The sequence below is a fragment of the Pseudomonas baetica genome, from assembly GCF_019733355.1.
GTDB lineage: Bacteria > Pseudomonadota > Gammaproteobacteria > Pseudomonadales > Pseudomonadaceae > Aquipseudomonas > Aquipseudomonas baetica_A.
In genome coordinates, this window is sequence record NZ_JAIHLQ010000036.1 from 1 (window position 1) to 57,671 (window position 57,671).

The following is a 57,671-nucleotide window of genomic DNA, read 5'->3' on the forward strand; positions in this document are numbered from 1 at the left end:
TTTTTCCAGGTCCAGATCGGGGTTTTCGCTGACCAGTTCGAGGTCGAAACGATACGGCTGGCTGATGCCTTCGGTGCCGACAAACGACAGCACTTGCAGGTCGCCCACGTAGTCTTCGACCTTGAGACTGAAGTGGGTTTCGTTAGCCAGGTTGAACATCTCAGACTCCTTGAGACAGCGCCGGTAATCCATGGGCGTAGTGCATCTGTGTAGGGGGGACGCAGATGGGAGCTGGATGTTAAACGTAAAAAGTTGCGCAAAAAGTTGCGCACATACGGTGAGGGCCCCGTTTTATGGGGGCTCCGGGAAAGTAATGCGAAATATTTCTTGGCGATGTGCCATCAGCTAGCCCAGCACAGAGCATGCTTTGCTGGGCAGTCGAGGGCATTTTTCAGCCGCTCAGGCGCTGAATTCCACCACCGGCATCTGCCGCTTCATCAATACCTTGGCGCCGCGAATCGAATACAGCGGCAGACCCTGGCTACGAATCACTTCGTAATCACTGTCCGCCGAAAGGATCAACAGGTTCGCCGGGCGCCCCGGCTCAAGGCCATAACGCTCGCCCAGATGCATGGCTTTGGCGCTGTTGTCCGTCACCAGATCCAGCGCACTTTGCAGGTTGCGGTAACCGAGCATGTGGCAGATGTGCAGCCCCGCTTCAAGCACGCGCAGGATGTTGCCGTTGCCCAGTGGGTACCACGGATCGACGATGGAGTCCTGGCCGAAGCACACGTTCATGCCGGCCTCCAGCAACTCGTTGACGCGGGTCACGCCACGGCGTTTCGGGAAGTTGTCGAAACGGCCTTGCAGGTGAATGCTTTCGGTCGGGCACGAAACAAAACTGATCCCGGAATGGCCGAGCAGGCGGAACAGTTTGGCGCAGTAGGCGTTGTCGTAGGAGCCCATCGCGGTGGTGTGGCTGGCGGTGACGAGGGCGCCCATGTCACGGCTGCGCGCTTCTTCGGCAAGCACTTCGAGAAAGCGTGAGTGCGGGTCGTCGGTTTCGTCGCAGTGCACGTCGACCAGACAACCGGTGCGCTCGGCCAGGTCCATCAGGAACTTCACCGAACTGACGCCCTGATCGCGGGTGTATTCAAAATGTGGAATCCCACCGACCACGTCCGCGCCCATGCGGATGGCTTCTTCCATCAACTCGCGACCGTTGCGGAACGACTCGATGCCTTCCTGCGGGAACGCGACGATTTGCAGGTCGATGAGGTGACGGCTCTCTTCGCGCACTTCGAGCATGGCCTTGAGTGCGGTGAGTTGCGGGTCGGTGACGTCGACGTGGGTGCGTACGTGTTGAATGCCGTGGGCGGCCAGTGCCTGAATGGTTTTCTTGGCGCGGGTCTTGGTGTCTTCTTCGGTGATGGTGACCTTGCGCTCGCCCCAGCACTCGATGCCTTCGAACAGCGTGCCGCTCATGTTCCAGCGCGGCTCGCCAGCGGTGAGGGTGGCGTCGAGGTGAATGTGCGGCTCGACGAAGGGCGGCACCACCAGGTTGCCGCCGGCGTCGAGGTCGTCGAGGCCCAAGGACGGGGCTTCTGTCTGGCGGGTGATGCTGTGGATCAGCCCGTTTTCGAGGTGCAATTGGTGCAAACCTTCCTGGTTGCGCAATCGGGCATTGATGATGAGCATCAGGCTTATCCTTTTATAGGTCTTGTAGTGGCGCGCTGGCGCGGCGGGCGCCGAGCAGGCCGGTAACGATGACATACGTTAGCGCGGCAGCGGCAATGCCGACCAGCGGCGCGACCCATGGCGAACTGAACGCGGCCACGGTGCCGACGGCGTAAGCCCCGAGCCCCGGCCAGTTGAAGGCTGGCAGTTGTGCGTCGACCAGCCGTGGATAGCGTCCGCGCCAACGGTAGAAAAAGTCAGCCATGATCACCCCGCCAATCGGCGGAATCACCGTGCCGAGCAGAATCAGATAGGGCACCAGCATGTCGTACATGCCCAGCAGGGCGAGCAGGGTGCCGATCACCGCGCCGGCGAGGGTCACGGTCTTGCGCCGCCCTGTGCGCAGCAAGTTGCAACCGGCGACGGCGAAGTTGTAGATGGTGTTGTCCTGTGTGCTCCAGATGTTGAGCAACAGCATCGCCATCGCCGCCATGGCGAAGCCTTGCAGCAGCAAGACTTCAACCACATCCGGCTGCTGATAGACGATGGCGCCGTAGGCACCGATCAGCACCATCAGGCCGTTGCCGATGAAAAAACCGATCAGGCTGGCCAGTACGGCGACTTTTGCCGAGCGCGAGAAGCGTGTCCAGTTGGTCGCCTGTGTTGCGCCGCTGACGAAGGTGCCGAACACCAGCGTGATCGCCGTCGACCAGTCCATCGAGCCGCTCGGGACGATGCTGAGCAACCCCTCGAAACCGCCGACCTTCACCGTCGCCACCCACATCGACAGCAACAGCAGCAACATCATCGCCGGCACGGCGATGTAGGAAAGAATTTCCAGTCCGCGATAGCCCACATATGCCGTGGCGCAGAACATCAGGCCGAACAGCACCATCAAACCCAGCACCGTGCCTTGATCAAGATCGAAATATTTGCCAATCACCACCGCCGCCGTCGCGGTGCCCCAGGCGTACCAGCCAATTTGGGTGAAACCGAGGATCAGGTCGCTGAGTTTGCTGCCGACCTCGCCGAAGCAAAACCGGCCCATCAGCACCGAGTTGAGACCGCTCTTGAAGGCGATGTAACCCAGGCCCGCCGCGTAGAGGCCGAGCAGCAAGTTGCCGACGATGATCACCGCCATCATCTCGCTAAAACTGAACGCCACGCCGAGCTTGCCACCGGCAAACATGGTGGCAGTGAAAAACGTGAAGCCCAGTAACACTATCGCCGTCGAGGCCAGGCCTTTGCGCGCGTGCATGGGGACTTCGCTGAGGGGGTAATCGTTGCCGGCATCGTTCTGCGTCATGGGGCGGTCCTTGCTGAAAAGGGGAAGACGCGGGAGGGTTGCAGTGCTCGTGCCAAATGCGGGTGGGCGCGATTATGTATAGACGAGTCGCGAGGAATGGCACGAAAGCGGTGCAGTTGAACGCACCGAGGCACAATCTGGGAGCTGTCGAAGGCGGTGGGTCTTCCGATGCACAGCGCGAAGGTTTGAGCCCGAAAAGTCCAGGCATGGAAAAAAGCGGTGGAGGCTGTTTAGTGGTGAACTTCAGAGTTGCCGGTATAGAGCCGGATAATCTGATCAATCTCCCCCGACATTTTCATCCTCAGCAACGTGCGTAAAACGCGCTGCACTGGCACCTTTGGGTCATTCCTGACATAGCAGCCCACGCTCTGCTCCTGCAGTATCGCGACACCTTGCAGTTGCTTTTCAGGCGTCAGGCGTTGGTTGAACCAGTCCAGCGTCCACTGATTGCTCACGGCATAGCGGTAACGCCCGGCCAGCAGTTTTTCCAGTACCTGTTCCTGATTTCGGGCGTCTTCGCGATGCAGTCGATCAGCATCGAACAGATTTTGCAGGGTCGGGTAGGTGTAACCGAGCACGGTGCCGATGGATTGGCGTGGCAGTCGGTTAGTGTCGACGCGGGCAGGCTGATCCTGGCGGCTGATCAGCAAATCACGCTGAAAAAACAACGGAATGCTCCAGATGTAATCCCCGGACTGATTCGGCAGCCAGGATTGTGCGGCAAAGCAGCGCACGTCGACTCCGCCGTGTTCCATGGTGCTTTGTGCGCGAGTCCGGGGCAGGACGTGGAATTCTGCCGGCACGCCGACCTGAGTCGCGAGGCTGAGCATCATGTCGTACAGAATGCCCTGGGTCGGACGACCGCGTTCAAGTTGCACCATCGGCATGGCCCAGCTATCCGGCACGGCGAAGCGCAGTGGTGTTTGCGCTGCCGTCACGCTCAAGCTGATTCCCAGCAGTGCCCCCAAGGCCCAACGCATAAACGCTCCGGTCATTCCCCGATCCCGAGCCGATAAAAGACTCCGCTCATGCAGCTTAGCCACATTAGACGAGGACACCGGATGCAATTTTGCCCTTGCTCCGCTAGCATTAGCCGCTTCAGCTTCCTTCGTTGCGACGGTTTTCGATGAGTTATCAGGTTCTTGCACGTAAATGGCGTCCGCGCTCGTTCCGCGAAATGGTCGGCCAGACCCATGTGCTCAAGGCTCTGATCAATGCCTTGGACAGCCAGCGGCTGCACCATGCGTACCTGTTCACCGGTACACGCGGGGTGGGTAAAACCACGATTGCGCGGATCATTGCCAAATGCCTGAACTGCGAGACAGGTATCACTTCCAGCCCCTGCGGCGAGTGCTCGGTGTGTCGTGAAATCGACGAAGGCCGTTTTGTCGACCTGATCGAGATCGACGCCGCGAGCCGCACCAAGGTCGAAGACACCCGCGAACTGCTCGACAATGTGCAGTACGCGCCGAGCCGTGGGCGCTTCAAGGTCTACCTGATCGACGAAGTGCACATGCTCTCCAGCCATTCCTTCAATGCGCTGCTGAAAACCCTCGAAGAGCCGCCGCCGTACGTCAAATTCATCCTGGCGACGACTGATCCGCAGAAACTTCCGGCAACGATTTTGTCGCGTTGCCTGCAGTTCTCTCTGAAAAACATGACGCCTGAGCGTGTGGTCGAGCACTTGACGCACGTCCTCAGTGCCGAAAACGTGCCGTTCGAAGACGATGCACTGTGGTTGCTCGGTCGCGCCGCTGACGGTTCGATGCGTGACGCCATGAGCCTGACCGATCAGGCCATTGCTTTTGGTGAAGGCAAGGTTCTGGCCACCGACGTGCGAGCGATGCTCGGCACACTGGACCATGGTCAGGTCTATGACGTCTTGCATTCGCTGATCGAAGGTGACGCCAAGGCGTTGCTCGAAGCCGTTCGCCACCTGGCCGAGCAAGGCCCGGACTGGAATGGCGTGCTCTCGGAAATTCTCAACGTGCTGCACCGCGTCGCCATCGCTCAGGCGCTGCCCGAAGGCGTCGACAATGGCCATGGCGATCGCGATCGCGTGTTGGCATTGGCTCAGGCCTTGCCGGCCGAAGACGTGCAGTTCTATTACCAGATGGGCCTGATCGGCCGTCGCGATTTGCCGCTGGCGCCTGATCCGCGCGGTGGTTTTGAAATGGTGTTGTTGCGGATGCTGGCCTTCCGGCCCGCCGACACAGTGGACGCCCCGAGGCAACCGCTAAAGCCAGTGGGGATCAGCCAGGCCACAGTTGATTCCGCAAACGCCGTGGCTGCCGCGCCTAAAGCTGCGCCGGTGGTCGTTGCGGCTATTGCGCCGGCTCCAGGGCCGGTTGCTGCACCCGCGCCGGCTCCCGAGCCAGCGCCGGTGATTGCTCCTGAGCCGGAACCAGAACCAGAACCAGAACGAGATCCTGTGCCCGAGCCCGAGCCCGAGCCAGTCGTCGTCGATGCCGTCGTCGACTTGCCCTGGAACGATCCGGTAGAGCCCGAACCCGAACCGGCTCAGCAGCCGGCGGTCGACCCCGTGCTGGAAACCGCTGCCGAGCAGCCTGATCTGCCGCCGATGCCGCTGCCCACCCCGGACAGCGTTGTACCGGACGCGCCGGAGTGGGCCGCCGTACCGATTCCCGAGCCGTCGGTCGCCGACGTCGATGCCGCCACACCGGGCATGGACATGGATGACGAGCCGCCGCTGGACGAGGATTACATCGAGCCGGACATGGATTCGGCTTACAGCTATCTCGACGAACTGGCGAGCGAGCATGCTGCAGAACCGGCCCCGGAACCCGAGCCGGAGCCCGCAGCGATGCCGGCCACCGGTCTGGCGCTGCAATGGCTGGAACTGTTCCCGAAACTGCCGATCTCCGGCATGACGGGCAGCATCGCCGCCAACTGCACGCTGATCGCGGTTGATGGCGATCATTGGCTGATGCACCTGGACCCGGCTCACAGCGCCTTGTTCAACGCCACTCAACAGCGTCGTCTCAACGATGCGTTGAACCAGTTCCACGGTCGCACGCTGAGCCTGACCATCGAACTGATCAAGCCCGAGCAGGAAACCCCGGCCCAGGCCGCGTCCCGTCGCCGTGCCAACCGTCAGCGCGAAGCGGAGGAGTCGATCCACGGCGATCCGTTCATCCAGCAGATGGTTCAGCAGTTCGGCGCAGTGGTGCGACACGATACTATTGAACCCGTCGACGCCTTGGTCGCCCAAGGCTAATAACTGAAGGCGCTCGTTCTCGAAGGCCGGGCGCTGTTTTGATCCAAGTACTTTTGAGGTGATTCCCATGATGAAAGGTGGCATGGCCGGCCTGATGAAGCAGGCGCAGCAGATGCAGGAAAAAATGGCCAAGATGCAGGAAGAACTGGCCAACGCCGAAGTCACCGGCAAAGCCGGCGGCGATATGGTCACCGTGGTGATGACCGGTCGTCACGACGTCAAAAGCGTGAGCATCGACCCAAGCCTGGTTGAAGGCCTGAGCGAAGACGACAAAGAGATGCTGGAAGCCGTGGTGGCTGCCGCCGTCAATGATGCCGTGCGCAAGATCGAAGCCAACAGCCAGGAAAAAATGGGCGGCATGACCGCCGGCATGAACCTGCCAGCGGGTATGAAACTGCCATTCTGATTCGCCATTGCGCGACAGATGAGCTACACAAAGTGCCAGGCATCGCGCCTGGCATTTTTGTTTCTGGCTGATTGTTTTGCGGTGGCAGGGCTGACGCCTTCGCGAGCAGGCTCGCTCCCACATTTGAAGTGCGTTAACCCTGTGGGAGCGGGCTTGCCCGCGAAGAAGTCGACTCGGTCGATCCGAATAAACATCGAACCCATCACCGCCACCCACGGTCTGCTTCCTATATCCCCGAATTCCTCATTCAAAGGAGACGCTGACATGTCCGACCCTCTCACCCTCAATCAACGTGTCGTCCTGGCCTCGCGCCCGGTTGGTGCGCCGACCCCGGAAAACTTTCGCCTTGAGCGCGAAGCCCTGCCAGAGCTTGAAGACGGGCAGGTGTTGCTGAAAACCCTGTACCTGTCGCTTGATCCCTACATGCGGGGGCGCATGAGCGACGCTCCGTCCTACGCCGCGCCGGTGGAAATCGGTGAAGTGATGACGGGTGGTGCGGTCAGCCGAGTCGAACGTTCGACCCACCCCAAATTCCACACCGGTGATCTGGTCGTTGGCGCTACCGGTTGGCAGAGCCACAGCATCAGCGATGGGCGCAATATCATTCCGATCCCGGCGGGGTTGCCGAGCCCTTCAATGGCCCTCGGTGTGCTGGGTATGCCGGGGTTGACCGCGTACATGGGCCTGATGGATATCGGTCAGCCAAAGGCTGGAGAGACGCTGGTGGTCGCGGCGGCATCCGGGGCTGTCGGCTCAGTGGTCGGCCAAGTGGCGAAAATCAAAGGTCTGCGCGCGGTCGGTGTGGCTGGCGGTGCCGAAAAGTGCAAATACGTGGTTGAGACGTTGGGTTTCGACGCCTGCGTCGATCACAAGGCTGCGGATTTCGCCGAGCAACTGGCGAAGGCCTGTCCCGATGGTATCGATGTCTATTACGAGAATGTCGGCGGGCATGTGTTCGAGGCCGTGGTGCCATTGCTTAATCCCAAGGCGCGCATTCCGCTGTGTGGTCTGATCGCGGGCTACAACGCCCATGAAGCCCCGCAAGGCCCGGATCGCCTGCCGATGCTGCAACGCACCCTGTTGACCAAGCGTGTGCGGATTCAGGGCTTTATCGTGTTCGATGACTACGGTGATCGTCAGCCGGAATTCATCAGCCACATGGTGCCGTGGGTGCGTGATGGCAAGGTGAAATTCCGTGAAGACGTGGTCGAAGGCCTGGAGCAGGCGCCCGATGCGTTTATCGGTCTGCTGGAGGGGCGCAACTTCGGCAAACTGGTGGTGCGGGTCGCCCAGGACTGAGTATTTGACGCTGGCCAGAGGCGCGGGTATAAACCGCGTCTCGTTGTTTTGTCGGACTTTTTACCCATGAGCTTCAGCCCTTTGATTCGCCAACTGATCGATTCCCTGCGCGTTCTGCCGGGTGTGGGTCAGAAAACCGCCCAGCGCATGGCGTTGCAGTTGCTCGAGCGTGACCGCAGCGGCGGTCTGCGTCTGGCTCAATCTCTGAGTCAGGCCATGGAAGGGGTCGGTCACTGCCGTCAGTGCCGCACGCTGACCGAAGACGATCTGTGCCCGCAATGCGCCGATACGCGCCGCGATGACACGCTGTTGTGCGTGGTGGAAGGGCCGATGGATGTCTATGCGGTCGAGCAGACCGGGTTCCGTGGGCGTTACTTTGTGCTCAAAGGTCACCTGTCGCCGCTCGACGGCCTCGGGCCTGAGGCAATCGGTATTCCGCAATTGATGGCGCGGATCGAAGAGGCGGGCACTTTTGCCGAGGTGATCCTGGCCACCAACCCGACGGTGGAAGGTGAAGCGACGGCGCATTACATCGCGCAGTTGCTGAACAATAAAGGCTTGATCGCTTCGCGGATTGCCCATGGTGTACCGCTGGGCGGCGAGCTGGAACTGGTGGATGGCGGCACCCTGGCGCACTCGTTTGCCGGGCGTAAACCAATCGCCCTCTGACATTTGTGTTGTCTGATCTGACGCCTTCGCGAGCAAGCCCGCTGCCACAATGGTTTTGTATACGCTACAAATCCCCTGTGGCAGCGGGCTTGCTCGCGAATGGCGCGGCTCGGTCTATCTGAATCAAACAATCCTGTTGAAAACCAAGCAAGCGCTCGGTTAACGTCGGTCAACCCTTCAGTGGAGTTTGCCGATGCCTGCCTTCCAGGAATACTTCGACCCCAGCCACCAATTGGTTCGCGACAGCGTCAGACGTTTCGTCGAGCGTGAAATCCTGCCGGACATCGATCAGTGGGAAGAAGCCGAAAGCTTCCCCCGTGAGTTGTATCTGAAGGCCGGTGCAGCCGGGATCCTTGGTATCGGCTACCCCGAAGCGCTGGGTGGCAGCCATGAAGGCGATGTGTTCGCCAAGGTTGCCGCCAGTGAGGAATTGATGCGCTGCGGTGCTGGCGGCCTGGTGGCGGGGCTGGGCTCGCTCGATATCGGCCTGCCCCCGATCGTCAAATGGGCGCGTCCCCAAGTGCGCGATCGCGTAGTGCCGCCGGTGCTCCGTGGCGAGAAAATCAGTGCGCTGGCCGTTACCGAGCCCGGCGGCGGTTCTGACGTCGCCAACCTGCAAACCCGCGCTGTGCGTGACGGTGATTTCTACCGGGTCAGCGGCAGTAAAACCTTTATCACCAGTGGCGTACGCGCCGATTTCTACACCGTCGCGGTTCGCACCGGTGCGCCGGGTTTTGGTGGCATCAGCCTGTTGCTGGTCGAGAAGCAAACGCCGGGATTCACCGTCGGCCGACAGCTGAAGAAAATGGGCTGGTGGGCATCGGACACGGCTGAGTTGTTCTTCGACGATTGCCGGGTGCCTGTCGGTAACTTGATCGGCGCCGAGAACATGGGCTTCGCCTGCATCATGGGCAACTTCCAGAACGAGCGACTGGCGTTGGCGCTGATGGCCAACATGACTTCACAGTTGGCGTTGGAAGAGAGCCTGAAGTGGGCGCGTGAGCGTGAGGCCTTTGGCAAACCGATCGGTAAATTCCAGGTGATCAAGCACCGGCTCGCCGAGATGGCGACGGCGCTGGAAGTCTCGCGGGAGTTCACCTATCGGCAGGCGGCGAAAATGGCGGAGGGGCAGAGTGTGATCAAGGAGATTTCCATGGCGAAGAACTTTGCCACGGACACTTCGGACCGAATCACCACCGAAGCAGTGCAGATTCTCGGCGGGCTGGGTTACATGCGCGAGAGTCTGGTGGAGCGGCTTTATCGGGATAACCGCATTCTGTCGATTGGCGGCGGGACGCGGGAGGTGATGAACGAGATCATCAGCAAGCAGATGGGGCTTTGAAGGGTAGGTGAGGCTACCGGCCTCATCGCGGGCAAGCCCCCTCCCACAGGTTTCTTAGGTGTGCACAGTATTTGTGAACGAACGAGATCACTGTGGGAGCGGGCCTGCCCGCGAAGGCGTCAGTACACGCGCTACTTACTTGTCGGTCAGGGCAAACTGCGTCAGGCAGAACGTTGGAATCCCCATGTCCTCCAGACGCTGCGAACCACCGAGCTCCGGCAGATCAATGATCGCCGCCGCCTCATGCACCCGAGCGCCCATCCGGCGAATCAGATTGGCCGCGGCAATCAACGTTCCGCCGGTGGCAATCAAGTCGTCAAACATCACCACCGAATCGCCCTCACACAGGCTGTCGGCGTGCACTTCAAGGAGCGCTTCGCCGTACTCGGTCGCGTAACCCTCGGCCAGCACGTCCGCCGGCAGTTTGCCTTGCTTGCGGAACAGCACCAGCGGCTTGTTCAACTGATAGGCCAATACCGAACCGATCAGAAAACCACGGGCATCCATCGCGCCGATGTGGGTGAAGTCGGCTTCGACATAGCGGTGAGCGAAGCTGTCCATCACCAGACGCAGGGCCGTTGGCGACTGGAAGAGCGGGGTAATGTCACGAAAGATCACGCCCGGTTTCGGAAAGTCGATCACGGGGCGGATCAGGGATTTGATGTCGAAGGAGTCGAAGACCATCGTCGAGGTGTCCTGGCAGGGCTGCAAACGGCGCAGTATACCCGCGGCTGAAACGCTTCGCTCAACCGCGGATCGAGATCAGCCTTCGAGCGAGCCACCCGCCAGCGCACACAGCTGAATCGGGTCGAGGATGTGAATTTCTTTGCCCTCGGCGGCAATCAGTTCGTTTTGCTGGAAGCGGGTGAACACCCGGGACACGGTTTCCACCGCCAGCCCCAGGTAGTTGCCGATTTCATTGCGCGACATGCTCAAGCGGAACTGGTTGGCCGAGAAACCGCGAGCGCGGAAGCGGGCGGACAGGTTGACCAGGAAGGTCGCAATACGCTCGTCGGCAGTCTTCTTCGACAGCAGCAACATCATTTGCTGGTCGTCGCGAATTTCGCGGCTCATCACGCGCATCAACTGGCGGCGCAGTTGCGGCAACTGCAGGGCCAGTTCGTCGAGGCGTTCGAAAGGGATTTCGCAGACAGAGGTGGTTTCCAGGGCTTGGGCGGAAACCGGGTGTTTTTCGGTGTCCATGCCGGACAGGCCGACCAGTTCGCTGGGCAGGTGGAAGCCGGTGAGTTGCTCTTCGCCGGTATCGCTCAGGCTGAAAGTCTTCAGGGCGCCGGAGCGTACTGCATAAACGGAATCGAACGTGTCGCCCTGGCGGAACAGGAACTCACCCTTTTTCAGCGGGCGGCCGCGTTTAACGATTTCGTCCAGCGCTTCCATGTCTTCCAGATTCAGAGAAAGTGGCAGGCATAGAGGGGCCAGGCTGCAATCCTTGCAATGAGCCTGGTTGTGAGCGCGCAGTTTAACTGGCTCGGACATTTCTTTAATCCTTGTGGGAAAACACACATAAGCCGTAAGGGTAACTCACGGGAGGACATTCAGGCCAGCTTGTGACGAGATTGCCCCGCGGGCATAAAGCCGCAGGGCAAGCGACAGACGGGGTGTTATCGGGTGAAGCCTGAGCAATCGGTTTCAAGACGTTTACGCAATCAACGACGGTTCAGATCACCCGGGAAAAACGCTGGCGGTTCTGCTGTTCAAGATAGGCGTCGAATACCATGCACACCGAGCGCACCAGCAGGCGTCCGGCCGGTAGAACCTCAACACGCTCGCGATCAAGCGTTATCAGGCCATCGTTGGCCATGCCTTGCAGTTGTGGCCACAGCGCGCCGAAATACCCCTGAAAATCGATGTTGAACTGCTGCTCGATTTCGGCGAATTCCAGGTTGAAATTGCAGATCAGTTGCTGAATCACTGCACGTCGCAGCCGATCATCGGCATTGCACAGCAGTCCGCGACTGGTCGCCAATTGCGCGGCGGCGAGGGTGTTTTGGTATTCGTTGAGATCGCTGCTGTTCTGGCAATACAGATCGCCGATCTGGCTGATGGCCGACACGCCCAAGCCAATCAAGTCGCAATGTCCGTGGGTGGTGTAGCCCTGGAAATTGCGTTGCAGGGTTTGCTCTTCCTGGGCGACCGCCAGTTCATCGTCGGGCAGGGCGAAGTGGTCCATGCCGATGTAGCGGTAACCGGCGGCGGTCAGTTGCTCGATGGTGCGTTGGAGCATGTGCAGTTTTTGCGTCGGGGTCGGCAGCTCATTGTTGTTGATCCGCCGCTGGGGCATGAAGCGTTCTGGCAGGTGCGCGTAGTTGAACACCGAGAGTCGATCCGGCTGCAGGTTGATGACTTCCTCGACCGTGCGGGCGAAGTTGTCCGGGGTCTGCTTGGGCAAGCCGTAAATCAGGTCAATATTGATCGAGCGAAATTGCAACGTGCGCGCCGCGTCGATCACGGCGCGGGTTTCTTCCAGGCTTTGCAGGCGATTGACCGCCCGCTGCACCGCCGGATCAAGGTCTTGCAGGCCAATGCTGACCCGGTTGAACCCCAGTTCACGCAGCAGGCCCATGGTCGACCAGTCGGCTTCACGCGGGTCGATTTCGATGCCGTAATCGCCGGAGTCGTCATCCAGCAAATTGAAGTGTTTGCGCAGGTGCGCCATCAGTTGGCGCAGTTCGTCGTGGCTGAGAAAGGTCGGGGTGCCGCCGCCGAAGTGCAACTGCTCGACTTTCTGCGCCGGGTCGAGGTGGCAGGCGATCAGCTGGATTTCCTGCTCCAGGCGTTGCAGGTAGGGCAGCGCGCGGCCGCGATCCTTGGTGATCACCTTGTTGCAGGCGCAGTAGTAGCAAATGTTCGCGCAGAACGGCACATGCACATACAACGACAACGGGCGCTGGGCCTTGCGGCTATCGCGCAGGGCGTGGAACAGGTCGAAGGTGCCGACCTGACTGTTGAATTGCACGGCCGTCGGGTACGAGGTGTAGCGCGGCCCCGCCAAGTCGTAGCGGCGGATCAGATCTGTGTCCCAACGAATGGCGTCGAGCATGCGGGCATTCCCCCGGGTAGGCTGGCAGTGTTGGCGAGTCTAGGGGAGAGGGCGCGCAGGCATGTTGATTTGCATCAACAGGGAGATAGGTGTGACGGGTGCGGGCTTGCCCGCGAAGGTTGCGCCGCCAATTCAATGCCCCATCAACCAATGCTGATGCGGGCCGGGCAGGGTCCAGATGCCGAACAGCATCACTAAAATCCCACCAGTCATGCGTACGCTGCGTTTGCGCAACAGCGCTGTGACGCGCTCGGCGGCGAGGCCGGTTGCGAGCAGCACCGGCCAGGTACCCAGCCCGAATGCGAGCATCAACAACGCACTGTCCAGCGCATTGCCCTGGCTCGCCGACCACAGCAGCGTGCTGTAAACCAGGCCGCAGGGCAGCCAGCCCCATAGCGCACCGAGCAGCAAGGCGCGGGGCAGGCTCGACACCGGCAGCAAGCGGTTGGCTACCGGTTGAATGTAACGCCACAAGCCGCGACCGAGGCTTTCGATGCGGGTCAGCCCGCTCCACCAGCCGGCCAGATACAAGCCCATCGCGATCAACAGCAAACCGGCCAGCACGCGCATGAACAGCGCGGCCGGGCTATTCGCCACCGCCCAACCGGCGAGGCCGATCAGCAATCCGGCGGTGGCGTAACTGAGGATTCGACCCAGGTTGTAGGCCAACAGCAAGCGAAAGCGTCGGCTGCGCTGTTCCTTGGGGATCGCCAGCGTCAGCGCGCCCATCAAGCCGCCGCACATTCCCAGGCAATGGCCGCCGCCGAGCAAGCCGAGGATCAGCGCCGACACCAGCAGGGGCGCCAATTCAAGCATGGGGCGGCGCCTTGTCGTTCGGTTTGGCTGCGTTGGCTTCGTCCACCGCAGCGGTGTGGTTGGGGTCCTGATCGTCGAACAGAATGCTGTGGGCCGGGCCGTCGAGGTCGTCGTACTGACCGCTGTCCACTGCCCAGAAGAAAATGTACACGGCGATGGCCACGATCAGCAGTGCGGCCGGGATCATCACGTAGAGAGCTGGCATCTGTACTCCACTCCATGCTCGCGCGGCTCAGGCCGGTAGCGGGCGGGTTTCTGACGGGGTGCGGGCGGGCGGCGCGCTCGGCAGGCGAGTCAGACGCAAGGCGTTGAGCACCACAGTCAGCGAACTGATCGACATGCCGACCGCTGCCCACACCGGGGTGATCCAGCCGAGGGCGGCGAACGGCAACATGAAGCCATTGTACAGCGCGGCCCACAGCAGGTTCTCGATGATTACCCGGCGGGTGCGTCGCGCCAGCGTGAAGGCTTGCACCAGTGCGTCGAGCCGATTGGACAGCAACACGGCATCGGCGCTGGTTTTTGCCAGGTCTGTGGCCGAGCCCATGGCCACGCTGATGTCGGCGGCGGCGAGCACCGGCACATCGTTGACGCCGTCGCCGAGCATCAATACTTTGCGACCTTCCTGGTGCAACTGGTGCAGCACTTGCAGTTTGTCGTCCGGGCGCAGACCACCATGGGCCTCTTCGATGCCCAGTTCTGCGGCAACACTGGCGACCATCGGCGAACTGTCGCCGGACAACAGCAATGTGCGCCAGCCACGCGCCTTGCAGGCGGCGAGCAGGGCCGGTGCATCGTCGCGCAAACGGTCATCGAGGACGAACCAGGCCAGTGGCCCCCGGGTGTCGCCGAGCAGCAGCCATTGCCCGGGTTCATTCGGCATCGCAGGCGCAGTAGCGCCGCTAAGGGCGCAGACAAATTCCGCCTGACCGATGCGCAAGCGTTGTTCGCCGACCAAGCCTTCGAGACCAAGCCCAGGCGTGCTGTGGACCTCTTCGGCCGCCAGCGGCGCACGGCCGAACGCTCGGGCAATCGGGTGTTCCGAACGGTTCTCCAGCGCAGCGGCGAGGCTCAGGCATTGATCGCTGTCCAGTGCGCCCAGTGGGCGAATCGAGCGCAATACCAGCCGGCCTTCGGTGAGGGTGCCAGTCTTGTCGAAAATCACCGTGTCGATCTGGTTCAGGCCTTCCAGCACATGGCCGCGGGTCAGCAGCAAGCCGAGTTTGTGCAACGTTCCGGTGGCGGCGGTGAGGGCGGTCGGTGTTGCCAGCGATAGCGCGCAGGGGCAGGTCGCCACCAGCATCGCGAGGACGATCCAGAATGCGCGTGATGAATCCAGCTCCCACCACAGCAGGCCAATGGCGGCAGCGGCGATCAGCGACAACAGCAAGAACCATTGCGCGGCGCGGTCGGCGATTTCCGCCAGTCGTGGTTTTTCGGTCTGGGCGCGGTCGAGCAAACGGACGATGGCCGACAGTCGCGTGTCCTGTCCTAGCGCGAGCACTTGCACGGTTAACGCACCCTCAACGTTCAGGGTGCCCGCTGTGACGGCATCGCCCAACGTGCGCGGTTGTGGCAGGTATTCGCCGGTCAGCAGCGATTCGTCGATGCTCGACTGGCCATCGAGGATCTTGCCGTCCGCGGGCAGGGTCGAGCCCGGTGGCACCAGAACGTGATCGCCCAGGCGCAGCTCGCTGAGCAGGATGCGCTCGCTCTGGCCGGCATCATCGAGGCGCAGGCACGAGGCGGGCAACAGGTTGACCAACTGTGCGGTGGCAGCGGCGGTGCGCTCCCGCGCGCGACGCTCCAGATAGCGCCCGGCGAGCAGAAACAGCGCAAACATGCCGACCGCATCGAAATACAACTCGCCGACGCCGGTGATCGACGTCCATATCCCGGCAATGTAGGCACTGCCGATCGCTAGCGACACCGAAACATCCATGGTCAGGTGGCGCGTACGCAAGTCACGCATCGCGCCTTTGAAGAACGGCGCGCAACTGTAGAACACGATCGGCGTGGTCAAAAACAGCGCGACCCAGCGCAGGATGGTGTGCAGTTCTGGGCTGAGGTCGATGTTGAATTCCGGCCAGGTCGCCATGGTCGCCATCATCGCCTGGAACCAGAGCAGCCCGGCCACGCCCAGTTGACGTAGGGCGAGGCGGTTTTCGCTGGCCATTTGTTCGCTGGCACGATCGGCCTGATACGGGTGGGCGGCGTAACCGATGTGGCGCAGTTCGGCGAGCAATCGGCTCAGTGGCAATTGCCCATCCGCCCAGCGAACGTGAAGTCGATGGTTGGACAGATTCAGTCGGGCTTCGGCGACCGCCCCAAGCGTGCGCAGATGTTTCTCGATCAGCCAGCCGCAGGCGGCGCAACTGATGCCTTCCATTAACAGCGTGGTTTCGGCCAGTTCGCCTTCGTGGCGGACAAACGGTTGCTGGACATCGGCGCGGTCGTACAGCGCCAGCTCATCGACCAATTGCACCGGCAGCGCTTCGGGGTTGGCCGAGGCTTCGCTGCGGTGTTGGTAGTAGCTTTCCAGGCCGCCGGCAACGATAGCTTCGGCCACAGCCTGGCAGCCTGGGCAGCAGAATTCGCGGGGTTCCCCGAGTACGACGGCGGTAAAGCGGCTGCCGGACGGGACGGGCAGGGCGCAGTGGTAGCAGGGGATTGGGTTGGTCATCAGATTTTCATTAATATCGATGTCGTCCGCTCGAGCCTCTTTGCGAGCAAGCCCGCTCCCACAGGTTATGTGGATACTGGCGTTCCACTGGGGGAGCGGGCCTGCTCGCGAATGCGCGAAGCGCGGCGTTACTTCTTCAGGTCTTCGGCGCCCTGGAGCGGTTCGTCACCGAGCAGCAGATCCGTATCATGGCTGACCAACTCTTCTTCGAACATGCGCCAGATCTGATCATCCTGCGATCCCAGCAATTCGACAAACCGGCGGCCGTCGACCTTGTCGCTCAACTGACCGATGTAGCGCCCTGTCTCAGTTTCGCTGCGGGTCAGGATGACCTTGCGATCCTTCTCCGGTTGGGTCGGCGAGATCAGGTTCAGTTCCAGTGTCTTGGGCTGGCTGTCGCCGCTCAAACGCACATCGACTTCACCAGTCACATCATCCAGATGCACAGCGGCGCGCATCTTCAGGTTCTGTGCGAGCAGTTCGCGATCCAGTGAACGGTTGATACCTTTGCCTGCCTCGTAGTAGTTGTCGTTGACGAGGTTGTCCGGGTTGTTCACCGCGATGGTCACCATGGACAGGGTCAGCGTCACCGAACAGGCCAGAATCGCGATGATGATCCATGGCCAGAGGTGCTTGTACCAAGGACTTGCGGCGTTTGCTGCGGGCATGTTCAGTTCTCTTAACGGATTTGTGGGCCGATGAATCGGCTCTTGGCTTCAACGTGGACGCTGTTGTCATCGGCATCCTTGAGGATGAATTTCACCTCGTTGGTGCTCGACGGCAGTTGTTCCGGTGCGCTCGACAGTTCGACTGGCATGCTGAAAATTTCTCCGGCCGCGACCTTGATCTCGCGTTTGCCTTGCAGGCGCAGATCCGGCAGGCCAGCGGCTTCCAGCACGTAGGTGTGGTCGCGCTGATCCTTGTTCATGATCTTCAGGCTGTAGACATTTTCGATCCGGCCTTCGGCGTTCTCGCGATAGAGCACGCGGTCTTTGCTGACATCGAAACCGACCAGTGAACGCATGACGAACGCGGTCACCAACAGGCTGATCATCGCCAGCAACACTACGGCATAGCCGATCAGGCGTGGCCGCAGTTTATGGGTTTTCTGGCCCGACAGGTTGTGTTCGGTGGTGTAGCTGATCAGGCCGCGCGGGTAGTCCATCTTGTCCATGATGCTGTCGCAGGCGTCGATACACGCGGCGCAGCCGATGCACTCGATTTGCAGACCGTCGCGGATGTCGATACCGGTCGGGCACACCTGAACGCACATGGTGCAGTCGATGCAGTCGCCCAGGCCCATGGCCTTGTAGTCGACGCCTTTCTTGCGCGGGCCACGGCTTTCGCCGCGACGCGGGTCGTAGGAAACGATCAGAGTGTCCTTGTCGAACATCACACTCTGGAAGCGAGCATATGGGCACATGTAGATGCACACCTGTTCGCGCAACCAGCCGGCATTACCGTATGTGGCAAGGGTGAAGAAGCCGACCCAGAAGTACGACCAGCCATCGGCTTGCCCGGTGAAAAACTCGAACACGAGTTCGCGGATCGGCGAAAAGTAACCCACGAAGGTCATACCGGTGACGAAACCGATCAGCAGCCAAAGCGAGTGTTTGGCGAGTTTGCGCAGGAGCTTGTTACCGCTCATCGGCGCCTTGTCGAGCTTGATGCGCTGGTTGCGGTCGCCTTCGGTGACCTTCTCGCACCACATGAAAATCCACGTCCACACGCTTTGCGGACAGGTGTAGCCGCACCAGACTCGGCCGGCATACACGGTGATAAAGAACAGACCGAACGCGGCAATGATCAGCAGGCCCGAAAGCAGAATGAAGTCCTGCGGCCAGAAGGTGGCGCCGAAGATGAAGAACTTGCGCTCCGGCAGGTTCCACCACACGGCCTGATGGCCACCCCAGTTCAGCCACACCGTGCCGAAATACAGCAGGAACAGTGCGGCACCGCCCATCATCCGCAGATTGCGGAACAGACCGGTAAAAGCACGGGTGTAGATTTTTTCTCGTGAGGCGTAAAGATCCACGCTGTTGTTCGCGTTTTTGCTCGGTGGCGTGACGTCGTGTACCGGAATCTGGTTGCTCATCATTGCATCCCACGGCAGTGGAAAAATGCCTCGGTCGATACGTGCCGGCCGGGGTCGGAAAGGGCGTTGCAGTGGCGCAATGATACGCCTGTCACGCCTGCGAACGGGTGCGACCTTTGGTCGCGTTGGGGGCGGGCTGTAAATGGTGTAGCAGATGTAACAAGTCCTGATCCAGATCAATTGACTATAGACGATGCATGAGACTCGCTCGGGCGAGTGAGTCTCATGCATCGTCTCGGCAGGCAATCTGCAGGCATCAGTCCAGCCTGCCGCCGCCGAGACTTTCGAGCCCGCCGTCTTTGGGTTTCTTCACCTCGTGGCCAGCGGTGGCATCGTCGCTGGTATCGGGGGACGCAGTGTCGGGCTTGATACCCGGGTCGGCAAAAGTGAAATCTTCGTGGGATTGCACACAGTCATGATCGGATTCTCGCATGGCTTTCTTCCTTGATATACAGCGGTATAGGGGGTGGTCTGACGAACCATCGGCAGACGGAAAGAAAAGTTACAGGCCGATGAAGATTGAGTCTATTGAGCATTTGCCTCAAATCGTGAACGCCTTCTGATCGCAAGGTCCGCAAGCCCCAGCGGCTGATTGTTGATTGCTTTTTAATTATTGTTTTTAGTTGTTTTTTAAAGGGTTGGACACAAGAGTAATTAATTAATCATGTTTGTGTCTTTGAGGTTTTAATGGCTTTCGAATAAGTTGGTGGCTGGCGATATGAGGTCGCCAGCATAAGTTATTAAATGGAAGTGAAATATCATGACAGGTAGTAAAGTTGCAGCTTATATTCTGGGTGTGTGTTTGTTGCTGTCGATAGTTTCGGCTTATTCTGCGGAGCCTGCGCCGAAGCACATGGTGTTTGCATCGGATACGCAATACCCCTGGACAGACAAGACAGACAGTAGAACGCCTGAGTCTGATGAGGCGTTTACAAAGCGTTCGAAGTGGCTGGTGGAAACTCAGTTGGCAAGTATTGCCGCTTTTCGAAATGCTCAGGGTGGACAAGCGAAAGTACCATTGATGATCAATGGAGATATCACCGCTTTCGGCCATGACTGGCAGCGCTCCTATATGAGAGAGGTGCTGGCTAAGCACTTCGGTGGTGAGTACCTGTATGGTTTGGGTAATCATGACTATGAAAACAACGTGGATGATTGTTTCAGTAATAGCTGTGCGGCGGGCAGCATTGTTGAGTTCAGAAAACATCATGAAAACAGGGTGGACAACTTTGATGTGAGGTCCACGCAAGGTTTCTGGGGTAATACGTATTCAGGAAGTCTCGCTTATTCAAAGACCATCGGCGACGTCCACATGGTTCAACTCAACAATGAGCCGACGTACACGACCCGGATTGCTCATTTCCTGAACCCGACGACGTTCGAGATCAATAGTGCACTGGACTGGCTTGAGACTGACCTTAGTCTGGCGAGAGCTCAGGGGTACGCCATTATCATAAATATGCACAAGCCGTTGGAGATGAAGGGCGACAGTGCGCAGCAAAAACGCTTTCGCGACATGATCGTCAAATATCAGGTCACTGCAATATTCGCCGGTCATTTACATCGGGACGGCGGTGACTCCTACTGGGTGGGAGATGTGCCGATGTATCTGAGTGGCGCCACGTCTCAGCAAACTTACTTGATCACCAGCTTCACCGAGGATCGCAAGCAGTTGCAGATTTATCTGGTGAAGGACAATCAATGGCAGGAGCGAACGCTCATCGACACGGTGACGGTGAAATCCATCTCGGCCAGCCGTCCATGAAAAAGGCCCGGCCAATTGTCATTGGCCGGGCCTTCCTTTGCATCAAGCGTGGGCCTTACTGCGCCTCGGCTTCCGGCATTTTTTCGCCGTGGGACAGGCTGTAAACGTAAGCGGCCAGCAGGTGAACCTTGTCGTTGCCTTGCAGTTGTTCCTGCGCCGGCATTTGGCCCTGACGGCCGTAACGGATGGTCTGCTGCAATTGCGCGAAGCTGGAACCGTAGATGAACGCGCCCGGGTGGGTCAGGTTAGGCGCGCCCATGGCCGGGGTGCCTTTGCCTTCCGGGCCGTGGCAAGCCACGCAGTTGACGGCGAACAGTTTCTGGCCGTTGACCGGGTCAGCCTTGGCGTCTTGCGGCAGCTTGCGGCCATCGAGTTGCGTCACCACATAGGCTGCCACGTCGGCAACGCCTTGCTCGCCGATCACTTCGGCCCAGGCCGGCATCACCGCGTGACGACCGCCCATGATGGTGGTCTTGATGGTTTCCGGCTCCCCGCCCCAACGCCAGTCGGCGTCGGTGAGGTTCGGGAAGCCATAAGCGCCTTTGGCGTCGGAACCGTGGCAGACCGAGCAGTTGGAGGCGAACAGGCGGCCACCCATTTTCAGGGCTTGCGGATCCTTGGCCACTTCTTCGATCGGCATGGCGGCGAACTTGGCGAAGATCGGACCGAACCTGGCGTCCGAGCGAGCCATTTCCTTTTCCCATTCGTGTACGCCGGTCCAGCCGGTCTGGCCGTTGGCGAACGCGGTCTGTTTGTCGTTATCGAGGTAGTTGTAGCCCGGCAGCAGGCCTTTCCAGTTACCCAGACCCGGATATAGCACCAGGTAACCCAGCGCAAAAATGATGGTGCCCACGAACAGCATGAACCACCATTTCGGCAGCGGGTTGTCGTACTCCTCGATCCCGTCGAAGGAGTGCCCGACCGTCTCGTCCGTCTGCTCGCTGCGCTGGCCCTTGCGGGTCGACAGCAGCAGCCAGGTCAGGGAAAAGATCGTACCGAGACTGAGGACTGTGACGTACAGACTCCAGAATGTAGTCATTCTTTGTTACTCCTAGAAGCTTGCTCGACGTGCTTGATGGCTTCGGGATCATCCGCAAAAGGCAGCAAGGTCGCGTCTTCAAACTCCGACTTGCGCTTGGGGCTGAATACCCACAACGCCAGACCGATGAAGGCCACCATCACAACAACGGTGCCTAGGCCACGAATCATCCCGATATCCATCCAATTCACCGTTTGCTTTTGATGATGGTGCCCAGGCCTTGCAGGTAGGCCACCAGCGCGTCCATTTCGGTTTTGCCCTTCACGGCATCTTTTGCACCGGCGATGTCTTCGTCGGTGTAAGGGACGCCGAGCGTGCGCAACACTTCCATTTTCTTGGCCGTGTCTTTGCCGTCGAGCTTGTTTTCCACGAGGAATGGGTAAGCCGGCATTTTCGACTCAGGCACCACGTTGCGCGGGTTGTACAAGTGCGCACGCTGCCAGTCGTCGGAGTAGCGACCGCCCACGCGGGCCAGGTCCGGGCCGGTACGTTTGGAACCCCACAGGAACGGGTGATCCCAGACGCTTTCACCGGCGACCGAGTAGTGGCCATAGCGTTCGGTTTCGGCGCGGAACGGACGGATCATCTGCGAGTGGCAGCCGACACAACCGTTGGCGATATAGATATCGCGGCCTTCCAGTTCCAGCGCCGAACGTGGCTTCATGCCTTCGACCGGCTTGTTGGTAACGTCCTGGAAAAACAGCGGAACGATTTGGGTCAGGCCACCGACGCTGACGGCGATGACCATGAAGAAGGCCAGCAGGCCAATATTTTTCTCGACAGCTTCATGCTTCATCAGTGAGCTCCAACGACAGCGATCTGGGCGGCGGCTTCGGCTTCAGCCGGGTTCGAGGCGCGCACGGTGCGCCAGACGTTGTAAGCCATCAGGAACATGCCGCTGGCGAAGAATGCACCGCCCAGGGCACGGACGATGTAGCCAGGGTGGCTGGCTTGCAGCGCTTCAACGAACGAGTAGGTGAGGGTGCCGTCGTCGTTGATTGCCCGCCACATCAGGCCTTGAGTGATGCCGTTGACCCACATCGACGCGATGTACAGCACGGTACCGATGGTCGCGAGCCAGAAGTGCGCGTTGATCAGGCCGACACTGTGCATCTGTGCACGACCGAACAGTTTCGGGATCATGTGGTAGATCGCACCGATCGAGATCATTGCTACCCAGCCCAGAGCGCCGGCATGTACGTGGCCGATGGTCCAGTCAGTGTAGTGCGAGAGCGAGTTGACGGTCTTGATCGCCATCATCGGCCCTTCGAAGGTCGACATGCCGTAGAACGCCAGCGATACCACGAGGAAGCGCAGGATCGGGTCGGTGCGCAATTTATGCCAGGCGCCCGACAGGGTCATCATGCCGTTGATCATGCCGCCCCAGCTCGGTGCCAGGAGGATGATCGACATGGCCATGCCCAGCGACTGTGCCCAATCCGGCAGTGCGGTGTAGTGCAGGTGGTGCGGGCCGGCCCAGATGTACAGGGTGATCAGCGCCCAGAAGTGCACGATCGACAGGCGATAGGAGTAGATCGGACGTTCGGCCTGTTTCGGCACGAAGTAGTACATCATCCCGAGGAAGCCAGTGGTCAGGAAGAAACCCACGGCGTTGTGGCCGTACCACCACTGGATCATCGCGTCGGTCGCGCCGGAGTAGGCCGAGTAGGATTTGAAGAAGCTGACGGGCAGCGAGGCGTGGTTGACGATGTGCAGCATCGCGGTGACGACGATGAAGGCGCCGTAGAACCAGTTACCGACATAGATGTGCTTGGTTTTGCGCTTGGTGATGGTGCCGAAGAACACCAGACCGTAGGTGACCCAGACAATGGCCAGGAGAATGGCCAGCGGCCATTCCAGTTCCGCGTATTCCTTGGTGGTGGTGTAACCCAGCGGCAAGGTAATGATCGCGCCGACAATGACGGCTTGCCAGCCCCAGAAGGTGAAGGCGGCGAGGCTGTCGGAAATCAGTCGCGTCTGGCAGGTACGCTGCACGACATAGTAGGAGGTGCCAAACAGTGCACATCCACCGAAGGCAAAAATCACCAGGTTTGTGTGCAACGGGCGCAGGCGTCCAAAGCTCGTCCACGGCAGACCGAAGTTCAATTCCGGCCAGACCAGTTGCGAGGCGATGAAGACACCGAGCCCCATGCCAAGGATCCCCCAGACCACCGTCATGATGGCGAACTGGCGGACTACCTTATAGTTATAAGCAGTCGGACTGATTGCTGTGCTCATTCTAAGGTTCCACGGTTTAGGTGTTTTATTAGGATTAAAATCGGCCGCAAGTATGCAGAGAGCAGGGGGTCATTGCAACGCGCCATGACCTGGGTCAATGCTTTCCAACGCTGATTCTGCGGCCTTTCCATACGCCGCGTAAGGACAAAATTGGCCTCGGACAAAATGTCGCAGCAGACGAAAAAAGCGAGGGGCTCAGATCACTTGTAACGAGGTGTGTTCAAACAGCCGGTTCGGCTGATGAACGGCAATCGGCGCGACAGCCGGTATCTACCGGCCTTTGCGGCGAGTTTGTCAGCCGATTCATCGAACACATCGCTCAGGGTCGACCTGGAACCAGCACGGGCCAGTCCGCATCGAGCAAGCGTAGACCCGAATCAGGGGAACCGAAAGGTGAGGGCATCAAGGGGTGCGACAATGCGTCGCAAAGGGGCGGGAAACTGCCGCACTGAGAAACGTGCGGCAGTGATGTAGTCAATGCTTACTGTTTATTGTCTTCATTAACAAGTTTTTCTGTATTCAATCCATGGCTAAGACTGTACACATAAGCCGCCAGTAATTGCACTTTATCGTTACCCAGCAGCTCATTCTGCGCTGGCATATGACCTTGGCGACCATGGCGGATGGTCTGTTCGAGCTGGGTCAGGCTGGTGCCATAGATAAATCCGGCCGGGTGCGTCAGATTCGGCGCCCCCATGGCTTCAGTGCCGTGGCCGGTTGCCCCATGGCAGGCGACGCAAGTGGTGCTGAACGTTTGCTGTCCGGCTTGCAGGTCGGCCTTGCTGTCGGCGGGCAAAGGCAGGCCGGCCAGATCGTGACGCACATACGCGGCAACGTTCTTCACACCCGCTTCACCGAGCACTTCACCCCAGGCCGGCATCGCCGCCATCCGCCCACCCATGATGGTGGTCTTGATGGTGTCGGCGTCGCCGCCCCAGCGCCAGTCGCTGTCGGCCAGGTTGGGGAAGCCGAACGCGCCTTTGGCATCCGAGCCGTGGCAGACCGAGCAGTTGGAGGCGAACAGACGGCCACCCATTTTCAGCGCCTGCGGGTCTTTCGCCACGTCTTCCAGCGGCATGGCGGCGAACTTGGCGAAGATCGGGCCGAACTTGGCATCCGCCTTGTTCATTTCCTTTTCCCATTCGTGGACGCCGGTCCAGCCGTCCTCGTAACCGGGCAGGATGCCTTTCCAGTTGCCCAGGCCCGGATACAGGATCAGATAGCCCACGGAAAACACCAGCGTGCCGGCGAATAGCATGAACCACCATTGCGGCAGCGGGTTGTCGTACTCCTCGATGCCGTCGAAGCTGTGGCCCATGGTCTGGTCGACGCTGCCCTTGGTCTCGCCCCGACGCGTGCCGATCAGCAGCCAGGTCAGGCCGATCAGGCTGCCGATGGTCAGTACGCAGATCCACGTACTCCAGAAGGTGGTCATGGCCGGGTACTCCTTGGTTCAGGTGCTTGGGTAGTGTCGGGTTGCGGCTCGTCGGCGAACGGCAGCAGGCGCGCTTCGGCGAACTCCGGCGTGCGCTTGCGGTTGAACACCCAGAAAGTCAGGCCGACGAAGGCGACGAACACCACGACGGTGCCGAGGCCGCGAATCAGCCCTGTGCTCATTTCAATGACCATGGCTCACCTCTTGCTCTTGATCGCAGTGCCGAGCACTTGCAGGTAGGAGACGAGGGCGTCCATTTCGGTCTTGCCCTTGAGGCTGGCCACCGCGCCGGCGATGTCGTCGTCGGTGTAAGGCACGCCGAGGGTGCGCAGGGTCTTGAGCTTGGTTTCGGTGTGGCTGCTGTCGACCGCTTGCGTGACCAGCCACGGGTAGGCCGGCATCTTTGACTCCGGTACTACGTTGCGCGGGTTGTACAAGTGCGCGCGGTGCCAATCATCCGAGTAACGCGCGCCCACCCGGGCCAGGTCCGGACCGGTGCGTTTGGAGCCCCACAGGAAGGGGTGATCCCACACGCTCTCACCGGCCACCGAGTAGTGCCCGTAGCGTTCGGTTTCGGCGCGGAACGGGCGGATCATCTGCGAGTGGCAACCGACGCAGCCCTCGCGGATGTAGATGTCGCGGCCTTCCAGTTGCAGCGCGGTGTAGGGCTTCATGCCCTCCACCGGTTTGTTGGTCACGTCCTGGAAGAACAGCGGGACGATCTGGGTCAGGCCGCCGATGCTCACGGCGAACACCATGAGCAGCATCAGCAGGCCGACGTTCTTTTCAATCGTTTCGTGTTTCATGGCGGACTCCTCAGGCCATCTGCGCGGCAGCAACGACGTCAGCAGGCTGCGAGGCCCGCACGGTGCGCCAGGTGTTGTAAGCCATCAGGAACATGCCGCTGAGGAAGATCGCCCCACCCACCAGCCGCACGACGAAGCCTGGGTGGCTGGCCACCAGGGTTTCGACGAAGGAGTAGGTCAGCGTGCCGTCCTCGTTCACCGCACGCCACATCAGGCCTTGGGCGATGCCGTTGACCCACATCGAAGCGATGTAGAGCACGGTGCCGATGGTCGCGAGCCAGAAATGCGCGTTGATCAGGCCGATGCTGTGCATCTGCTCTTTGCCGAAGATTTTCGGGATCATGTGGTACAGCGCGCCGATCGAAATCATCGCCACCCAACCGAGAGCGCCGGCGTGGACGTGGCCGATGGTCCAGTCGGTGTAGTGGGAGAGGGCGTTGACGGTCTTGATCGCCATCATCGGACCTTCGAAGGTCGACATGCCGTAGAACGCCAGCGACACCACGAGGAAGCGCAGGATCGGGTCGCTGCGCAACTTATGCCAGGCGCCCGACAGGGTCATCATGCCGTTGATCATGCCGCCCCAACTCGGTGCCAGGAGGATCAGCGACATCACCATGCCCAGCGACTGCGCCCAGTCCGGCAGCGCGGTGTAGTGCAGGTGGTGCGGGCCGGCCCAGATGTACAGCGTGATCAGGGCCCAGAAGTGCACGATCGACAGGCGATACGAATACACCGGACGCTCAGCCTGTTTCGGCACGAAGTAGTACATCATCCCGAGGAAACCGGCGGTGAGGAAAAAGCCCACGGCGTTGTGGCCGTACCACCATTGCACCATCGCATCGGTCGCACCGGCATACACCGAGTAGGACTTGGTGAAACTCACCGGCAACTCAAGGTTGTTGACGATGTGCAGAATCGCCACGGTGATGATGAACGCGCCGAAGAACCAGTTGCCCACATAAATGTGCTTGGTCTTGCGCTGCATGATCGTGCCGAAAAACACGATGGCGTAGGCGACCCAGACGATGGTGATCAGGATGTCGATCGGCCATTCCAGCTCGGCGTATTCCTTGGAACTGGTGTAACCCAGCGGCAGGCTGATCGCTGCCAGCAGGATCACCAGTTGCCAGCCCCAGAAGCAGAACGCGGCGATTTTCGGCGCAAACAGCTGAGTCTGGCAGGTGCGTTGCACCGAGTAGAACGAACTGGCGAACAGCGCGCAGCCACCGAAGGCGAAGATCACCGCATTGGTGTGCAGCGGGCGCAGACGGCCGAAACTGGTCCAGGGCAAATTGAAGTTGAGTTCAGGCCAGACCAATTGGGCGGCGAGAAAAACCCCGAGGCCCATGCCGACGATGCCCCACACCACCGTCATAATGGCGAATTGGCGGACCACCTTGTAGTTGTAGGCGGTACTGATAGAAGTGTTCATGGTTCCCCATCCACGGTTCAGCCGAAGTGAGTGCGAGCAATAAACGCCGCGAATCCTTCGTCTGGAGTTATAGGCAGACTAAAAGCGAGGCAAGCATGGACAAACAGCACAAGGCCAGTATTGACGGGGATCAATGGGCGCAGTGTGTGCTCGATCATGGATGGCTGTGGGATGCCGCCAGTGGTGAGGCTTCGGCGACGTTGATCCTGGCGCATGGGGCGGGGGCGCCGATGGACAGTGACTGGATGACGGATATGGCTGGGCGCCTTGCTGGACTTGGGGTGAATGTGTTGCGGTTTGAGTTTCCTTATATGGCGCAGCGGCGGGTGGATGGGGTTAAACGGCCGCCGAATCCTGCAGGGAAATTGCAGGAATGTTGGCGTGAGGTGTATGGCTTGGTGCGACTTCATGTCGCTGGGACTTTGGCGATTGGCGGAAAGTCCATGGGGGGGCGGATGGCCAGTCTCTTGGCTGACGAATTGGGGGCTGATGCCTTGGTTTGCCTGGGTTATCCGTTTTATGCGGTGGGGAAACCGGAGAAGCCTCGGGTTGAGCATTTGGCTTCTTTGCGGACGCGGACGTTGATTGTGCAAGGCGAGCGGGATGCGTTGGGGAATCGGGACGCTGTCGAGGCTTACGACTTATCGCCGATTATTGAGGTGTTTTGGCTGGCGTCTGGGGATCATGATTTGAAGCCGCTCAAGGTTTCCGGGTTTACACATGAGCAGCATTTGGCCAGCGCCGCGCAGAAGGTGGCTTGGTTTCTTCGTTGAGGTTTGGGAATGGGATTGGGTGAATATCCGTTGCTGCGGTGATGGCTGATTAGGGTTCCGCCCTTACGGCGGGTCACTTTTTCCAGACGCCGAAAAAGTAACCAAAAAGGCTTGCTTCTGCGTTCGGCCCGCTCGCTGGGGCTCGGGGTTCCTTCGCTCCGGGATTGATCCGGGCGCATCGCCTCCGGTTTGCTTCGCTGCACCTCCTCTCGATGTGTTTGGCTTCGCCAAACGGTCGCTGCGCTCCCACCCCCGGATCAATCCCTCCGCTCAGCCTTCCGACGTCGCCCGTGGATCAAGATCAAAAGCGGCAGCCGAGCTTGCGCTCATCCTGTTGAGTGGTGAAGAGCAGAAGCGGTGCGCGTTGGGCGCTGCTCCTGCTTTTGCTTTTCTGTTGGAGCGAGCTTGCTCGCGAAGACGGCCTGACAGTGGACCCATTTCTACAGACTGCATGCAGTTCCTGTGGGAGCTGGCTTGCCAGCGATGGCGGCCTGCCAGCCGACCAATCCCTTGCTGATGCACCCGGCCCAACTGTAGGAGTGAGCCTGCTCGCGATGGCGGCCTGACAGCCGACCAATCTCTTACTGATGCACCCGATCCAAATGTGGGAGCGAGCCTGCTCGCGAAAGCGGTCTGACAAACAACATCAAAACAACAGGCTAACTTCCCGCTTTTTCTGCCCATAAACGCAATCCTGCGAGCACGTTTAAACTACACAACCCGTTACGCCACCGGGCCTACAACACCTTGCGTCGTTGCCTACGCGTACGCCAGAATCCGCCGACTTACGCGGCTATGAGGTGGGTTGTATCGTTTCCCTGTCACTGGAAAACAGTGATCGGGTTTGGTAGCCCGCTTCGGTACCGCCGTATGGCGCCACCTTATTCAGTCTCTTTTGCGGCTGCGTTTTATATGGTGGACATGCGTGGGGCTCATTCGTGAGCGCCGGGTTCCGTACCGACCGGTCTACCAACCCGCGCATGGCCGCCACCCATCGTTTGGTAGCGAGGGTGTTGGCTCCTATTTCTTCGGTATGGAGCTTCATCTATGTTCAAAATCACGCCAAACCCACCGCACACCGATCCAATCCCCCACGACCCAGCGCTCAGCCCGCAAAAGGTCAAAGAAGCAACCGATCGCGCCCTCGACTACTACCTCAAACCCGAAGACCTGGCGGCCCCGCCAAACTCGCCCAAGTTTCGCCCCGTCTCTCTCGTCGACCCCACGCTGGATGACGAAACCCTTCTGGTCGAGGCGAGCGAGTCGCTTTCATACGCCCATGCCATGGCCGGTAACATCGCCAACTCAATCGGCGGCCCGGAGCGCAAACCGCTGCTGGCGCTGCAACAGGTGATCATGCTCAACGAACTGTTGGTCAATCGGTTGCTGGATAAGTTGAAGTTGCCTCAATAATTTCGCTGGCTGTTATTGCCTCATCGCGAGCAGGCTCGCTCCCACAGGGGATTGTCGTCAGAAACAAATCTGTGATCCCACTACGTTCCAAAGTGGGAGCGAGCCTGCTCGCGAAAGCGGTCTGCCAAGCACCATCACTTTCAGACAAGCAACAAAAAACCCGGAAGCTTTCGCCGTCCGGGCTTTGAAGATCAAAAGATCGCAGCCTGCGGCAGCTCCTACATTGGAATGCATGTTCCTGTAGGAGCTGCCGAAGGCTGCGATCTTTTGCTTTTAGCGGTTAAACCGCTCCACCAACGAGTATTGCGTATTCGCAGTCTTCGTCAGCTCTTCACTCAGCAATGCCGAGTTATGCGCCTGCTCGGAAGTCTGATCCGCCAGCTCCGAAATATTGCTGATGTTGCGGCTGATCTCTTCAGCCACTGCACTTTGCTCTTCGGTCGCGGCGGCGATCTGGGTGGTCATGTCGGTGATGTTGGCCACCGCTTCGCTGATGCCGACCAGTGCCTGATCCGCTTCCAGGACTCGCGCCACACCTTCTTCCGCCTGACGATGCCCAGCTTCCATGGTCTGCACGGCGCTGCTGGCGGTCTGTTGCAACTTGGCGATCAGGGTGTGGATCTGTCCGGTGGATTCGCTGGTGCGTTGCGCCAGTTGGCGCACTTCGTCAGCCACTACGGCAAAACCACGACCCATTTCGCCGGCACGGGCCGCTTCGATGGCGGCGTTGAGCGCCAGCAGGTTGGTCTGGTCGGCGATGCCTTTGATCACGTCGACCACGCCGCCGATTTCGTCGCTGTCCTTGGCCAGTTGGGTCACGGTCAGGCCGGTTTCCCCTACGACAACGGACAGGCGCTGAATGGCTTCGCGGGTTTCACCGGCGATGTCACGACCGCGACCGGTCAGGCGATTGGCTTCCTGGGTAGCGTCAGCGGTGCGCTGTACGTGGCTGGCCACTTCTTGTGTGGTGGCGGCCATCTGGTTGACGGCGGTGGCGACCTGTTCGGTTTCCACGCGCTGGCGTTCCAGACCGGTCGAGCTGCTGTGTGCCAGTCGGTCGGACTGCTTGGCCTGATCGGTCAGGTGTTCGGCGGTGTCTTGCAGACGAGTCAGGCAGGTTTTCAGGCGCGCTTCCTGGCTGAGGATCGACATTTCCAGACGCGCTTGGGCGCCACGGCTGTCGGTGTACATCTGCGCGATCAGCGGGTCGGACGTGGTCTGCTCGGCCAGACGCAGCAGGCGTTTGAGCCCGCGTTGCTGCCATTGCAGGCCCATCAAGCCCAGCGGCACCGACAGACCGGCCGCGAGGGCGAAGCCCCAGTGCGAGTTCAGGGTCGCGCCGATCACGAAGCTCAGTTGGCTGACCAGAATGAACGGCAGCCAGTCTTGTAGCACGGGTAGCCATTTATCGCTGGAAGGGATCGCCGACTTGCCTTGGTTGATGCGTTGGTAGAGCGCTTCGGCACGGCGGATCTGTTCGGCGGTGGGTTTGATCCGCACCGACTCGTAACCGACCACCTGACTGCCTTCAAACACCGGCGTCACGTAGGCGTTAACCCAGTAGTGATCACCGGTCTTGCAGCGATTCTTGACAATGCCCATCCATGGCAAGCCTTGTTTCAGTGTGCCCCACATGTGCGAAAACACCGCCGCCGGGACGTCGGGGTGACGGACCAGGTTGTGCGGCGCACGGATCAGTTCCTCACGCGAAAACCCGCTGATCTCGACGAAAGCGTCGTTGCAGTAGGTGATCACGCCTTTGGCGTCGGTTGTGGAAATCAACCGCTGCTGAGCCGGGAAAGTCCGTTCGCGTTGTGTAATGGGCTGGTTATTACGCATGTTTTTCAATCCGCAAGGCTTTGAAAGGTTGTCGGCGCTGTCAGCTTTTTATTGAAGTTTTTTTTCAGTTTTAAGTACGGCGTCGCAAAACGGCTCTTGCTTCAGCCAGCGAGCATCGGATAAGTGAACAAGCCGAAATGCAGCAGGTTCAGCCCAAAGTGTGTGGCGATCGCGGCACCGAGCCCGCCGAATCGGTAGGCCAGACCATAGCCGACACCTGCCAACCCCGCCAGCAACACCCATGTCCAGCCTGCGCCGATATGTGCCAGGGCGAACAACGCTGAAGCCAGCAGCAGGGCGAGGTTTTCGCCGTAAGGCAGGTGTTTGAAGTGCCGGCTCAGACCGCCCTGTATATAGCCGCGAAACAATGCCTCCTCGACCAGTGTCACCAATAGCAGATTGTTCAGTACCCACAGCCACGCTGGATCCGGCCACTTCGGCGCCCAGGCAATCATGCCGAGCAACATCGCGCCACCCAAAGCCAGAATGACGCTCAAGGTCAGGGCCAAAACAGTGGCGTAGACCGTCAGTCGCAACGACCGTCGCGCGACAATCCACGGGCACACCAGCAACAACCAGAAACCGATCAGCGGTTTGTCGAGATTGAGGTACATCGAAAACGGCACGGCGTTGTCGGTGAAGCGTTGCGGGGCGATGCCCCGGCCGTTATAGAAGCCCGGCAGCCAGTGCAGGGCCAGCGCGACGGCCAAAACAATGAACAGACCATGGCCCAGAAAACGTCCAACCGGCACCTTTTGCTGGCGTACGGCGAACCCGGCGAATAACAGAAGCGCGATCGAGATCAATGCCAGCCAGCCGAGTTGGCCGAGGCTCAGCGCCAATCCGTAGCCGAGGCCGAGCAGTGCCAGAAAGAACCATGGCAGAGACTTCATGGAGGGTCCTTGTGCAGATTGTGTGGAAGGGCTTTCTACACGGACGGGCGGCGGGGGACAAGTGAAGGTGAGGTGAGAAACCGGGACAGCACCAAAGCCATTGGCCAAACACAAATCCCAATGTGGGGCTTGCTCGCGAAGGCGGTGGGTCAGGCAATGAATGTGTCGACTGATACACCATTTTCGCGAGCAAGCCCGCTCCCACAGGGGATTTGTATTCCACCGGGGGGCAGAGGGATCAGCGCAGGTTGAGCTTTGCAGCTGCGCGTTCGGTAATTTCCGTGCGCAGCTTCAACGATGGCGCGGCAAGCAGGCGGGCCTGGTCGACGATTGTGCTCGATGCGTTTTCAGGAGAGCCCGAGTTGAACGGCGGTGCGGGCGCATATTCGAGTTGCAGTTGCACGCGTTGTGCCGTTTCGGCATCGACCAGTTCTGCCGCCAGCACCAGCGCAAAGTCGATCCCGGCCGTAATTCCGCCCCCGGTGAACAGATTGCCGTCACGCACCACCCGATCCTTCACCGCAATCGCGCCCAAGATTGGCAGCAACTCGTGGTACGCCCAGTGCGTGGTTGCGCGTTTGCCTTGCAGCAGACCGGCGGCGCCGAGTACCAGCGAGCCGGTGCACACCGAGGTCACGTAACGCGCTTGGGCGGCCTGGCGTTTAATGAACGCGAGGGTCTGCTCGTCTTCCATCAATGGCCCGACGCCGCCACCGCCCGGCACACAGATCACATCCAGATCCGGGCAATCTTCGAACGTCGTGGTCGGTTTGAGCAGCAGCCCTGTGCTGGCGGTGACCGGCATCAGATCCTTCCAGATCAGGTGCACCTGCACATCCGGCAGCGAAGCGAGCACGTCATACGGGCCCGTCAGGTCGAGTTGCTGAACCTGCGGGAATAACAGAAAACCGATCTGCAACGTCATGGTGTTTTTCTCCATTGAAGGGGTGGACGGCTTCACTGTAGGCGCGTAGGTTCTGGCGTATACGCCAATAACCCCACGAATTACGCCAAATGCCCAAAGCCATTCACGTACTCGCGTTTGCCAACATGCAGATCCTCGACGTCACAGGGCCTTTGCAGGTGTTCGCCTCGGCCAACGATCTTGCCCGTCAGCGCGGCTTGCCCATTCCCTACGCGCCATCGGTGATCGCCAGCGAGGGCGGGGCGGTGATGTCGTCGGCCGGCTTGGCGGTATTGGCCGAACCGCTACCGCAAGCACCCAGCGACACGCTGATCATTGCGGGCGGCTGGGGTATTTATCCGGCGGCTGAAGATGTGCCGCTGGTGGATTGGGTGCGGGAACACGCGGCGAAATGTCGGCGCGTGGCTTCGGTGTGCACCGGGGCTTTCTTGCTCGCAGCCAGCGGCTGGCTCGATGGCCGTCGCGTTGTCACCCACTGGACCCGTTGCGAACAACTGGCGCAGCAGCATCCGAAACTGCAGGTCGAAGCCAATCCGATTTTTATCAACGACGGCCCGGTCTGGACCTCGGCGGGCGTTACCGCCGGCATCGATCTGGCACTGGCGATGGTCGAGCAAGACCTCGGTCGCGAGATTGCGCTGGACGTCGCCCGGCATCTGGTGGTGTTCCTCAAACGCCCGGGCGGGCAGTCGCAGTTCAGCGTGACCTTGTCATTGCAAAATCAGGGTAATCGGTTTGATGACTTGCATGCCTGGATCGCCGAGAACCTGACCTGCGATCTAGGCGTGCCGACCCTGGCCGAGCAGGCCGGAATGAGCGAACGCAGCTTCGTGCGCCATTACCGCGCCGACACCGGCCAGACCCCGGCGCGGGCTATCGAGTTGATCCGGGTCGAGACGGCGCGGCGGCTGCTCAGTGATACCGGGCTGCCCATCAAACGGATTGCGACCAATTGCGGGTTTGGCAGTGAAGAAACGCTGCGCCGTAGTTTCCTGCGCGCGATTGGCGTGACGCCGCAGGCTTATCGGGAGCGGTTTTCGGTCAGTGCTACCAAAGATCCAGCACTGCCTTGAGGGTTTGCCCGGTCAGGCCTCAGCTTCCGCCACCTGATTGAAATACTTGGTCCGATCCGGGGTAAACGTCACTCGCATCTTCGTTCGCGAACAGGTCAGCGTGCGTTCTTCACTCAAGTCGATATCCAGGTGTTCCCCGCGCAACCCCTGCCACTGGGCGAGGTATTTCAGCGAGCCGTACTTCTCGTTTTTCTTCAGGCTGCGACTCACGCCGCCTTTCCAGCCGAGTACCGGCAGTTCGTCGGCGAGGCATTGTTGAGCGAGTTCGGGGAAGCGGATGGCGCGCTGGCGGCCGATTTCCCAGCATTTGATCAGGCCTTTGTCGTCGGCCTCCCACAGTTGAGTGCGGGTCAGGCCGGTGCGCAGGGGCGAGTCGATGGTGCGCTGGATGTGGTGGGTCATTCTGGTTCCTTGAATCGGGTTTTGTTGGACAGCTCCGCTGTGCCCGTTGCGGTGGATGGTAGGGGCGGATTAAACAGCTGGCAACAAGGTATTTCGTGGTGTAAGTGCAAGTTGCAGGGGGAGGATGGATCAAGTTCTGTTGAGTATTTGTAGTCCCTCGCCGCAGGGACAGGACTTTCCTGCATCAGTCGCGGGTTTTAGTCCTACAGCGAGGGTTTTTTGAGTGAAATTTCCGACAGCCTCTGACGACATTACGGCTGCCAAGCATTCTTTTCTCCACTCAAACGACGATCCAGAAAACTTGCCGCGCTGATCAACGCCAGGTGTGTCAGCGCCTGTGGCGTGTTGCCCAAGTGGCGTCCATGGGTGTCGAACTCTTCGGCGTACAGCCCCAGCGGGTTGGCGTAGCGCAGCAGTTGTTCAAATTGCAGATGGGCTTTTTCCACCTGCCCGGCGCGCGCCAGGCATTCGACGTACCAGAATGAACAGGCGGCGAACGCGCCTTCGGTGCCGGGCAGGCCATCGATGCCGTTGTCGTCGTTGCGATAGCGATAGACCATGCCTTCGCGCACCAGGCTTTTCTCGATGGCGTGCAGCGTTGTCAGCCAGCGCGGGTCCTTGGCGCTGACGAAGCGCATCAACGGCATCAACAGCATCGAGCCGTCAAGCGCGGTACCGCCCTGGTACTGAACAAAATGCCCATGTTCTTCGTTCCAGAAGTTTTCCCAAATGTCGCTATAAATGGCCTGTCGGGTTTGATCCCATCGCGCAAATGGCGCGGGCAGCGAGCGTTTGTAAGCCAGGCGAATCGCGCGATCCAGCGCTACCCAGCACATCAGCCGCGAATGCAGAAAATGATGCTGCTCACCGCGCATCTCCCAAATTCCTACATCTTTGTTCTGCCAAGTCTCACAGACGCGGTCGACTATTTGCCTGACATGGTTCCAGCCTTCGTGAGAAATCGCATCGCCGTACTTGTTGACCAGGTACACCGCGTCCATCAACTCGCCAAAAATGTCGAGCTGGATTTGGTCGTAGGCTTCGTTGCCGATCCGCACGGGCTGGGCGCCGCCGTGGCCTGACAGGTGAGTCAGCTCGGTTTCCGGCAACTGCTGGCGCCCGTCGATACCGTACAGAATATTCAGTTTCATCGATTTGCCGTGGCCATCGCTGACCCGGCCACGCAGCCAGCGCATGTAGTCGTTGGCTTCCCCGACAAAGCCAAGACGCATGAACGCATATACCGTGAATGAGGCGTCGCGGATCCAGGTGTAGCGATAGTCCCAATTGCGCGAGCCCCCCGGCGTTTCCGGCAGGCCGAACGTGGCGGCGGCGAGGATGGCGCCGTGTCTGCGTGAGGTCAGCAGCTTGAGTGCCAGCGCCGAGCGGTTGACCATCTCGCGCCAGCGTCCGCGATAGCTGGACTGGCCGATCCAGTCGCGCCAGTACTTCAGGGTGCGCGCCATGCACAGGTTGCCGGCCCCTTCGGCAAAGCGAGGATCTTGGCTTTCACCGAGCATGAACGAGGCTTGCTGATCCTGCCGCAGGGTGAATGTTGCGACAGCTGCACCTGCGTCAATGTGCAGGTCCTGGTCCGCTGCCAGTCGCAGGGTTGGAAAACCACCGGCGCTGAATAACACGTCTTGCTTGTCCATCCGGGCGCTCGTTTCGGCGCGGGCGTAGTCATGCTTGACGGCGCAGCGCATATGAAAAGTCGCCTGACCGCTGGCCACCCGAACCCGCCGCATGAGCACCGGCATGTCATCTTCGTTGTCGCCGATGGGGAGCAGGTCGGTCACTTCGACCACCGCGTGCTCACTGAGCCAACGGGTCTGCAAGACGTTGGTGCCCGGCAGGTAAATCTGTTCGCGCCGTGCATCGGGCAAGTCCGGTGCCAGTTGAAAAATCCCTGCTTCAGGGGTATCTAGCAGCGAACAGAAAATCGACGGGCTGTCGAACTCCGGCCAGCAGAAAAAATCCACGCTGCCCTTGTCGTTGACCAGTGCCGCACTGCGCATGTCGCCGATGATGCCGTGGGCATCGATCGGGCTTTGTCGTTCTTGATGATGTTCAGCCATTGCCGCGAAACTCCGGATAGAGGCTCATGCCGCCGTCGATGAACAGGGTCGTACCGACGATGTAGTCGGACGCGTCAGAGGCGAGGAAGACCAGGGCGTTGGCGACGTCTTCAGCTTCGCCGATACGTCCGTAGGGAATCAGCTCAAGCAGTTTTTCGCCGGCATCTCCTTCAGTGGCCGCTGTATTGATCGCCGTGCGGATCGCTCCCGGCGCAATGCCGTTGATGCGAATGCGCTGATGGCTGACTTCCTGAGCGAGGGTCTGCATCAACTGATCGACGCCTCCCTTGGAGGCCGCGTAGTTGACGTGCCCGGCCCATGGGATGCGCTGGTGCACAGAACTCATGTGAATGATCTTGCCAGCGGCCCGGGACACACCTTCGCGAATCCCTTGGCGCTGGAAAATCCGCAGCGCGGCGCGGGCGCAGAGAAACTGGCCAGTGAGGTTGACGCCGATGACCGTGTTCCAGTCGTCCAGCGACATATCCACGGCGGCGGCGTCTTTTTGCAGGCCGGAATTGGCTACCAGAATATCCAGTGAGCCAAAGGCTTCCAGGGTTTCGGTGAACATCCGTTCGACCTCATCCTCTTTCGACACATCGGCGCCAATGGCGAGGGCTTGACCACCGTCGGCGATGATCTGCCGGACCAGCGCTTGGGCGGGTTCGGCATGGCGATTGTAGTTGATGACGACCGCCGCGCCGGCAGCGGCGAGGGCTTTGGCAGCCGCATGACCGATGCCGGAACTGGCGCCGGTCACCAGGGCCACCTGGCGGGTGAGGGATATCTGCATGCGCGATGGACCTGGGGTTGAGGATTTAATCAACTGACAGACCTTGCGCAGAGAGAGTTCATTCCGTTGTCCGATGGTCAGTCAGACTTGATAACGACCGCTATGCTTGTGCCATTCGAGATTGCCCGCCAGCCAGGTTTGCACCCCGTTCAGATAGCGTAGTAGCAGTGATGACGAACCGGCTCTCAGCGCCTGATCTGCTTCTTCATACAGGCGAACGACTTCATCGTGAATGTCGGCGCTGCGGCTCATGGCGTCGCTCAATGAACCCCCCTGTTCGCGGGCCAGCAATGAGGGCAAATTGAAATCGCCGATTTGCGCCATGCTTTCCTTGCGGGCCGAGTACAGATCATTGGCAATCATCGTGGCGCTGGCTGCCAGTACGGTTACTCGTCTTACCGCTGGGCTGCTGTAGATATTCGCAGGCAGCTCATAGCCGCCGATCACATCGATCAATGACATGCATGGCAGGAAACTGTTGATCTGCCGTTGTGCGAGGTATTCCCATATCGCTGGCACCATTCCTTCGATACGCCAGGTGGCTTCGGCAGTCATTGTGACGAACATGGCGATTGTTTCGTGACGTACGCGGGCCAATTGGGAGGGCGTCGAGAACTGTGCGACCCGGTGCATATAGGCGCGAAGTGCAACCAGTACGGGGTCGCGAAGCAGCGCTAGATCCAGCTCGACTGAAAAGGGGACAGGCAGGTAGGCGGGTTCCATTGCCGCCAGCGCTAAAGACAACCGTGGGCCGACCAGCTGCGGAACGGAACCGGTTCTTTCATCGTCGCAGTAATAGTCGTCGACCGCGAACAGAGCAGCGAAACATTGCGCCGAAAGCAGCAGACGGTCGGGATCGTCGGTATCTCTGTGGCAGAGCATGGCGAAGCGGCCGAAATTCGAGTCACGGACAGCTGTCTGTTTGCCAGGAAAAATACCGACCTGTTCGATCCAGCTCATCAAGCGCCGATTGACCTCTGCGCCAAGGTTCTCATCGATATCCTGCGCTTCCGGGCAGCGAAGAGGGCGCACAGCGTAGGCATCCTTCGCAGGCATTTCGGTTTGTGCGGTGGACTTTGACGGGGTCATGGGTGCTCCCCCGGCTTCAGCACATCGTGATTCGATGCCAGCGGCTTGATCAGTCCAGTATCCAGCGCCTTTTCCAGCGCAGACCGGATGTGAGGCATTTTCGTCTGGCGCCAGTTCTCAAATGATCTGGCGCGGCGAGCGGGCGCTGTAGGGGTGAAGTTGATGTACCTGAACATCGCAGTGGTTCCTGCTTGAGGGGCAGGATGAATGAGAGCGTGTCTGACGGAAAAATACACCTGTCAGACCTGACAGGTTCGCTTGGTTTTTCGACAGGCGGTCGGTGCCATTTCGCGCCAGTGGCTGATCCGGCCATGAACACCATCCAAAGCAAAAGGCCTTCACACTCCACCAACAATTCCCCGCTTCCACGCACATCAGCCTTTATGGCAACTTGGCCGCCCTTGATGAGGCAGCAACCGATGGCAAACCCTTACCGCGAATTGTTCAACGCCCCCGGCACCCGGAATTTTGTGCTGGCGGGGATGATTGCGCGTATGCCGATTTCGATGACGGGCATCGGCGTGATCACCATGCTGTCGCAGTTGAAGGGCGGGTATGCGCTGGCGGGTGCGGTGGCGGCGACGTTTGCCTTGGCCACCGCGTTTTGTGCGCCGCAGGTGTCGCGGCTGGTCGATCGGTTTGGTCAGGGGCGCGTTTTGCCACTGTCGGCATTGATCGGTGGCGGGGCGTTGTTGATGTTGTTGCTGTGTACGCGGTTGCAGGCGCCGACCTGGACGCTCTTCATCTTCGCCGCGTTAGCCGGTTGCATGCCCAGCATGTCGGCAATGGTGCGGGCCCGCTGGACGGAAATCTATCGCGGCCAGCCACAACTGCAGACCGCGTATGCGCTGGAGTCCGTGCTCGATGAAGTCTGCTTTATCGTCGGCCCGCCGCTGTCGGTGGGGTTTTGCGTGGCGGTGTTTCCCGAAGCCGGGCCGCTGGCGGCGTTGTTGATGTTGGCGATCGGCGTAACGGCGTTCGTGGCCCAGCGCAGCACCGAGCCTGCGGTGCATCCCCACGCATCCCATCACCAAAGCTCGATCATTCGCTCGACGGACGTTCAATGGTTGCTGCTGTTGATGATCGCCATGGGCATCATCGTCGGTGTGATCGATGTGGTTAGCGTGGCGTTCGCCCAGCAACAAGGCCAGCCTGCCGCTGCGAGCATTGTGCTGTCGGTGTACGCCATCGGCTCGTGCCTGGCCGGTATCGCGTTCGGTGCGATGCGCTCCAAACTGCCGCTGCCGCGATTGTTTCTGTATGGCGGTGTCGCGACGGCGGTGACGACCTTACCCCTGTTGCTGGCGAACAATATTTTCGGGCTGTCGGTGGCGGTGTTTATCGCCGGGTTGTTCTTCTCGCCGACGCTGATCGTGGCGATGGCGTTGATTGAGCGCATTGTGCCGCCGGCCAAACTCACCGAAGGGCTGACCTGGTTGGTGACTGGTCTGAGCATCGGCGTCGCTGTCGGTGCCGCCGGGTCCGGGGCGCTGGTGGATGCCTTTGGCGCGCGTAGCGGTTTCTGGCTGTCGATTGCGGCCGGTGCGGTGGTGCTGGTTTCGGCGGTGCAGAGCTTCCGGCATTTGAAATGAATTTCGCCTGTGGGAGCGAGCCTGCTCGCGAATGCGGTCGTCCATTGAACATTGACGTCGACTGATCTGGCGCTTTCGCGAGCGGGCTCGCTCCCACAGGGTTTGCGCCGTTACCAGCCCCGCCCCGAGTTGACCCAGAAGTTCACCGACAGCGACGTCGACACCGACGCCACTTGATGGAACCAGCCCTCCGGCAAGAACAGCAGATCCCCGGCCTCCAGCGTCACCCGCAGGAATGTCACATCCGTGCCGCCGGGAAGCGCTCGTAGTCCGGCGCATCCGGGTTGAAATCACAGCCATCCAGGCCGCCCTTGGGCGCCGTCGACCAGGTGCCCAGCGCTTCACGGTGATGAGGCGCGGCGAGGGTGAAGGTCTTCTGCCCCCAGACCTGAGCAAACAGATTGTCGGTGTCGTCGCGATGCAACGGCGTCAGCGTGCCTTTGGGGCCGATCCAGATTCGTGGCGGGATGAACAGCGTGGCATCGAAGTAGGGCGGGTACTGGATCTGCTGCATCAATTGCGTCGGCAGAATGTTGTTGCCCATGTACGCCGGCGGTTCACCGTCTGCACTTTTGGCCGCTGGCGTGTCCAGCGAGGCGATGAAGTCGGCCATCGATGTTGAACGGAAATTACGTTCGGTAGAGAAGGTTTTCTTCACGTAATCGCCATGGCGGGTGATGCCTTGCAGTTCGGCGAAATGCACCAGTGATTCTTCGCGGCTGAGTTTGAACAACGGCCAGTCGTGCAGCGCGTGACTGATCACCACGGGAATACCGTTGGGCAAGTACTTGCTTTTGAATTCGCTGACCGACAACTCGTTGTGCGCGCGCCGTTCGATGCTGATCTGTCTCGGCAGGCTGGCGGTGAGTTTTTCACTGAAGCGCGGCGGTGTCGGATAGCGCTTGTTCATGTCGACCTTCTCCGTCACGGCGCCACCGTGCATCGCATGCTCGATGATCTGCGGCAGTAGCGTCGCCAGGCCCATATTGCCGCCGATCTTCAGACGACCGCTGGCGAACAGTTCTTCGACGTTGGCCATGCCGCCCATGATCCCGAGAAAGTCGCGCTCGGCGACTTCGATGGTCACATCGGGGCTGGCATGTCGGCCAGGCACAGTGCGGCTGCTGGCCTTGACCTCGGACCAGTAGGCCTGCTGCGGGCCAAACACGAATTGGAAAACGCCTACGATGCCGACGGCACCGGCATTGGCGAACAACTTGCCCAGAATGCGCTGCAGGTCCACGGTGAATCCTCATTATTGGTTTTGGTCTGAACAGTTAACGAGCGCCTGTATGCGGGATTTACTGGCTGGCGACTAATTTGTTCGGGGCGCAATCCGTTTCTCACTACAGACAGTTTTTTTGAGGAGCGCATGGTGACCAAGCTGATCCTGCTGTGCCTGCCGTACTCCGGCGCCAGTGCCATGGTCTACAGCCGCTGGCGGCCGAAGATGCCGCAATGGCTGCACTTGCAACCGGTAGAGCTTCCGGGACGCGGCGCACGTTTCGGTGAGCCATTGCACACCGACATGCGTGCATTGGCGAGGCAACTGGCTAAAGAGTTGTGCCCGACACTCAAGACGCCTTACGCGCTGTTTGGCCATAGCCTCGGTGCGTTGCTGGCCTGCGAAATGGCGCACGCCTTGCGTGCCCTCGGTTGCCCGGAACCGGTTGCACTGTTCGCCTCGGGCACGGCGGCGCCGACGATGCGCGCCGATTACGATCGCGGGTTTGCCGAGCCGAAAACCGACGCCGAGCTGATCGACCAATTGCGCACGCTCAATGGCACCAGCGAAGAAGTGTTGGCCAACGCGGAATTGATGAGCCTGACGCTGCCGATCCTGCGCGCGGACTTCCAGCTCTGCGGCAGATTCGAGCCGTTACGGCGACCACTGCTCAACTGTCCGGTGCATGTGCTCGGCGGCAAGGCGGATCGTGCCACCACCGAGCAGTTGATCGGCTGGAGCAAGGAAACCCGTGGCAGCTTCTCGGTGGATATGCTCGCCGGTGGGCACTTTTTCATTCATGAACATGAGGCCAAGGTGCTGAAGGTGATCAAGGATCAGCTCGATGTGCATCACCGCCGGCACAACCTGATGGCCGTCGTGTAGTCCAATTCCCGTAACTTACCCAATACCCCGTGGGAGCGAGCCTGCTCGCGATAGCTATTGATCAGTCACTACAACGATGACTGACAGGTCGCCATCGCGAGCAGGCTCGCTCCCACAATTTTTGTCTGCCTGACAGTTGTTCTCATTCGCTAATTTTTCCGGTCTGCATTCGTTTTATAGGGACGACGTGCCTTTGTGCTGCCTGCCTACTGATCCGGATGCTGAGAAATGAATGCTGAAGACTCCTTGAAACTTGCTCGCCGGTTTATCGGGCTGCCGCTGGAAAAACGCCAGATGTTCCTTGCGGCTTTGCAAAAGGAGGGCGTGGATTTCGCCCGGTTTCCGATCCCCGCCGGCATCGAGGCCGAGGATCGTCAGGCGTTGTCCTACGCGCAGCGGCGCATGTGGTTTCTCTGGCAACTCGATCCGCAGAGTGGCGCCTACAACTTGCCGGGCGCAGTGCGTCTGAGTGGGCGCCTGAATGTGGCGGCGCTGGAGCAAGCCTTCGCCAGTCTGGTCGAGCGTCACGAAACCCTGCGCACGGTGTTCCAGCGCCAGGCCGATGACCGCCTGCTGCAAGTGCCGGCCAGCGCACCGCTGGTGATTGCCCGCGAAGATTTCAGCGCGCTGCCGCAGGCCGAACGCGAGCAGGCTGTGGTTTACGCCGCCGAGCAACAATCGGTGCTGCCGTTCGATCTGGCAGTCGGTCCGCTGCTGCGGGTCAATGTGCTCAAACTCGCGGAGCAGGAACACGTCCTGTTGCTGACCTTGCACCACATCGTCTCCGATGGCTGGTCGATGAACGTGCTGATCGATGAATTCATCCGCTGCTACGACGCGTTCGATGGCGATCAGAAGCCGCTACTGGCACCGCTGCCGATTCAGTACAGCGACTATGCCCTGTGGCAACGCCGCTGGCTGGAGGCGGGGGAGCAGGCGCGCCAACTCGACTACTGGCAGGCGCAACTGGGCGACGAACATCCGGTACTGGAATTGCCGCTGGATCATTCGCGCCCGGCGGTGCCGAGCTATCGCGGTACCCGCTACGAATTTGCCGTCGACGCTCAGTTGGCCGAGCAACTGCGCAACACCGCGCAGCAGCATCAGGTCACCTTGTTCATGTTTTTGCTCGGCGCCTTTAACGCGCTGCTGCACCGGTATACCGGCCAGACTGATATCCGCGTCGGTGTGCCCATCGCCAACCGTAATCGCGGCGAAGTCGAAGGCTTGATCGGTTTCTTCGTCAACACCCAGGTATTGCGCACGCAGGTGGATGGGCAAACTCGAGTCGATGAGTTGCTATGCGCGATCAAGGAAACGGCGCTTGGCGCCCAGGCGCATCAGGATCTGCCGTTCGAGCAACTGGTCGAAGCGCTGAAACTGGAACGCAGCCTCAGCCACACGCCACTGTTCCAGGTGATGTACAACCACCAGCCGCAAGTGGCCGATATCGCCAACATCAGCACTGCATCGGGCCTGTTGCTGGACAGTCTCGACTGGCAGAGTCGTACCACGCAGTTCGACCTGACCCTGGATACCTACGAGAAGGGTGGCAAGCTGCACGCCGCGCTGACCTACGCCAGCGACCTGTTCGACGCCAAGACCATCGAACGCATGGCGCGTCATTGGCTGCGATTGCTGGCAGCGATGGTCGCTGATCCATCGCAGCGGGTTGGCGAGTTGCCGCTGCTGGAGGCGGATGAACAGCACGCGCTGGTGCACCTCTGGAACGACACTTCGGTTGCTTACCCTATCGAGCAGCCTATCCATCAACTGATCGAAGCACAGGTTGCGCGTACGCCGAATGCGCCAGCGCTGGTGTTTGGTGAGCAGACTTTGAGCTACGTCGAGCTGGATGCCCGGGCCAATCGTCTGGCGCACCTGCTGCGTGAGCAGGGCGTGCGGGCCGACAGTCTGGTCGGCATCTGCGCCCAACGCTCCCTAGAGATGGTCGTCGGCCTGCTGGCCATCCTCAAGGCTGGTGGTGCCTATGTGCCGCTGGACCCGGAGTATCCGCAGGAACGTCTGGCCTACATGATCGAGGACAGCGGCATCACCTTGCTGTTGACCCAAGCGGCGCTGTTGACATCGCTGCCGACTGACGGCGTCAAAGTCATTACGCTGGATCAGCCGGGCCTGCTCGACGGCTACAGTGAAAGCCGTCCCGAGGTCAGCGTTGATCCGTTGAATCTTGCGTACGTGATTTACACCTCCGGTTCCACCGGCAAGCCCAAGGGGGCCGGCAACAGTCATGCCGCGCTGGTCAACCGCTTGTGCTGGATGCAGGAAGCTTACGCTCTGGACGCCAGTGATTCGGTGCTGCAGAAAACCCCTTTCAGCTTCGACGTATCGGTCTGGGAGTTCTTCTGGCCGCTGCTCAGCGGTGCGCGTCTGGTCGTCGCTGCGCCTGGGGCGCACCGTGATCCGCGGCAGATGATCGACACCATTAACCGCCACCGCATTACTACGCTGCATTTTGTGCCATCGATGTTGCAGGCGTTTATTCACGAGCCGGGCGTCGAAACGTGCGCCGGCCTCAAACGCATCGTGTGCAGCGGTGAAGCATTACCACTGGATGCGCAACTGCAAGTCTTCGCCAAACTGCCGAATGCCGGCCTCTACAACCTCTACGGCCCGACTGAAGCGGCCATCGACGTCACCCACTGGACCTGCGTCGACGAAGGCGCCGACAGCGTGCCGATCGGTCGTCCGATCGCCAACCTGCGCACCCATGTGCTCGACGCCGAACTGTTGCCGGTGCCAACTGGCGTGGCCGGCGAACTGTACCTGGGCGGAGCGGGGCTGGCGCGCAGTTATCACCAGCGTCCGGCACTGACCGCCGAACGTTTTGTGCCGTGCCCGTTCCATGAGGGCGCGCGCCTGTACCGTACCGGTGACCGTGTGCGTCAGCGAACTGACGGCGTGATCGAGTACCTGGGCCGTCTCGACCATCAGGTGAAACTGCGCGGTTTGCGCATTGAACTCGGTGAAATCGAAACGCGCCTGATGCAGCACTCGTTGGTGCGTGAGGCCGTGGTTCTGGTGCAGGGCGGCAAGCATCTGGTGGCTTATCTGGTGCTGGAAAATACTCAGCCGGACGAGCAATGGCAGCAGGACGTCAAAGCCTGGCTGCTCGGCAGTCTGCCGGAGTTCATGGTGCCGACCTACCTGATGACCCTGGCCACACTGCCGGTCACCGCCAACGGCAAACTGGATCGCAAGGCCCTGCCGCAACCTGACGCCGCGCCGCAGCAAGCCTTCGTTGCGCCGCAGGACACGATGCAAAAAGCCCTGGCGGCGATCTGGGCCGACGTGCTCGGTCTTGAGCGCGTCGGCCTCGAAGACAACTTCTTCGAGCTGGGCGGCGACTCGATCATCTCTATTCAAGTGGTCAGCCGCGCACGACAGGTCGGGATTCGCGTCAGTCCGCGTGATCTGTTCCAGTATCAGACCGTGCGCAGCCTCGCGCTGGTCGCCACGCTGGACAGCCAGACGTCGGTGGATCAAGGGCCAGTGACCGGCGACGCCGTACTCGGGCCGATCCAGCAACACTTCTTCAGCCATGCGATGCCGGTGCGTGAGCACTGGAACCAGTCGCTGCTGCTGACCCCGCGCGCCACTTTGAACGCTCAGTGGCTCGATACCGCGCTAGCGCACATGATCAACCACCACGATGCCCTGCGCCTGCGCTTCGTCGAAAACGCCGAAGGCTGGCAGCAAAGCCATGGCCCGCGGGTTGAAAGCGCTGGGCTGTGGCAGCGCGACGCCGACTCTGTCGAGCAGTTGAACGCCTTATGCAACGAGGCCCAGCGCAGTCTTGATCTGCGCAACGGCCCGCTGCTGCGCGCGTTGCTGGTCACGCTGGCCGATGGCAGCCAGCGTCTGGCGCTGATCATTCATCACTTGGTGGTGGATGGGGTTTCCTGGCGAGTGCTGCTGGAAGATGTGCAGCAGGCCTATGAGCAACTGGCGGCGGGCGGCGGCATTCAATTGCCGGCAAAAACCAGTGCCTTTCAGAGCTGGACAGCACGCCTCGAAAGCGCAGCGTCGCGCTTCGACGACCAACTGAGCTATTGGAAAACCCAGCATCAGGATGCCCGGGATCTGCCGTGCGAGCGTCCGGATGGCAGCCTGCAGAACCGGCATGGCGAGAAAATCCAATGGCGCCTCGACGCCGAGCGCACCCGTCAACTGTTGCAACAGGCGCCGGCAGCGTATCGCACGCAGGTCAACGATCTGCTGCTCACTGCACTGGCGCGCACCATCAGCCGCTGGAGCGAGCAACCGGGCACGCTGATCGAGATGGAGGGGCATGGTCGCGAAGATCTGTTCGATGACATCGACCTGAGTCGCACCGTGGGCTGGTTCACCAGCCTGTTCGCGGTAAATCTGATTGCCGCCGACGATCTCGACGGTTCGATCAAGTCGATCAAGGAGCAACTGCGCGCGGTGCCGGACAAAGGTCTGGGCTATGGCGTGCTGCGTTATCTCGCGGCGCCGTCGGTACGCGCCGAACTTGAGGCGCTGCCACAGCCGCGCATTACCTTCAACTATCTCGGCCAGTTTGATCGTCAGTTCGACGAGGCGGCGCTGTTCGTGCCGTCCGCCGAAACCAGCGGCGTCGCGCAGGATTCAGAGGCGCCGCTGGCCAACTGGCTGACCGTGGAAGGTCAGGTGTATGGCGGCGAACTGTCGATGAGTTGGGGGTTCAGCCGCGAGATGTTCGACGGCGCAACCGTACAGAAACTGGTGGATCAATACGCCGTCGAGTTGCACGCGCTGATCGAACATTGCTGCACCCTGCAAACCGCGCAAGCGACGCCGTCGGACTTCCCGCTGGCGCAGGTCACGCAGGCGCAACTCGATGCACTGCCGGTGCCGGCCGGTCAGCTCGATGACCTTTATCCACTGTCGCCGATGCAGCAGGGTTTGCTGTTCCACACCCTCTACGAGCAAGCGGGGGGGGAGTACATCAACCAGTTGCGCGTCGATGTGCAAGGCATTGATCCCGAGCGTTTCCGCGCCGCATGGCAGGCCACCGTCGACGCGCAGGATATTCTGCGCAGCGGTTTCGTCTGGCAGGGCGAACTGACGCAACCGGTGCAGATCGTGCACAAGCAGGTGAAATTGCCGTTCACCACTCTGGACTGGCGCAGCCGCGACGATCAACCAGCCGCTCTTGCAGCGTTGGCCGATGCCGAACGTCAGCAAGGCTTTGATCTGACCTGCGCGCCATTGCTGCGACTGGTGCTGGTGCAGACCGGCGCCGAGCAATGGCACCTGATTTACACCCATCACCACATCCTGATGGACGGCTGGAGCAACTCGCAGTTGCTTGGCGAAGTCTTGCAGCGTTACGGCGGCCGTACGCCGGTAAGCGGCGGTGGACGTTATCGCGATTACATTGCCTGGCTGCAACGGCAGGACAGTCAACTCAGTCAGGACTTCTGGAGCGAACAACTCGCTGCGCTGCAAGAGCCGACCCGACTGGCCCGCGCCGCCACCGGCGGGGAAAACCTCAGCGGTCACGGCGATCATTACTTGACGCTGGACGTGTCACACACCCAGGCACTGGAAGCGTTTGCCCGTCAGCAGAAAGTCACCGTCAACACCTTGGTGCAAGCGGCTTGGCTGCTGTTGCTGCAACGCTACACCGGTCACGAAGCGGTGGCGTTCGGCGCGACCGTGGCCGGGCGTCCGGCGGATCTGCCGGGCATCGAGCAGCAGGTCGGTTTGTTCATCAACACCTTGCCGGTCATCGGTGCGCCGCGTCCGGATCAAACCGTCGGCCAATGGCTGCAAGCAGTGCAGGCGCAGAACCTTAGCCTGCGCGACTTCGAACACACGCCGTTGGCGGACATCCAGCGCTGGGCCGGGCAGGGTGGCGAAGCGCTGTTCGACAACATTCTGGTGTTCGAAAACTACCCGGTTACCCAGGCGCTGAGTCAGGCCGGGCAGGGGCTGGTGTTCGGTGATGTGGGCAATCTGGAGCAGACGCATTACGCGCTCAGCGTAGCGGTGACGCTCGGCCAGCAATTGGCCCTGCATTACAGCTTCGACCGTGGCCAGTTCGCCAGTGAAGTGATCGAAGGTATCAGTGCGCACCTGCTGCAATTGCTTGAGCAGTTTGCCGCATCGGCTGAGCGCAACCTCGGCGAAATCGGCCTGGCCAGCGCTGAAGAGCAGGCGCGCCAGCAAGCCGAAAACCATCCGCAACCGTACCCGGTGGACATCGGCGTGCATCAGCGTATTGCCGCGCTGGCCGACGAAAATCCGCAACGCACGGCGGTGATCTTCAACGGTCGGCGCTTCAGCTATGGCGAAATCGATCAGCGTGCCAACCAATTGGCCCACGCGCTGATCGCCCGTGGCGTCGGCGCGGAAACCCGCGTCGGTGTGGCCCTGCCGCGCAGTGAGGCGGTGATCGTCGCATTGCTGGCGGTGCTCAAGGCTGGCGGCGCTTACGTGCCGCTGGACACCCGTTATCCGCGTGAACGCCTGGCCTATCTGATCGAGGATTCCGGGCTGGCGCTGCTGATCAGCGATGCGTCGGTGTCGGCGCAATTGCCCCTGGCCGAATCGGTGCCGCTGCTTGAACTCGATCGCCTCGACTTGTGCGAATGGCCGATCACCGCGCCGCCCGTGCAGCTCGATCCGCACAACCTCGCGTATGTGATTTACACCTCCGGCTCCACCGGGAATCCGAAAGGCGTCAGCGTCGCTCACGGCCCCTTGGCGATGCATTGCCAGGCCATCGGTCAGCGTTATGAAATGCGCGACAGCGATTGCGAATTCCACTTCATGTCGTTCGCCTTCGACGGCGCCCATGAGCGCTGGCTGACCAGCCTGACCCACGGCGCCTCGTTGCTGATCCGCGACGACAGCCTGTGGACACCGGAGCAAACCTACAACGCCATGATTGAGCATGGCGTGACCGTGGTCGCGTTCCCGCCGGTGTACCTGCAACAACTGGCCGAACACGCCGAGCGTGTGGGCAGTCCACCCAACGTGCGCATCTACTGCTTTGGCGGCGACGCGGTACCGAACGCCAGTTTCGAGCGGGTCAAACGGGCGCTCGATCCGGACTTCATCATCAACGGCTACGGCCCGACCGAAACCGTGGTCACGCCGCTGATCTGGAAGGCCGGCCGCGATGTGCCGTGCGGCGCCGCTTACGCGCCAATCGGCAGCCGCATCGGTGACCGCAGCGCCTACGTGCTCGACGCCGACCTGAACCTGCTGCCGCAAGGCATGGCCGGTGAGTTGTATCTGGGCGGCACGGGTCTGGCCCGCGGTTACCTGAACCGTCCGGGGCTGACCGCCGAGCGTTTTGTCGCTGACCCGTTCAGCAGCCCTGGCGGCTTGCTTTATCGCACCGGTGACCTCGTTCGCCAGCGCGTCGACGGCACATTCGACTATCTGGACCGCATCGACAATCAAGTGAAGATCCGCGGTTTCCGCATTGAGCTCGGCGAAGTCGAAGCCGCCTTGCAAGCGCTCGACGGTGTGCGCGAAGCCGTGGTCGTGGCCCAGGAAGGCAGTGCGGGTAGCGGCAAGCGTCTGGTCGCCTATGTGGTGGGCGATTCTGCCCGCGCGGACTTCACCGAAGACCTGCGTGCGCAGCTCAAGGCCATCTTGCCGGCGCACATGGTGCCGGCGTATGTCTTGCGTCTGGAGCGCATGCCGCTGACGCCAAACGGCAAGCTCGACCGCAAGAACCTGCCGAAGCCGGATGTCAGTCAACTGCAACAGACCTATGTCGCTCCGCAGAATGCGCTGGAGCAACAATTGGCGACGATCTGGCAAGACGTGCTTAAGCTTGGGCAGGTCGGCATCAGCGACAACTTCTTTGAGCTGGGCGGCGACTCGATCATTTCCATTCAAGTGGTCAGCCGTGCGCGGCAGGCCGGCATTCGCTTCACGCCCAAAGACCTGTTCCAGCACCAGACCATCCAGGCGCTGGCGGTTGTCGCGCAGACGGGCGAAGCGCTGCAAGTGATCGATCAGCAACCGGTGACCGGCCACACGGCACTGTTGCCGATTCATCAGGAATTCTTCGCTCAGGCGATTCCCGACCGTCATCACTGGAACCAGTCGGTGATGCTCAAGCCGAATCAGGCGCTCGATGGCCACTTGTTGGAGCAAGCGCTGGACGCGCTGGTGCTGCACCACGACAGCCTGCGCCTGGACTTTGTCGAGCAGGCTGACGGCTGGATCGCGAACTACCGCGACATCGCCACGCAAGCAGGTGAAACCATTCTCTGGCAAGTCGAGGTCGCCGACCTCGCAGCCCTTGAGGCATTGGGCGACAAGGCCCAGCGTAGCCTGCAACTGAGCGGTGGCTCGCTGATTCGCGCGGTGCTGGCGAACCTGGCCGATGGCAGTCAACGCCTGCTGCTGATCGTCCATCATCTGGTGGTCGATGGCGTGTCGTGGCGGATTCTGTTTGAAGATCTGCAAAACGCTTACCGGCAGATCGCTACGGGCAATGCCGTGCAGTTGCTGGCCAAGACCCATGCGGTCAAAGCCTGGGCGCAGGCCTTGCAGGAATACGCCGCCACGCCTGCGTTGCAGTCTGAACTGGGCTTCTGGCAGCAACAGTTGCAAGGTGCATCGGCGACGTTGCCTTTCGACCGTCCCGACGGTGGGCAGCAACACGATCAGGCGCTGACCATTCGCAGCAAACTGGACCAGACCCTGACCCGTCAGTTATTGCACGATGCCCCGGCGGCTTATCGCACGCAGGTCAACGATCTGCTGCTGACCGCTCTGGCGCGGGTGATGGTGCGCTGGACCGGTGCCGACCACGCGCTGGTTTTGCTCGAAGGCCACGGTCGCGAAGACCTGTTCGACAGCGTCGACCTGACGCGCACCGTCGGCTGGTTCACCAGTGTGTTCCCGGCGCGCCTGTCGCCGGTTGCTGAGCCGGGCGCATCGCTCAAGCAGGTCAAGGAACAACTGCGGGCGATTCCGCACAAAGGCATTGGCTTCGGCGCGCTCGCGCATCTGGGCGATGAGCTGGCTCGCCAAGCCTTGCAAGCCTTGCCGACACCACGCCTGACCTTCAACTATCTGGGCCAGTTCGACGGCAGTTTCGATGCCGCCGCCGAAGCCCTGTTCGTGCCGACCAGCGAGTCCGGCGGTGCCGAAGTCAATCTGCAAGGCCCGTTGGGCAATCCGCTGGCGCTGAACGGCAAAGTCTTTGGCGGCGAACTGGATCTGAGCTGGACCTACAGCGGCGCGATGTTCGACGCGGCGACCATCCAGCGTCTGGCCGATGACTACGTGCAGGAATTGACTGTGCTGATCGGCCATTGCTGCGACAACGCCAACCGTGGCGTGACGCCGTCAGACTTCCCGCTGGCGCAACTGTCGCAGGCGCAACTCGATGCGCTGGTGCTCGAACCGCAAAGCATCGATGACATCTACCCGCTGTCGCCGATGCAGCAGGGCATGCTGTTCCATACGTTGCTCGAACATGGCAACGGCAACTACATCAACCAGATGCGCCTGGACGTCGACGGCGTCGATCCGCAACGCTTCCAAGCGGCGTGGCAAGCGGTGGTGGATGCCCATGACATTCTGCGCACCGGGTTTTTCTGGCAGGGCGATCTGCCGCAACCGGTGCAAGTGGTGCAGCGCCAGGTTGAAGTGCCATTCAGCGTGCTCGACTGGCACGGCAAAACCGGGCTGAACGCGGCGCTGCAAACCCTCGCCGACGAAGAGCGCGCACAGGGTCTGGATTTGATCTGTGCGCCGCTGCTGCGTCTGGTGCTGGTGCGCACCGCGACGGATCGTCATCACCTGATTTACACCAACCACCACATCCTGATGGACGGCTGGAGCAGCGCGCAGTTGCTCGGCGAAGTGTTGCAGCATTATCGCGGCGAAGCGGTGGCGCGTCCGGCGGGCCGCTATCGCGATTACATCGGCTGGCTACAACGCCAGGATGCGGCGGCGGCCGAAGCCTACTGGCTGGCGACGCTGCACAACCTGCAAGAGCCAACGCGCCTGGCCAATGCCATCGCGCGGCCGCAGTACGGTTTGCCAAGCGTCGGTTATGGCGATCACTACCAAGTACTCGACGTCAATCTGACGCAGCGTTTGGGCGAATTCGCCCGGGCCGCGAAAGTCACGGTCAACACCGTGGTGCAAGCCGCTTGGCTGTTGCTGTTGCAGCGTTATACCGGCAAAGACTGTGTCGCTTTCGGCGCCACCGTCGCCGGGCGTCCGGCGGATCTGCCGGGTGCCGAAGCGCAGATCGGCCTGTTCATCAATACCTTGCCGGTGGTTGCTGCGCCGCAAGCGCAGCAGAGTCTGGCCAGTTGGCTGCAAGGCGTGCAGGCGCAGAATCTGGCTTCGCGCGAGTTCGAACACACACCACTGGCGGATATTCAGCGTTGGGCCGGGCAGGGCGGTGATGCGCTGTTCGACAGCCTGATGGTGTTCGAGAACTACCCGATTGCCGACGCGCTGGAACGTGGCGCGCCGCAAGGCTTGCGTTTCGGCGCGGTGGCCAATCAGGAGCAGACCAACTATCCGCTGACCCTGCTGGTAAACATGAGCACGCAACTGACGGTGCATTTCAGCTATCAGCGCGACAGCTTTGCCGACGCCAGCGTGGCGCAGTTGGGCGCGCATTTGCAGCGTCTGCTGAGCCAGATGACCGAGGCGGGCGAGCGGTCACTCAGTGAGTTGAATCTGATCGAAAGCGTCCCGAGCGTCGATGCCGATTTCGTCACCGATCTGTGCATTCATCACGGCATTGCCCGTCAGGTGGCGGCGACGCCGGATGCGCTAGCGGTGACCTTTGGCAGCACGCAACTGACGTACGCCGAACTCGACGCGCAAGCCAACCGCTTGGCGCACAAACTGATCGAACTCGGTGTTGGCCCGGAAGTGCGCGTGGGCGCGGCGATGCCGCGTTCCGAGCAGTTGCTCATTGCCTTGCTGGCGGTGTTGAAGGCCGGTGGTGCGTATGTGCCGCTGGACCCGGATTACCCGGCGGATCGTGTCGCGTACATGCTGGAGGACAGCCGTGCGCGGGTGTTGCTGACCGAGCAAGCGGTCGCCGCGACCCTGACGGTACCTGGCGAAACGCAAGTGTTGCTGCTGGATCAGGTGTTGTTGAGCGGTTATCCGAGCAGTGCACCGCTAACATCGGTCGTTCCAGACAACCTCGCCTACGTGATCTACACCTCCGGCTCCACCGGCACGCCAAAAGGCGTGGCGATTGCCCATCGCAACGTCATGGCGTTGATCGACTGGTCGGCCAAGGTCTACAACCGCGACGATATTCAAGGCGTGCTGGCTTCGACCTCGGTGTGCTTCGATCTGTCGGTGTGGGAGCTGTTCGTCACACTGGCCAACGGCGGCTCGCTGATCATCGCCCGTAATGCTCTGGAACTGCCGCATTTGCCGGCGCGCGATCAGGTGCGCCTGATCAACACCGTGCCGTCAGCCATTGCTGCATTGCAGCGCGCCGGGCAGATTCCGCCGAGCGTGCGGATCATCAATCTGGCGGGTGAGCCGCTAAAACAAGGGTTGGTGGATGCGTTGTATCAGCAGTCGACGGTCGAGCATGTCTACGACCTGTACGGCCCGTCGGAAGACACCACCTATTCGACCTGGACTCGCCGCAGTGCCGGTGGTCAGGCACGCATCGGTCGTGCCCTCGACCACAGCGCCGGCCATTTGCTCGACGCTGATTTGCACGCTGTCCCGCAAGGAGCGTCGGCCGAACTGTACCTGTCCGGTGCCGGCATCACGCGCGGCTATCTGGGCCGTGCAGCAATGACAGCCGAACGCTTTGTGCCCAACCCGTTCGCCAATAACGGCGAACGCATGTACCGCACCGGCGACCTCATCCGCGAGCGTGAAGAGGGCGAGCTGGAATACATGGGCCGGATCGACCATCAGGTGAAAATTCGTGGATTCCGCATCGAGTTGGGGGAGATCGAGGCGCGATTGCTCGCCCAACCGGCCGTCACCGAAGCGGCGGTGCTGGCCGTCGAAGGCGAGGCGGGCGCGCAACTGGTGGCCTATGTGGTCGCCCCACCACTGGATCTGTACGACGGCGAAGCGCAGCGGCTCCTGCGCGACGGACTAAAGACTGGCCTCAAGTCTTCGTTACCTGACTACATGATTCCCGCGCACCTGCTGTTCCTTGAGCAGTTGCCACTGACCCCCAACGGCAAACTCGACCGCAAGGCCTTGCCTGCGGTCGATGCCAGCCAGATGCAGGCCGCGTATGTCGCGCCGCACAGTGAGCTTGAGCAGCGGGTCGCGGCGATCTGGCAGCAAGTGCTCGACGTGCAACGCATCGGCCTGAACGATCACTTCTTCGAACTGGGCGGGCACTCGCTGCTGGCGGTCAACGTGGTGTCGCGCATGGCCCTTGAACTGGGCCTGACGCTGACCCCGCAACTGTTATTCCAGCACCCCGTCCTGAGCGACTTTGTCGCTCGACTCGATACAGGAGGCGGGGCAATCAACGAACAGAAACTGAGCAAGCTGGAAGCCCTGCTTGACGATATGGAGGAAGTCTGATGGACAAGAGTGTTGCTTTGAGGGTAGCCAAGCGCTTTATCACTCTGCCGCTGGACAAACGTAAGCTGTACCTGGAGAAGATGCTCGAAGAGGGTGTCTCTCCGGCCAACCTGCCGATCCCGGAAACACGTTCCGGGTTTGCGGCGATTCCTCTGTCGTATGCTCAGGAACGTCAATTGTTCCTGTGGCAAATGGACCCGCACAGCACCGCGTATCACATCCCCAGCGCCCTGCGCCTCAAGGGGCGGCTGGAGGTGGCGGCGCTGGAACGCAGCTTCAATGCCGTGGCGGCGCGTCACGAAAGCTTGCGCACGACCTTCGCCGAGCAGGGCGAAACCTTTTGTCAGGTGATCCATCCGCAACTGCCGCTGAACATCAGTCTGGTTCCGCTGCCCGAAGGCCTTGATGCCGCCGGTGAAGAGGCTGCGGTCAAGGCGTTCGTCGAAAGCGAAACCGCGCGCCCGTTCAACCTGCAACAGGGCCCGCTCCTGCGCGTGGCGCTGCTGAAAGTGGCGCAGGACGATCATGTGCTGGTGCTGATCCAGCACCACATCATCTCCGATGGCTGGTCGATCAAAGTGCTGGTCAATGAGCTGATCCAACATTACGCCGCCGACACCGGCGGGCAGCCGTTGACGCTGCCGGCGCTGGACGTGCAATACGCCGACTACGCGATCTGGCAGCGTCACTGGCTGGAAGCGGGCGAGCGTGAGCGGCAACTGGCTTATTGGATCAAGACGCTGGATGGCGAGCAGCCGGTGCTGGAGTTGCCGATCGATTTCCCCCGCCCGGCGGTGCAGAGTCTTCGCGGTGCGCGGCTTGAACTGGACTTGCCGGCGGCCCTTGGCGACGCCCTCAAACATCTGGCCCAGCGCGAAGGTGCGAGCCTGTTCATGGTGTTGCTGGCGTCGTTCCAGGCCTTGCTGCATCGCTACAGCGGCCAGGCGCAGATTCGCGTCGGTGTGCCTACGGCCAACCGTAACCGCGTCGAGACGGAGGGCCTGATCGGCTTTTTCGTCAACACTCAGGTATTGAATGCCGAGGTGAACGGGCAACTGCCGTTCAACCGCTTGCTGGCGCAGGTCAAGCAAGCGGCGATGGATGCTCAGGCGCATCAGGATCTGCCGTTCGAGCAATTGATCGAAGCGCTGCAACCGGAGCGCAGCCTGAGCCACAGCCCGGTGTTCCAGGTGATGTTCAACCACCAGACCCGCCGTGATCAGGGGCGTGGCGCGGTGCAACTGCCGCAGTTGAGCGTCGAGGATGTGCAGTGGGAAGGGCGCACCGCGCAGTTCGACCTGACCCTCAATACTTATGAATCCAACGACGGTTTCGCCGCCGAGCTGATCTACGCCACTGACCTGTTCAAGCCTGAGACCATCGAGCGCATTGCCCGTCACTGGCAGAATCTGCTGCAAGGCATCGTGGCTGCACCGACTCAGCGCGTCGGCGAATTGCCGTTGTTGGACAGTGCCGAACACGGTGTGTTGTTGCGGGACTGGTTACGCGTGGCCGATCACACCGCGCAGGCCGAGTGCGTGCAGCAGGCTTTCGCCTTGCAGGCACAGCAAACGCCGCAGGCCACCGCGCTGATCATCGGCGCATACGTGCTGACCTATGGCGAGCTGGATGCTCGGGCTAATCAACTGGCGCACAAACTGATCGAGGCCGGTGTCGGCCCGGATCGACTGGTCGGCATCGCCGTCGAGCGCAGCGTCGAAATGATCGTCGGCCTGCTGGCGATCCTCAAGGCGGGTGGTGCGTATGTGCCGCTGGACCCGGCGTACCCGGAAGATCGTCTGGCCTACATGATCGAGGACAGTGGTTTGCAATTGCTGCTGACGCAGTCGCACTTGCAGGCGCAGTTACCGATCCCGACGGGCGTGCAGACGCTGTTGCTCGATCAGCCACACGACTGGCTGGCGGCGTATCCACAGACCGCGCCGGACGTGGCGGTCAACGGCGAGCATTTGGCCTATACGATCTACACCTCGGGTTCGACCGGTAAACCGAAAGGCGTGATGGTGCGCCACGCGGCCCTGAGCAACTTTGTCGTGAGCATGATCAAGCAGCCAGGGATCGCGGCCACTGATCGCATGCTGTCGCTGACCACGTTCTCGTTCGACATTTTTGGTCTGGAAATCTACGGCCCATTGCTGGCCGGCGCCTGCGTGGTGCTGACCGGCAAGGACGTGCATCAAGACCCGCAAGCGGTGCTCGAACTGATCGAGCGTCACGCCGTCAGTGTGCTGCAAGCCACGCCGTCGACCTGGCGCATGCTGCTGGACAACGAACACGCCGCGATCCTCAACGGCCGCACGTTCCTCTGTGGCGGTGAAGCACTGCCGCAGGAACTGGCGCAGCGCATGCTGGCGCTGACGCCACGCGTGTGGAACCTCTATGGCCCGACCGAAACGACGATCTGGTCAGCACAACATGCGCTGAGTGCGGACAACAGCCGTCCGTTCCTCGGCACGCCCATCGACAACACCGCGTTGTACATCCTCGGCAGTGACCTTGAGCTCAATCCGCTCGGCGCGCCGGGTGAATTGCTGATTGGCGGTGACGGTTTGGCCCGTGGTTATTTCCAGCGCCCAAGCCTGACCGCCGAACGTTTTGTGCCGGATCCTTTCGCGAAAAACGGCGCGCGTCTGTACCGCACCGGCGACCTGACCCGCTATCGCGCCGAGGGCGTGATCGAGTACATCGGGCGGATCGACCATCAGGTGAAAATCCGGGGTTTGCGTATTGAACTGGGTGAAATCGAAGCGCGTTTGCTCGCGCTCGACAGCGTGCGCGAAACCGTTGTGGTCGCGCAGGACGGCCCGACCGGCCCGCAACTGGTGGGCTACGTGGTGCCATTGGTCAATGATGTTTCGGAAGCCGATTTGC

Annotated in this window: 41 protein-coding genes and 1 pseudogene (1 of these 42 running past the window's edge); 13 read left to right on the forward strand and 29 right to left on the reverse strand. The window is 60.7% G+C overall.

Features of this window, described 5'->3' with window-relative positions:
* From K5E40_RS35770 to K5E40_RS26165, 4 genes are all read right to left on the reverse strand, one after another.
* Positions 1-159, reverse strand: a 159-nt coding sequence (locus K5E40_RS35770; protein ID WP_409339151.1) for a hypothetical protein, incomplete at its 3' end; no start/stop codon positions are given.
* Between the two features lie 240 nt (positions 160-399).
* Positions 400-1,638, reverse strand: a complete 1,239-nt coding sequence (gene codA, locus K5E40_RS26155) for a cytosine deaminase (RefSeq protein WP_221733272.1) — start codon at positions 1,636-1,638, stop codon at positions 400-402.
* Between the two features lie 13 nt (positions 1,639-1,651).
* Entirely contained in the window at positions 1,652-2,923 is a 1,272-nt protein-coding gene (codB, locus tag K5E40_RS26160; RefSeq protein ID WP_221733273.1) for a cytosine permease, read from the reverse strand.
* Between the two features lie 230 nt (positions 2,924-3,153).
* Entirely contained in the window at positions 3,154-3,903 is a 750-nt protein-coding gene (locus K5E40_RS26165; RefSeq protein ID WP_221733311.1) for an ABC transporter substrate-binding protein, read from the reverse strand.
* A gap of 146 nt (positions 3,904-4,049) precedes the next feature.
* Here K5E40_RS26165 and dnaX point away from each other — a divergent pair, with 146 nt between their 5' ends.
* The 5 genes from dnaX to K5E40_RS26190 all read left to right on the forward strand — a co-directional run bounded on the left by dnaX (position 4,050) and on the right by K5E40_RS26190 (position 9,877).
* Positions 4,050-6,161: a DNA polymerase III subunit gamma/tau gene (dnaX, locus tag K5E40_RS26170; protein ID WP_221733274.1), complete on the forward strand. Its 2,112-nt coding sequence runs from the start codon at positions 4,050-4,052 to the stop codon at positions 6,159-6,161.
* 67 nt (positions 6,162-6,228) lie between these two features.
* Positions 6,229-6,567 carry a YbaB/EbfC family nucleoid-associated protein gene (locus tag K5E40_RS26175; protein ID WP_042558527.1) on the forward strand — a complete coding sequence of 113 codons (339 nt, stop codon included), beginning with the start codon at positions 6,229-6,231 and terminating at the stop codon, positions 6,565-6,567.
* 264 nt (positions 6,568-6,831) lie between these two features.
* Positions 6,832-7,866, forward strand: a complete 1,035-nt coding sequence (locus K5E40_RS26180; protein WP_221733275.1) for an NADP-dependent oxidoreductase — start codon at positions 6,832-6,834, stop codon at positions 7,864-7,866.
* Between the two features lie 66 nt (positions 7,867-7,932).
* Positions 7,933-8,535 (forward strand): recombination mediator RecR, encoded by a 603-nt coding sequence (gene recR / locus K5E40_RS26185; protein WP_221733276.1) that lies wholly within the window; start codon positions 7,933-7,935, stop codon positions 8,533-8,535.
* Positions 8,536-8,728: 193 nt separating this feature from the next.
* A complete protein-coding gene (locus tag K5E40_RS26190) occupies positions 8,729-9,877 on the forward strand; it encodes an acyl-CoA dehydrogenase family protein (protein WP_221733277.1) in 1,149 nt (382 codons plus the stop codon).
* Positions 9,878-10,012: 135 nt separating this feature from the next.
* Here K5E40_RS26190 and K5E40_RS26195 read toward each other — a convergent pair whose 3' ends face one another.
* The 9 genes from K5E40_RS26195 to K5E40_RS26235 form a co-directional block, all read right to left on the reverse strand.
* The gene (locus K5E40_RS26195; RefSeq protein WP_221733278.1) at positions 10,013-10,561 is read right to left on the reverse strand and encodes an adenine phosphoribosyltransferase; all 549 of its coding nucleotides are present in this window, start codon (positions 10,559-10,561) and stop codon (positions 10,013-10,015) included.
* Between the two features lie 78 nt (positions 10,562-10,639).
* Entirely contained in the window at positions 10,640-11,374 is a 735-nt protein-coding gene (fnr, locus tag K5E40_RS26200; protein ID WP_221733279.1) for a fumarate/nitrate reduction transcriptional regulator Fnr, read from the reverse strand.
* 181 nt (positions 11,375-11,555) lie between these two features.
* A complete protein-coding gene (gene hemN / locus K5E40_RS26205; protein ID WP_221733280.1) occupies positions 11,556-12,938 on the reverse strand; it encodes an oxygen-independent coproporphyrinogen III oxidase in 1,383 nt (460 codons plus the stop codon).
* Between the two features lie 132 nt (positions 12,939-13,070).
* The gene (locus K5E40_RS26210) at positions 13,071-13,754 is read right to left on the reverse strand and encodes a sulfite exporter TauE/SafE family protein (RefSeq protein ID WP_221733281.1); all 684 of its coding nucleotides are present in this window, start codon (positions 13,752-13,754) and stop codon (positions 13,071-13,073) included.
* Positions 13,747-13,959 (reverse strand): cbb3-type cytochrome oxidase assembly protein CcoS, encoded by a 213-nt coding sequence (gene ccoS, locus K5E40_RS26215; protein WP_221733282.1) that lies wholly within the window; start codon positions 13,957-13,959, stop codon positions 13,747-13,749. Before ccoS ends, K5E40_RS26210 begins: the two co-directional genes overlap by 8 nt.
* A gap of 27 nt (positions 13,960-13,986) precedes the next feature.
* Entirely contained in the window at positions 13,987-16,437 is a 2,451-nt protein-coding gene (locus K5E40_RS26220) for a heavy metal translocating P-type ATPase (RefSeq protein ID WP_221733283.1), read from the reverse strand.
* A gap of 128 nt (positions 16,438-16,565) precedes the next feature.
* Positions 16,566-17,105, reverse strand: coding sequence for a FixH family protein (locus K5E40_RS26225; RefSeq protein WP_221733284.1), 540 nt, complete (start codon positions 17,103-17,105; stop codon positions 16,566-16,568).
* Between the two features lie 11 nt (positions 17,106-17,116).
* A complete protein-coding gene (gene ccoG, locus K5E40_RS26230) occupies positions 17,117-18,532 on the reverse strand; it encodes a cytochrome c oxidase accessory protein CcoG (RefSeq protein ID WP_221733285.1) in 1,416 nt (471 codons plus the stop codon).
* A 256-nt stretch (positions 18,533-18,788) separates the two neighbouring features.
* Complete coding sequence (locus tag K5E40_RS26235) at positions 18,789-18,965, reverse strand: hypothetical protein (RefSeq protein WP_221733286.1); 177 nt, start codon at positions 18,963-18,965, stop codon at positions 18,789-18,791.
* 327 nt (positions 18,966-19,292) lie between these two features.
* Here K5E40_RS26235 and K5E40_RS26240 point away from each other — a divergent pair, with 327 nt between their 5' ends.
* A complete protein-coding gene (locus tag K5E40_RS26240; protein WP_221733287.1) occupies positions 19,293-20,297 on the forward strand; it encodes a metallophosphoesterase in 1,005 nt (334 codons plus the stop codon).
* A gap of 55 nt (positions 20,298-20,352) precedes the next feature.
* Here K5E40_RS26240 and ccoP (K5E40_RS26245) read toward each other — a convergent pair whose 3' ends face one another.
* From ccoP (K5E40_RS26245) to ccoN (K5E40_RS26280), 8 genes are all read right to left on the reverse strand, one after another.
* Complete coding sequence (ccoP, locus tag K5E40_RS26245; RefSeq protein WP_221733288.1) at positions 20,353-21,336, reverse strand: cytochrome-c oxidase, cbb3-type subunit III; 984 nt, start codon at positions 21,334-21,336, stop codon at positions 20,353-20,355.
* Positions 21,333-21,518, reverse strand: coding sequence for a CcoQ/FixQ family Cbb3-type cytochrome c oxidase assembly chaperone (locus K5E40_RS26250; RefSeq protein WP_003175465.1), 186 nt, complete (start codon positions 21,516-21,518; stop codon positions 21,333-21,335). Before K5E40_RS26250 ends, ccoP (K5E40_RS26245) begins: the two co-directional genes overlap by 4 nt.
* A gap of 5 nt (positions 21,519-21,523) precedes the next feature.
* Complete coding sequence (ccoO, locus tag K5E40_RS26255) at positions 21,524-22,132, reverse strand: cytochrome-c oxidase, cbb3-type subunit II (protein WP_221733289.1); 609 nt, start codon at positions 22,130-22,132, stop codon at positions 21,524-21,526.
* A complete protein-coding gene (ccoN, locus tag K5E40_RS26260) occupies positions 22,132-23,574 on the reverse strand; it encodes a cytochrome-c oxidase, cbb3-type subunit I (RefSeq protein WP_221733290.1) in 1,443 nt (480 codons plus the stop codon). Before ccoN (K5E40_RS26260) ends, ccoO (K5E40_RS26255) begins: the two co-directional genes overlap by 1 nt.
* Positions 23,575-24,055: 481 nt before the next feature.
* Positions 24,056-25,009, reverse strand: a complete 954-nt coding sequence (ccoP, locus tag K5E40_RS26265; RefSeq protein WP_221733291.1) for a cytochrome-c oxidase, cbb3-type subunit III — start codon at positions 25,007-25,009, stop codon at positions 24,056-24,058.
* On the reverse strand, positions 25,006-25,203 hold the full coding sequence (locus K5E40_RS26270; RefSeq protein ID WP_221733292.1) for a cbb3-type cytochrome c oxidase subunit 3: 198 nt from the start codon (positions 25,201-25,203) through the stop codon (positions 25,006-25,008). Before K5E40_RS26270 ends, ccoP (K5E40_RS26265) begins: the two co-directional genes overlap by 4 nt.
* A 3-nt stretch (positions 25,204-25,206) precedes the next feature.
* The gene (gene ccoO / locus K5E40_RS26275; protein ID WP_221733293.1) at positions 25,207-25,815 is read right to left on the reverse strand and encodes a cytochrome-c oxidase, cbb3-type subunit II; all 609 of its coding nucleotides are present in this window, start codon (positions 25,813-25,815) and stop codon (positions 25,207-25,209) included.
* 10 nt (positions 25,816-25,825) lie between these two features.
* The gene (gene ccoN, locus K5E40_RS26280; RefSeq protein ID WP_221733294.1) at positions 25,826-27,250 is read right to left on the reverse strand and encodes a cytochrome-c oxidase, cbb3-type subunit I; all 1,425 of its coding nucleotides are present in this window, start codon (positions 27,248-27,250) and stop codon (positions 25,826-25,828) included.
* Between the two features lie 95 nt (positions 27,251-27,345).
* Between ccoN (K5E40_RS26280) and K5E40_RS26285 the strand changes: the two genes are divergently transcribed.
* Positions 27,346-28,023, forward strand: coding sequence for an alpha/beta family hydrolase (locus tag K5E40_RS26285; protein ID WP_221733295.1), 678 nt, complete (start codon positions 27,346-27,348; stop codon positions 28,021-28,023).
* A 1,047-nt stretch (positions 28,024-29,070) separates the two neighbouring features.
* Positions 29,071-29,436, forward strand: a complete 366-nt coding sequence (locus K5E40_RS26290; RefSeq protein ID WP_221733296.1) for a DUF6124 family protein — start codon at positions 29,071-29,073, stop codon at positions 29,434-29,436.
* Positions 29,437-29,709: 273 nt separating this feature from the next.
* Here K5E40_RS26290 and K5E40_RS26295 read toward each other — a convergent pair whose 3' ends face one another.
* The 3 genes from K5E40_RS26295 to inhA all read right to left on the reverse strand — a co-directional run bounded on the left by K5E40_RS26295 (position 29,710) and on the right by inhA (position 33,093).
* Positions 29,710-31,275, reverse strand: a complete 1,566-nt coding sequence (locus K5E40_RS26295) for a PAS domain-containing methyl-accepting chemotaxis protein (protein WP_221733297.1) — start codon at positions 31,273-31,275, stop codon at positions 29,710-29,712.
* Between the two features lie 101 nt (positions 31,276-31,376).
* Positions 31,377-32,168 carry a CPBP family intramembrane glutamic endopeptidase gene (locus K5E40_RS26300; RefSeq protein ID WP_221733298.1) on the reverse strand — a complete coding sequence of 264 codons (792 nt, stop codon included), beginning with the start codon at positions 32,166-32,168 and terminating at the stop codon, positions 31,377-31,379.
* A gap of 238 nt (positions 32,169-32,406) precedes the next feature.
* Positions 32,407-33,093, reverse strand: coding sequence for an isonitrile hydratase (gene inhA / locus K5E40_RS26305; protein WP_221733299.1), 687 nt, complete (start codon positions 33,091-33,093; stop codon positions 32,407-32,409).
* 89 nt (positions 33,094-33,182) lie between these two features.
* On the opposite strand from inhA, the gene K5E40_RS26310 reads away from it, so the two are divergent.
* A complete protein-coding gene (locus tag K5E40_RS26310; RefSeq protein WP_221733300.1) occupies positions 33,183-34,166 on the forward strand; it encodes a GlxA family transcriptional regulator in 984 nt (327 codons plus the stop codon).
* Between the two features lie 12 nt (positions 34,167-34,178).
* On the opposite strand, the gene K5E40_RS26315 is transcribed toward K5E40_RS26310, so the two are convergent.
* From K5E40_RS26315 to K5E40_RS26330, 4 genes are all read right to left on the reverse strand, one after another.
* Entirely contained in the window at positions 34,179-34,568 is a 390-nt protein-coding gene (locus K5E40_RS26315) for a hypothetical protein (protein WP_221733301.1), read from the reverse strand.
* A 251-nt stretch (positions 34,569-34,819) separates the two neighbouring features.
* Positions 34,820-36,646 (reverse strand): glycoside hydrolase family 15 protein, encoded by a 1,827-nt coding sequence (locus tag K5E40_RS26320; protein ID WP_221733302.1) that lies wholly within the window; start codon positions 36,644-36,646, stop codon positions 34,820-34,822.
* On the reverse strand, positions 36,639-37,439 hold the full coding sequence (locus K5E40_RS26325; RefSeq protein WP_221733303.1) for a glucose 1-dehydrogenase: 801 nt from the start codon (positions 37,437-37,439) through the stop codon (positions 36,639-36,641). The genes K5E40_RS26320 and K5E40_RS26325 overlap by 8 nt, the downstream gene beginning before the upstream one ends.
* An 81-nt stretch (positions 37,440-37,520) precedes the next feature.
* Entirely contained in the window at positions 37,521-38,642 is a 1,122-nt protein-coding gene (locus K5E40_RS26330; protein ID WP_311775984.1) for a family 2 encapsulin nanocompartment cargo protein terpene cyclase, read from the reverse strand.
* 305 nt (positions 38,643-38,947) lie between these two features.
* Between K5E40_RS26330 and K5E40_RS26335 the strand changes: the two genes are divergently transcribed.
* Positions 38,948-40,120, forward strand: a complete 1,173-nt coding sequence (locus K5E40_RS26335; RefSeq protein ID WP_221733305.1) for an MFS transporter — start codon at positions 38,948-38,950, stop codon at positions 40,118-40,120.
* A gap of 110 nt (positions 40,121-40,230) precedes the next feature.
* Here K5E40_RS26335 and K5E40_RS26340 read toward each other — a convergent pair.
* Positions 40,231-41,363, reverse strand: a pseudogene (locus K5E40_RS26340) (cupin-like domain-containing protein).
* 129 nt (positions 41,364-41,492) lie between these two features.
* Between K5E40_RS26340 and K5E40_RS26345 the strand changes: the two are divergent.
* From K5E40_RS26345 to K5E40_RS26355, 3 genes are all read left to right on the forward strand, one after another.
* Positions 41,493-42,230, forward strand: coding sequence for a thioesterase II family protein (locus K5E40_RS26345; protein ID WP_221733306.1), 738 nt, complete (start codon positions 41,493-41,495; stop codon positions 42,228-42,230).
* A gap of 228 nt (positions 42,231-42,458) precedes the next feature.
* Positions 42,459-54,779: a non-ribosomal peptide synthetase gene (locus tag K5E40_RS26350; RefSeq protein ID WP_221733307.1), complete on the forward strand. Its 12,321-nt coding sequence runs from the start codon at positions 42,459-42,461 to the stop codon at positions 54,777-54,779.
* Positions 54,779-57,671: the 5' end (the start) of a non-ribosomal peptide synthase/polyketide synthase gene (locus tag K5E40_RS26355; protein ID WP_221733308.1), read on the forward strand. The gene runs 12,098 nt beyond the window's last position; only the first 2,893 of its 14,991 coding nucleotides appear in the window; its start codon is at positions 54,779-54,781; the stop codon falls past the right edge of the window. Before K5E40_RS26350 ends, K5E40_RS26355 begins: the two co-directional genes overlap by 1 nt.

Excerpts from the sequence above, each read along its gene's own strand:
- K5E40_RS26195 (WP_221733278.1), bottom strand. The coding sequence starts at position 10,561 with ATGGTCTTCGACTCCTTCGACATCAAATCCCTGATCCGCCCCGTGATC.
- K5E40_RS26165 (WP_221733311.1), bottom strand. The coding sequence starts at position 3,903 with ATGCGTTGGGCCTTGGGGGCACTGCTGGGAATCAGCTTGAGCGTGACG.
- K5E40_RS26290 (WP_221733296.1), top strand. The coding sequence starts at position 29,071 with ATGTTCAAAATCACGCCAAACCCACCGCACACCGATCCAATCCCCCAC.
- codA (WP_221733272.1), bottom strand. The coding sequence starts at position 1,638 with ATGCTCATCATCAATGCCCGATTGCGCAACCAGGAAGGTTTGCACCAA.
- K5E40_RS26315 (WP_221733301.1), bottom strand. The coding sequence starts at position 34,568 with ATGACCCACCACATCCAGCGCACCATCGACTCGCCCCTGCGCACCGGC.
- ccoS (WP_221733282.1), bottom strand. The coding sequence starts at position 13,959 with ATGCCAGCTCTCTACGTGATGATCCCGGCCGCACTGCTGATCGTGGCC.
- dnaX (WP_221733274.1), top strand. The coding sequence starts at position 4,050 with ATGAGTTATCAGGTTCTTGCACGTAAATGGCGTCCGCGCTCGTTCCGC.
- codB (WP_221733273.1), bottom strand. The coding sequence starts at position 2,923 with ATGACGCAGAACGATGCCGGCAACGATTACCCCCTCAGCGAAGTCCCC.
- ccoO (WP_221733289.1), bottom strand. The coding sequence starts at position 22,132 with ATGAAGCATGAAGCTGTCGAGAAAAATATTGGCCTGCTGGCCTTCTTC.
- K5E40_RS26350 (WP_221733307.1), top strand. The coding sequence starts at position 42,459 with ATGAATGCTGAAGACTCCTTGAAACTTGCTCGCCGGTTTATCGGGCTG.
- K5E40_RS26285 (WP_221733295.1), top strand. The coding sequence starts at position 27,346 with ATGGACAAACAGCACAAGGCCAGTATTGACGGGGATCAATGGGCGCAG.
- K5E40_RS26335 (WP_221733305.1), top strand. The coding sequence starts at position 38,948 with ATGGCAAACCCTTACCGCGAATTGTTCAACGCCCCCGGCACCCGGAAT.
- K5E40_RS26310 (WP_221733300.1), top strand. The coding sequence starts at position 33,183 with ATGCCCAAAGCCATTCACGTACTCGCGTTTGCCAACATGCAGATCCTC.
- ccoN (WP_221733290.1), bottom strand. The coding sequence starts at position 23,574 with ATGAGCACAGCAATCAGTCCGACTGCTTATAACTATAAGGTAGTCCGC.
- K5E40_RS26250 (WP_003175465.1), bottom strand. The coding sequence starts at position 21,518 with ATGGATATCGGGATGATTCGTGGCCTAGGCACCGTTGTTGTGATGGTG.
- recR (WP_221733276.1), top strand. The coding sequence starts at position 7,933 with ATGAGCTTCAGCCCTTTGATTCGCCAACTGATCGATTCCCTGCGCGTT.
- K5E40_RS26240 (WP_221733287.1), top strand. The coding sequence starts at position 19,293 with ATGACAGGTAGTAAAGTTGCAGCTTATATTCTGGGTGTGTGTTTGTTG.
- K5E40_RS26325 (WP_221733303.1), bottom strand. The coding sequence starts at position 37,439 with ATGCAGATATCCCTCACCCGCCAGGTGGCCCTGGTGACCGGCGCCAGT.
- hemN (WP_221733280.1), bottom strand. The coding sequence starts at position 12,938 with ATGCTCGACGCCATTCGTTGGGACACAGATCTGATCCGCCGCTACGAC.
- K5E40_RS26225 (WP_221733284.1), bottom strand. The coding sequence starts at position 17,105 with ATGCCCGCAGCAAACGCCGCAAGTCCTTGGTACAAGCACCTCTGGCCA.
- K5E40_RS26175 (WP_042558527.1), top strand. The coding sequence starts at position 6,229 with ATGATGAAAGGTGGCATGGCCGGCCTGATGAAGCAGGCGCAGCAGATG.
- fnr (WP_221733279.1), bottom strand. The coding sequence starts at position 11,374 with ATGTCCGAGCCAGTTAAACTGCGCGCTCACAACCAGGCTCATTGCAAG.
- K5E40_RS26295 (WP_221733297.1), bottom strand. The coding sequence starts at position 31,275 with ATGCGTAATAACCAGCCCATTACACAACGCGAACGGACTTTCCCGGCT.
- K5E40_RS26180 (WP_221733275.1), top strand. The coding sequence starts at position 6,832 with ATGTCCGACCCTCTCACCCTCAATCAACGTGTCGTCCTGGCCTCGCGC.
- inhA (WP_221733299.1), bottom strand. The coding sequence starts at position 33,093 with ATGACGTTGCAGATCGGTTTTCTGTTATTCCCGCAGGTTCAGCAACTC.
- K5E40_RS26320 (WP_221733302.1), bottom strand. The coding sequence starts at position 36,646 with ATGGCTGAACATCATCAAGAACGACAAAGCCCGATCGATGCCCACGGC.
- K5E40_RS26270 (WP_221733292.1), bottom strand. The coding sequence starts at position 25,203 with ATGGTCATTGAAATGAGCACAGGGCTGATTCGCGGCCTCGGCACCGTC.
- ccoP (WP_221733288.1), bottom strand. The coding sequence starts at position 21,336 with ATGACTACATTCTGGAGTCTGTACGTCACAGTCCTCAGTCTCGGTACG.
- K5E40_RS26235 (WP_221733286.1), bottom strand. The coding sequence starts at position 18,965 with ATGCGAGAATCCGATCATGACTGTGTGCAATCCCACGAAGATTTCACT.
- K5E40_RS26345 (WP_221733306.1), top strand. The coding sequence starts at position 41,493 with ATGGTGACCAAGCTGATCCTGCTGTGCCTGCCGTACTCCGGCGCCAGT.
- ccoO (WP_221733293.1), bottom strand. The coding sequence starts at position 25,815 with ATGAAACACGAAACGATTGAAAAGAACGTCGGCCTGCTGATGCTGCTC.
- ccoG (WP_221733285.1), bottom strand. The coding sequence starts at position 18,532 with ATGAGCAACCAGATTCCGGTACACGACGTCACGCCACCGAGCAAAAAC.
- ccoN (WP_221733294.1), bottom strand. The coding sequence starts at position 27,250 with ATGAACACTTCTATCAGTACCGCCTACAACTACAAGGTGGTCCGCCAA.
- K5E40_RS26220 (WP_221733283.1), bottom strand. The coding sequence starts at position 16,437 with ATGACCAACCCAATCCCCTGCTACCACTGCGCCCTGCCCGTCCCGTCC.
- ccoP (WP_221733291.1), bottom strand. The coding sequence starts at position 25,009 with ATGACCACCTTCTGGAGTACGTGGATCTGCGTACTGACCATCGGCAGC.
- K5E40_RS26300 (WP_221733298.1), bottom strand. The coding sequence starts at position 32,168 with ATGAAGTCTCTGCCATGGTTCTTTCTGGCACTGCTCGGCCTCGGCTAC.
- K5E40_RS26210 (WP_221733281.1), bottom strand. The coding sequence starts at position 13,754 with ATGCTTGAATTGGCGCCCCTGCTGGTGTCGGCGCTGATCCTCGGCTTG.
- K5E40_RS26190 (WP_221733277.1), top strand. The coding sequence starts at position 8,729 with ATGCCTGCCTTCCAGGAATACTTCGACCCCAGCCACCAATTGGTTCGC.